This is a genomic window from Johannesbaptistia floridana (assembly GCF_057440575.1).
Map to the genome: position 1 here is coordinate 1 of NZ_JALKVM010000255.1, position 57671 is coordinate 57671.

General features: G+C 37.6%; 51 protein-coding genes, 1 tRNA gene and 1 pseudogene (1 of these 53 running past the window's edge). 35 read left to right on the top strand and 18 right to left on the bottom strand.

Going from position 1 to position 57671, the window contains the following annotated elements:
- Window positions 1-2212 (top strand): CHAT domain-containing protein (locus MW688_RS15750; RefSeq protein ID WP_486736962.1); only part of this gene is annotated, 2212 nt, incomplete at its 5' end.
- Between the two features lie 1069 nt (window positions 2213-3281).
- Entirely contained in the window at window positions 3282-5075 is a 1794-nt protein-coding gene (typA, locus tag MW688_RS15755) for a translational GTPase TypA (RefSeq protein ID WP_486736963.1), read from the top strand.
- A 746-nt stretch (window positions 5076-5821) separates the two neighbouring features.
- Here typA and chlG read toward each other — a convergent pair.
- From chlG to MW688_RS15770, 3 genes are all read right to left on the bottom strand, one after another.
- Window positions 5822-6796, bottom strand: a complete 975-nt coding sequence (gene chlG / locus MW688_RS15760) for a chlorophyll synthase ChlG (RefSeq protein WP_486736964.1) — start codon at window positions 6794-6796, stop codon at window positions 5822-5824.
- A gap of 70 nt (window positions 6797-6866) precedes the next feature.
- Window positions 6867-7355: a Tic20 family protein gene (locus MW688_RS15765; protein ID WP_486736965.1), complete on the bottom strand. Its 489-nt coding sequence runs from the start codon at window positions 7353-7355 to the stop codon at window positions 6867-6869.
- Between the two features lie 37 nt (window positions 7356-7392).
- Entirely contained in the window at window positions 7393-7614 is a 222-nt protein-coding gene (locus tag MW688_RS15770; RefSeq protein WP_486736966.1) for a hypothetical protein, read from the bottom strand.
- Between the two features lie 104 nt (window positions 7615-7718).
- On the opposite strand from MW688_RS15770, the gene glyA reads away from it, so the two are divergent.
- Together glyA and MW688_RS15780 are read left to right on the top strand one after the other, a co-directional pair.
- Window positions 7719-9002: a serine hydroxymethyltransferase gene (glyA, locus tag MW688_RS15775; RefSeq protein ID WP_486736967.1), complete on the top strand. Its 1284-nt coding sequence runs from the start codon at window positions 7719-7721 to the stop codon at window positions 9000-9002.
- Between the two features lie 179 nt (window positions 9003-9181).
- On the top strand, window positions 9182-10222 hold the full coding sequence (locus MW688_RS15780; protein ID WP_486736968.1) for a glycosyltransferase family 4 protein: 1041 nt from the start codon (window positions 9182-9184) through the stop codon (window positions 10220-10222).
- Window positions 10223-10229: 7 nt separating this feature from the next.
- Here MW688_RS15780 and MW688_RS15785 read toward each other — a convergent pair whose 3' ends face one another.
- Complete coding sequence (locus tag MW688_RS15785) at window positions 10230-11042, bottom strand: HpsJ family protein (RefSeq protein WP_486736969.1); 813 nt, start codon at window positions 11040-11042, stop codon at window positions 10230-10232.
- 126 nt (window positions 11043-11168) lie between these two features.
- Between MW688_RS15785 and pgl the strand changes: the two genes are divergently transcribed.
- From pgl to uvrA, 3 genes are all read left to right on the top strand, one after another.
- Window positions 11169-11891, top strand: coding sequence for a 6-phosphogluconolactonase (gene pgl, locus MW688_RS15790; RefSeq protein WP_486736970.1), 723 nt, complete (start codon window positions 11169-11171; stop codon window positions 11889-11891).
- A 148-nt stretch (window positions 11892-12039) separates the two neighbouring features.
- Complete coding sequence (locus MW688_RS15795) at window positions 12040-12786, top strand: ferritin-like domain-containing protein (RefSeq protein ID WP_486736971.1); 747 nt, start codon at window positions 12040-12042, stop codon at window positions 12784-12786.
- A 369-nt stretch (window positions 12787-13155) separates the two neighbouring features.
- Window positions 13156-15948, top strand: a complete 2793-nt coding sequence (gene uvrA, locus MW688_RS15800) for an excinuclease ABC subunit UvrA (protein ID WP_486736972.1) — start codon at window positions 13156-13158, stop codon at window positions 15946-15948.
- 5 nt (window positions 15949-15953) lie between these two features.
- On the opposite strand, the gene MW688_RS15805 is transcribed toward uvrA, so the two are convergent.
- Window positions 15954-16199 (bottom strand): hypothetical protein, encoded by a 246-nt coding sequence (locus MW688_RS15805; RefSeq protein ID WP_486736973.1) that lies wholly within the window; start codon window positions 16197-16199, stop codon window positions 15954-15956.
- A 482-nt stretch (window positions 16200-16681) separates the two neighbouring features.
- Between MW688_RS15805 and MW688_RS15810 the strand changes: the two genes are divergently transcribed.
- Window positions 16682-17227 (top strand): DoxX family protein, encoded by a 546-nt coding sequence (locus MW688_RS15810; protein ID WP_486736974.1) that lies wholly within the window; start codon window positions 16682-16684, stop codon window positions 17225-17227.
- A gap of 475 nt (window positions 17228-17702) precedes the next feature.
- Here MW688_RS15810 and MW688_RS15815 read toward each other — a convergent pair.
- Window positions 17703-17774 (bottom strand) — tRNA-Lys (locus tag MW688_RS15815).
- Between the two features lie 134 nt (window positions 17775-17908).
- Between MW688_RS15815 and MW688_RS15820 the strand changes: the two genes are divergently transcribed.
- Window positions 17909-18121, top strand: coding sequence for a DUF2839 domain-containing protein (locus tag MW688_RS15820; RefSeq protein ID WP_486736975.1), 213 nt, complete (start codon window positions 17909-17911; stop codon window positions 18119-18121).
- A gap of 4 nt (window positions 18122-18125) precedes the next feature.
- Here MW688_RS15820 and lipA read toward each other — a convergent pair whose 3' ends face one another.
- Window positions 18126-19007 (bottom strand): lipoyl synthase, encoded by an 882-nt coding sequence (gene lipA / locus MW688_RS15825; RefSeq protein WP_486736976.1) that lies wholly within the window; start codon window positions 19005-19007, stop codon window positions 18126-18128.
- 262 nt (window positions 19008-19269) lie between these two features.
- Here lipA and MW688_RS15830 point away from each other — a divergent pair, with 262 nt between their 5' ends.
- The 9 genes from MW688_RS15830 (at window position 19270) to MW688_RS15870 (ending at window position 25701) form a co-directional block, all read left to right on the top strand.
- Complete coding sequence (locus MW688_RS15830; protein ID WP_486736977.1) at window positions 19270-21087, top strand: peptidoglycan D,D-transpeptidase FtsI family protein; 1818 nt, start codon at window positions 19270-19272, stop codon at window positions 21085-21087.
- 1 nt (window position 21088) lies between these two features.
- A complete protein-coding gene (locus MW688_RS15835) occupies window positions 21089-21475 on the top strand; it encodes a hypothetical protein (RefSeq protein ID WP_486736978.1) in 387 nt (128 codons plus the stop codon).
- Between the two features lie 260 nt (window positions 21476-21735).
- Complete coding sequence (locus tag MW688_RS15840; RefSeq protein WP_486736979.1) at window positions 21736-22071, top strand: cation:proton antiporter subunit C; 336 nt, start codon at window positions 21736-21738, stop codon at window positions 22069-22071.
- 9 nt (window positions 22072-22080) lie between these two features.
- Window positions 22081-23562 (top strand): cation:proton antiporter, encoded by a 1482-nt coding sequence (locus MW688_RS15845; RefSeq protein WP_486737038.1) that lies wholly within the window; start codon window positions 22081-22083, stop codon window positions 23560-23562.
- Window positions 23559-23948: a Na+/H+ antiporter subunit E gene (locus tag MW688_RS15850; RefSeq protein ID WP_486736980.1), complete on the top strand. Its 390-nt coding sequence runs from the start codon at window positions 23559-23561 to the stop codon at window positions 23946-23948. Before MW688_RS15845 ends, MW688_RS15850 begins: the two co-directional genes overlap by 4 nt.
- Complete coding sequence (locus MW688_RS15855) at window positions 23945-24196, top strand: hypothetical protein (RefSeq protein WP_486736981.1); 252 nt, start codon at window positions 23945-23947, stop codon at window positions 24194-24196. The genes MW688_RS15850 and MW688_RS15855 overlap by 4 nt, the downstream gene beginning before the upstream one ends.
- Entirely contained in the window at window positions 24193-24471 is a 279-nt protein-coding gene (locus tag MW688_RS15860; protein WP_486736982.1) for a monovalent cation/H(+) antiporter subunit G, read from the top strand. Before MW688_RS15855 ends, MW688_RS15860 begins: the two co-directional genes overlap by 4 nt.
- Entirely contained in the window at window positions 24464-25030 is a 567-nt protein-coding gene (locus MW688_RS15865; protein ID WP_486736983.1) for a DUF4040 domain-containing protein, read from the top strand. Before MW688_RS15860 ends, MW688_RS15865 begins: the two co-directional genes overlap by 8 nt.
- An 8-nt stretch (window positions 25031-25038) precedes the next feature.
- Window positions 25039-25701, top strand: a complete 663-nt coding sequence (locus MW688_RS15870) for a Na(+)/H(+) antiporter subunit B (RefSeq protein WP_486737039.1) — start codon at window positions 25039-25041, stop codon at window positions 25699-25701.
- Window positions 25702-26002: 301 nt separating this feature from the next.
- On the opposite strand, the gene MW688_RS15875 is transcribed toward MW688_RS15870, so the two are convergent.
- Window positions 26003-27493: a DEAD/DEAH box helicase gene (locus MW688_RS15875; RefSeq protein WP_486736984.1), complete on the bottom strand. Its 1491-nt coding sequence runs from the start codon at window positions 27491-27493 to the stop codon at window positions 26003-26005.
- Window positions 27494-27615: 122 nt separating this feature from the next.
- Between MW688_RS15875 and MW688_RS15880 the strand changes: the two genes are divergently transcribed.
- The 6 genes from MW688_RS15880 (at window position 27616) to MW688_RS15905 (ending at window position 36357) form a co-directional block, all read left to right on the top strand.
- The gene (locus MW688_RS15880; protein ID WP_486736985.1) at window positions 27616-29967 is read left to right on the top strand and encodes an ATP-dependent Clp protease ATP-binding subunit; all 2352 of its coding nucleotides are present in this window, start codon (window positions 27616-27618) and stop codon (window positions 29965-29967) included.
- 486 nt (window positions 29968-30453) lie between these two features.
- Entirely contained in the window at window positions 30454-30651 is a 198-nt protein-coding gene (locus MW688_RS15885; protein WP_486736986.1) for a DUF2949 domain-containing protein, read from the top strand.
- A gap of 940 nt (window positions 30652-31591) precedes the next feature.
- Window positions 31592-32707: a type IV pilus assembly protein PilM gene (gene pilM, locus MW688_RS15890; RefSeq protein WP_486736987.1), complete on the top strand. Its 1116-nt coding sequence runs from the start codon at window positions 31592-31594 to the stop codon at window positions 32705-32707.
- Window positions 32700-33476: a PilN domain-containing protein gene (locus tag MW688_RS15895; protein WP_486736988.1), complete on the top strand. Its 777-nt coding sequence runs from the start codon at window positions 32700-32702 to the stop codon at window positions 33474-33476. Before pilM ends, MW688_RS15895 begins: the two co-directional genes overlap by 8 nt.
- Window positions 33473-34189 carry a pilus assembly protein gene (locus tag MW688_RS15900; RefSeq protein WP_486736989.1) on the top strand — a complete coding sequence of 239 codons (717 nt, stop codon included), beginning with the start codon at window positions 33473-33475 and terminating at the stop codon, window positions 34187-34189. Before MW688_RS15895 ends, MW688_RS15900 begins: the two co-directional genes overlap by 4 nt.
- A gap of 77 nt (window positions 34190-34266) precedes the next feature.
- Window positions 34267-36357 (top strand): secretin and TonB N-terminal domain-containing protein, encoded by a 2091-nt coding sequence (locus tag MW688_RS15905; protein WP_486736990.1) that lies wholly within the window; start codon window positions 34267-34269, stop codon window positions 36355-36357.
- Between the two features lie 17 nt (window positions 36358-36374).
- On the opposite strand, the gene MW688_RS15910 is transcribed toward MW688_RS15905, so the two are convergent.
- The 5 genes from MW688_RS15910 to MW688_RS15930 form a co-directional block, all read right to left on the bottom strand.
- Window positions 36375-37424, bottom strand: coding sequence for a D-alanine--D-alanine ligase family protein (locus MW688_RS15910; RefSeq protein ID WP_486736991.1), 1050 nt, complete (start codon window positions 37422-37424; stop codon window positions 36375-36377).
- Window positions 37414-38778, bottom strand: coding sequence for a tRNA (N6-isopentenyl adenosine(37)-C2)-methylthiotransferase MiaB (gene miaB, locus MW688_RS15915; protein ID WP_486736992.1), 1365 nt, complete (start codon window positions 38776-38778; stop codon window positions 37414-37416). The genes MW688_RS15910 and miaB overlap by 11 nt, the downstream gene beginning before the upstream one ends.
- A 311-nt stretch (window positions 38779-39089) precedes the next feature.
- Window positions 39090-39464, bottom strand: a complete 375-nt coding sequence (locus MW688_RS15920; protein ID WP_486736993.1) for a rhodanese-like domain-containing protein — start codon at window positions 39462-39464, stop codon at window positions 39090-39092.
- A 280-nt stretch (window positions 39465-39744) separates the two neighbouring features.
- Window positions 39745-40809 carry a ribonucleotide-diphosphate reductase subunit beta gene (locus MW688_RS15925; protein WP_486736994.1) on the bottom strand — a complete coding sequence of 355 codons (1065 nt, stop codon included), beginning with the start codon at window positions 40807-40809 and terminating at the stop codon, window positions 39745-39747.
- 25 nt (window positions 40810-40834) lie between these two features.
- On the bottom strand, window positions 40835-43117 hold the full coding sequence (locus tag MW688_RS15930) for a ribonucleoside-diphosphate reductase subunit alpha (protein WP_486736995.1): 2283 nt from the start codon (window positions 43115-43117) through the stop codon (window positions 40835-40837).
- A 223-nt stretch (window positions 43118-43340) separates the two neighbouring features.
- On the opposite strand from MW688_RS15930, the gene MW688_RS15935 reads away from it, so the two are divergent.
- From MW688_RS15935 to MW688_RS15960, 6 genes are read left to right on the top strand one after another with little or no spacing between them, the layout of a single operon-like run.
- Window positions 43341-45566 (top strand): hypothetical protein, encoded by a 2226-nt coding sequence (locus MW688_RS15935; RefSeq protein ID WP_486736996.1) that lies wholly within the window; start codon window positions 43341-43343, stop codon window positions 45564-45566.
- Window positions 45535-47070 carry a hypothetical protein gene (locus MW688_RS15940; RefSeq protein ID WP_486736997.1) on the top strand — a complete coding sequence of 512 codons (1536 nt, stop codon included), beginning with the start codon at window positions 45535-45537 and terminating at the stop codon, window positions 47068-47070. The genes MW688_RS15935 and MW688_RS15940 overlap by 32 nt, the downstream gene beginning before the upstream one ends.
- Entirely contained in the window at window positions 47040-47924 is an 885-nt protein-coding gene (locus MW688_RS15945; protein WP_486736998.1) for a J domain-containing protein, read from the top strand. The genes MW688_RS15940 and MW688_RS15945 overlap by 31 nt, the downstream gene beginning before the upstream one ends.
- A 7-nt stretch (window positions 47925-47931) precedes the next feature.
- Window positions 47932-48555, top strand: a complete 624-nt coding sequence (locus MW688_RS15950) for a tetratricopeptide repeat protein (protein ID WP_486736999.1) — start codon at window positions 47932-47934, stop codon at window positions 48553-48555.
- A 54-nt stretch (window positions 48556-48609) separates the two neighbouring features.
- Entirely contained in the window at window positions 48610-49887 is a 1278-nt protein-coding gene (locus MW688_RS15955; RefSeq protein WP_486737000.1) for an ABC transporter ATP-binding protein, read from the top strand.
- Between the two features lie 24 nt (window positions 49888-49911).
- Window positions 49912-50616 (top strand): formyl transferase, encoded by a 705-nt coding sequence (locus MW688_RS15960; protein ID WP_486737001.1) that lies wholly within the window; start codon window positions 49912-49914, stop codon window positions 50614-50616.
- A 458-nt stretch (window positions 50617-51074) separates the two neighbouring features.
- Here MW688_RS15960 and MW688_RS15965 read toward each other — a convergent pair whose 3' ends face one another.
- Both MW688_RS15965 and MW688_RS15970 read right to left on the bottom strand, forming a co-directional pair.
- The gene (locus MW688_RS15965) at window positions 51075-51212 is read right to left on the bottom strand and encodes a hypothetical protein (RefSeq protein ID WP_486737002.1); all 138 of its coding nucleotides are present in this window, start codon (window positions 51210-51212) and stop codon (window positions 51075-51077) included.
- A 180-nt stretch (window positions 51213-51392) separates the two neighbouring features.
- Window positions 51393-52010, bottom strand: coding sequence for a hypothetical protein (locus MW688_RS15970; RefSeq protein WP_486737003.1), 618 nt, complete (start codon window positions 52008-52010; stop codon window positions 51393-51395).
- On the opposite strand from MW688_RS15970, the gene MW688_RS15975 reads away from it, so the two are divergent.
- Window positions 51998-52225, top strand: coding sequence for a hypothetical protein (locus MW688_RS15975; protein WP_486737004.1), 228 nt, complete (start codon window positions 51998-52000; stop codon window positions 52223-52225). The genes MW688_RS15970 and MW688_RS15975 overlap by 13 nt on opposite strands.
- A 99-nt stretch (window positions 52226-52324) precedes the next feature.
- Here MW688_RS15975 and MW688_RS15980 read toward each other — a convergent pair whose 3' ends face one another.
- Window positions 52325-52489: a hypothetical protein gene (locus MW688_RS15980; RefSeq protein ID WP_486737005.1), complete on the bottom strand. Its 165-nt coding sequence runs from the start codon at window positions 52487-52489 to the stop codon at window positions 52325-52327.
- A gap of 143 nt (window positions 52490-52632) precedes the next feature.
- Between MW688_RS15980 and MW688_RS15985 the strand changes: the two are divergent.
- Window positions 52633-53091: pseudogene (locus MW688_RS15985) on the top strand (IS6 family transposase); the annotation flags it as partial.
- A 160-nt stretch (window positions 53092-53251) separates the two neighbouring features.
- On the opposite strand, the gene MW688_RS15990 reads toward MW688_RS15985, so the two are convergent.
- Window positions 53252-53851 carry a hypothetical protein gene (locus MW688_RS15990; RefSeq protein WP_486737006.1) on the bottom strand — a complete coding sequence of 200 codons (600 nt, stop codon included), beginning with the start codon at window positions 53849-53851 and terminating at the stop codon, window positions 53252-53254.
- Window positions 53852-53904: 53 nt separating this feature from the next.
- Window positions 53905-54066: a hypothetical protein gene (locus MW688_RS15995; RefSeq protein WP_486737007.1), complete on the bottom strand. Its 162-nt coding sequence runs from the start codon at window positions 54064-54066 to the stop codon at window positions 53905-53907.
- Between the two features lie 248 nt (window positions 54067-54314).
- Between MW688_RS15995 and MW688_RS16000 the strand changes: the two genes are divergently transcribed.
- The 3 genes from MW688_RS16000 to asnB all read left to right on the top strand — a co-directional run.
- On the top strand, window positions 54315-55568 hold the full coding sequence (locus MW688_RS16000; protein ID WP_486737008.1) for a DegT/DnrJ/EryC1/StrS family aminotransferase: 1254 nt from the start codon (window positions 54315-54317) through the stop codon (window positions 55566-55568).
- A 13-nt stretch (window positions 55569-55581) separates the two neighbouring features.
- The gene (locus MW688_RS16005; protein WP_486737009.1) at window positions 55582-56559 is read left to right on the top strand and encodes a glycosyltransferase family 2 protein; all 978 of its coding nucleotides are present in this window, start codon (window positions 55582-55584) and stop codon (window positions 56557-56559) included.
- A 132-nt stretch (window positions 56560-56691) separates the two neighbouring features.
- A protein-coding gene (gene asnB / locus MW688_RS16010) for an asparagine synthase (glutamine-hydrolyzing) (RefSeq protein ID WP_486737010.1) crosses the window boundary here: on the top strand, window positions 56692-57671 show its 5' portion. The gene runs 853 nt beyond the window's last position; only the first 980 of its 1833 coding nucleotides appear in the window; the start codon lies at window positions 56692-56694; its stop codon lies off the right edge, out of view.

Consider the following 57671-nt stretch of genomic DNA (forward strand, 5'->3'; position numbering starts at 1 on the left):
AGAAATAAAAGCAGACACAGTAGGCAAAAAAACCCAATCCTACGCCACCACTCTGGATAATTTAGCCGGGTTATACCAAGATATAGGAAATCTACCCCAAGCAAGGGAATATTACCAGGAGGCTTTAGAAATAACAGCAGACACAGTAGGCAAAAAAACCGAATCCTACGCCATCACTCTGGATAATTTAGCCCGGTTATACCAACAAATAGGAAATCTACCCCAAGCAAGGGAATATTACCAGGAGGCTTTAGAAATAACAGCAGACACAGTAGGCAAAAAAACCCAATCCTACGCCATCACTCTGCAAAATTTAGCCCTACTTACCGCCTGTGAAGGCAAACCAAAAGCCTCCCTTGACTTATTCCGAAATGCTGCTAAAATCAATACCCATCTCATCACCGAAATCTTTACTCTTATCAATGACCAACAACGCTTAAACTATCTCCAAAGTCAATACTATCAACTAGAAATATTCCTATCCCTAGTTTTCCAACACTTCCCCCAAGACACAGAAGCCGTAGAAAGTGCCTACGAATATCTCCTCCTACGTAAATCCCTCGCCACAGAAACTACCCTCAGACAACAGGTTGCCCTTCTTTCTGACAACTACCCAGATTTAGCACCCCTTCTCACTCAAAGAAAACAAGTAGTCGAAGAAATCGCTCAATTACGTTTTAACTTTGTCAATGAAGAAATAGAAGCAACCTTAGATAAACTCTATCAAACTAAAAAAGAATTAGAACATCAACTCAGTCAAGGTTTAAATTTAAATCTTCTCGAAGGCTGGGATAATATCTCTCGTCAGGCAATATCTCTCACCCTCCCTGATGATACCCTGTTAGTAGAATTTGCCCGTTTTAACCGTTTTGATTTTACCGAATTCAAATGGATGGAAGCCCGGTATCTAGCTTTTGTGGTAACTCCCCAAGAAACTGGCGCCGTGAAGATGATTGATTTAGGAGAAGCTAGTGAAATAGACCGTTTAATTTCTATCTTCCATGAGAATATTAACCATGTCAATCGCGCCTGTGATGATGATATCCCTGATGATGATATCCCAGAGGATTTTAATGAATTTGAGCAAAATCTACAACAGTTACGAGAAACTATTTTTGATCCCTTAGTTAACTATCTAGAAGGAAAACATCATCTCTATTTTGCCCCAGATGGGAAATTAAATCTACTGCCTTTTGAAGCTTTGATTGATGGAGAGAATAAACCCTTGTTAGAAGAATATACCTTTTCTTATCAAGGAGTAGGAAGAGACTTATTACGCCCACAACTTACTGTAGCTGAAGGAGATAGTCTAATTATTGCTGCCCCCGACTATGACTATAACCCCAATTCTGGCATAACCTCTCCCTTCCCAGCAACAGAAAATAGAGAAGGTAGTGGTTTAAGAGATGCTGAATTACTCAGGGATTTAAATCGAGGGAGATTTTCTCCTTTACCTGGAAGTAAAATAGAAGGAGAGCAAATTGCGCGTCAATTAAATGGAGTTTTATATACAGATAAGCAAGCTTGGAAATCTCGCCTACGTCAAAGAGTCAAGTCTCCCAAACTAGTGCATATTGCTACCCATGCTTTCTATCTCCAAGATATTGCCAAGTTACTCCCCTTACCTTCAGAAACCTCTCGTTTTCACACCCAAACCGCCAGTAATCCCCAATTAAGAGCGGGTATTGTCTTTGCAGGAGTGAATACTTTTTTAAAACATCTGACTATTTTCCCCGAGGTAGAGGATGGAATTCTCACCGCTGAAGATATCACCTATCTCAATTTCCTAGGCACAGAATTAGTGGTATTAAGCGCCTGTGAAACGGCGTTAGGAGAAGTAATTACAGGGGAAACAGTAGTAGGATTAAGACGAGCTTTTCTTCAAGCTGGTGCCCAATGTTTAATTGTCAGTCTCTGGAAGGTGAGTGATGTTGCCACAGCGATTTTGATGGAGAGTTTCTATCGGCATTTAGGGGAAAATGTGAGTAAGAGTGAAGCTTTGAATCAAGCTAAACAGGATTTACGCAGTTTAACTATAGGTAATATGCGCTCAACTTGGCTAACTGAGGAGAGGATTACTGAGGTTAAAAAGATTAATCCTCCCATCGGGAAGCATTTACAGGAGTTGAAGGAAAAAGACGATGATTTTCATCCCTATACTTCCCCTAAGTTTTGGGCTGCTTTTATTTGTGTTGGCGATAGGAGGGAGTAGGGGAGCAGGGGAGAGGGGGAGAGGGGGAGAGGGGGAGCAGGGGAGCAGGGGAGAGGGGGAGAGGGGGAGAGGGGGAGAGGGGGAGAGGGGGAGAGGGGGAGCAGGGAGTAGGGAGTAGGGAGAGACAAGCTTTCAGCATTTCCCATATACAAAAGGATAAAGGGGTTTTGTAAACCGGATTTCAATACTGCTTTTGTTAAGAGAAAATTATTGATTAGAGTAAGGTTGAAAGGAGATTAATTACAAAGCCAAAAACCCCTCTCCCTGCTCCCTGCTCCGGTGCTCCCTGCTTTCTCAAAATAAATATGTTTGATTCTTATCGGAGCAGTATTGAACCGGATTTGGTATGAAAGAATGCGCGAATGCCTAAATACCGAATTATTTTTCAAGTATCTATATCAAATCCGTTTAATTTGCAAATACTTGACAATTATTTAGTTATTAAGCTATGATAACCCTAGGGGATAACTCGGCCCTAATGTAGTATAAAATAATAAGTAAATAATTAAAATAAACGGGGATAGTTAAACCAGTAGTTTTTTGAATACTTTTACATTTAATTTAGACCGAAGCACGCAAATACAAAAGTACTAAATAGGCCAACAGGCGAGAATCAATTTTTAAGGAGTTAGGATCAATTCTTTAACTCATTACTCATTACTCATTACTCATTACTTCAAGACTTATTACTTCAAAACTCATCTAACGGTGCGTTACGGGCTTCGCCCTAACACACCCTACTAATGCTCATTACTTCAAGACTTCAAGACTTCAAGACTTATTACTTCAAGACTCATCTAACGGTGCGTTACGGGCTTCGCCCTAACACACCCTACTAATGCTGCTTCTTTCACTTCAAGACTTCAAAACTTCAAAACTTCAAAACTTCAAAACTTCAAAACTCATCTCATACTTTTATCTTTAAACCACCGATTTTGTACTGCAATACATTCTTAATTCTTAATTCTACATTCTACATTCTTATTGCCTATTTACTCATCAAACTGAAAAACCTTATATTGTGCTATAATCGTTAAGAAATTTTTCGTTATTAGAACTTTATTTTTCTATGTCTCTTCCTATTCGGAACGTTGCTATTATTGCCCACGTTGACCATGGTAAAACCACTCTAGTTGACGCTCTCTTAAAACAATCTGGAATCTTCCGCCAAGGGGAAGATATACCTACTTGTGTAATGGATTCCAATGACTTAGAGCGAGAGCGTGGTATCACCATATTATCAAAAAACACAGCAGTACGTTATCAAGATATATTAATAAATATCGTAGATACTCCCGGACACGCTGACTTTGGAGGAGAAGTAGAACGAGTTTTGGGAATGGTAGATGGTTGTATCTTAATTGTAGATGCTAACGAAGGGCCAATGCCTCAGACTCGATTTGTCTTAAAAAAAGCCTTAGAAAAAGGGCTACGTCCAATTGTAGTAATAAATAAAATAGATCGTCCCAGCGCAGCACCCTACGCAGCAATAGATAAAGTATTTGATTTGTTTGTAGAATTAGGTGCCGATGATGATCAATGTGATTTTATGACCTTGTTTGCCTCAGGGTTAGCAGGTTATGCCAAAACAGAATTAGAAGCAGAAGGTAAGGATATGCAGCCTCTATTTGAAGCGATTATCCACCACGTACCACCCCCAGCAGGAGATACGAATAAACCCCTACAGCTACAAGTAACAACTTTAGACTATTCCGATTACTTAGGGAGAATAGTAATAGGGAAAATCCATAATGGGAGAATAAAAGTTAATCAAACAGCAGCTTTGATGAAAGACAATGGAGAGGTAGTCAAAGGGAAAGTTAGTAAAATACTAGGATTTGAAGGGTTAAATAGAGTCGAATTAGAGGAATCAAGCGCAGGAAATATTGTGGCGATCGCCGGCTTTGCCGATGCTAACATCGGAGAAACAATTACATGTCCTGATGAACCTCAAGCATTACCATTGATTAAAGTAGATGAACCGACTCTACAAATGACCTTTAGTGTGAATAATTCACCCTTCGCCGGACAAGAAGGAACTTATGTAACGTCTAGACAAATACGCGATCGCCTAGACAGAGAATTGGAAACCAATGTAGCCTTAAGAGTAGAACCAGGTGAATCTGGGGACCAATTTTTAGTCTCAGGAAGAGGTGAACTCCATCTAGGTATCCTCATCGAGACTATGCGTCGTGAAGGTTACGAATTCCAAGTTTCCCAACCTCAAGTAATTTATCGTGAAATCAATGGCGAACCCTGTGAACCTTATGAATACTTGGTATTAGATGTACCCGAAGATGCGGTAGGTGCTTGTATCGAACGTCTAGGCCAACGTAAAGGGGAAATGCAGGATATGCAAGCAGGAATTAACAACCGAACTCAGTTGGAGTTTGTGATACCAGCAAGGGGTTTAATTGGTTTCCGAGGTGATTTTATCCGTATAACTCGTGGCGAAGGTTTAATGAATCATAGTTTCCTTGAGTATCGTCCTTTGTCTGGAGATATAGAAACTCGATACAATGGCACAATCATTGCCTTTGAGGAAGGAGTAGCTACTTTTTATGCGATGAAAAATGCTGAAGACCGTGGTGTTTTCTTTATCACTCCTGGTACTAAAGTTTACAGAGGTATGATTATTGGAGAACATAATCGTCCCCAAAATTTAGAACTAAATGTTTGTAAAACTAAACAGTTAACTAACCACCGTTCAGCTACCGGAGACGAACTAGTACAATTACAAGCACCAGTAGAAATGAGCTTAGAGAGAGCTTTAGAATATATTGGTCCTGATGAACTACTAGAGATTACTCCTGAATCTATTCGTCTACGCAAAGTTGATAGTAAAAAGTTAGCCAAGCGTTAATAGTTTGCAGTTAACAAAATAGTATAAACAAAGTCTGTGGCTATAAAACCGAGTTCTTGTGAGTTTGTAGTAGGGCTTTAGCCCTATCTTTTGGACTAAAGTCCAACAGTATAAACAAAGTCTGTGGCTATAAAACCGAGTTCTTGTGAGTTTGTAGTAGGGCTTTAGCCCTATCTTTTGGACTAAAGTCCAACAGTATAAACAAAGTCTGTGGCTATAAAACCGAGTTCTTGTGAGTTTGTAGTAGGGCTTTAGCCCTATCTTTTGGACTAAAGTCCAACAGTATAAACAAAGTCTGTGGCTATAAAACCGAGTTCTTGTGAGTTTGTAGTAGGGCTTTAGCCCTATCTTTTGGACTAAAGTCCAACAGTATAAACAAAGTCTGTGGCTATAAAACCGAGTTCTTGTGAGTTTGTAGTAGGGCTTTAGCCCTATCTTTTGGACTTTAGTCTAACAGTATAAACAAAGTCTGTGGCTATAAAACCAAGTTCTTATGAGTTTGTAGTAGGGCTTTAGCCCTATCTTTTGGACTTTAGTCTAACAGTATAAACAAAGTCTGTGGCTATAAAACCAAGTTCTTATGAGTTTGTAGTAGGGCTTTAGCCCTATCTTTTGGACTTTAGTCTAACAGTATAAACAAAGTCTGTGGCTATAAAACCAAGTTCTTATGAGTTTGTAGTAGGGCTTTAGCCCTATCTTTTGGACTTTAGTCTAACTACAAACCTCATTTATTATGCTTAAAAAAACTATATACCAGCATGACCGAGAGCTAAACCAGTAACTAACATTCCTAGTACCAAAAAAGGTTGAGCACTAGCTTGATACTTTACATCATTTTCTAAGGGGTCCCTCAAAAAATACATATCTTGGAAGGTAATTTGAGGAATAACCAGAAGCAACAAGATAGTAGCCGATAGATTTTGATGGATACTAATTAAATAGCCGGCGATTCCTGCTTGGAAAACATCAATCATAATCACACAAATCCAAGCGGCAGTAGTAACGCCAAAACTCACAGGTAAAGATTGAAGACCCAATTGGCGATCGCCTTCTACACTTTTAAAGTCATTAACTACGGCGATGCCCAAGCCAGCTAGGCTGTAAAACAAAGTCAGAACAATAATTGTTTTATTCAAAGTTCCAAACAAAGCATGACCTGCCCACCAGGGTAAAGCGATATAACTTGCCCCTAAAGCATAGTTACCCAGCCAGCCATTGCGTTTAAGTTTTAGAGGTGGTGCCGAGTAAATATAGGCTAAAAACGAGCCAAAAATTGCTGTACAAGTAATTGTAGGAAATTCATGACCTGCCCACACATCCAACAAATAGGCCACTCCTAAACCACCTACGAGGAGAATCACTATTTGAGTTATCACTTGAGGAACAGAAATTGCTCCCGAGGGAATAGGGCGATATGGTTCATTAATTGCGTCTATGTCGCGATCATAGAAATCATTAAGAGTTTGAGTATAACCTGCTAACAAGGGGCCTGCTAAGAGCATACAAGTTGCAGCTTGTATAACATTCTCTAAATTCCAAATATAACCTCCAGAGGAAGCAGCACCACATACAACACCCCAAATCAGGGGAATCCAAGTAATGGGCTTCATCAACTGGAGGCGAATTTTCCAAATTGACTTTTCTCCTGGCGCAGCGCCTTTCATACCTAGGAGTTGTCTGGTTTTAGCGGTACGATCAGAAGAAGTAGAAGAATCAGACATAACTGCTGTATTTTTTGATTATCTGAGGCTTGATCAACAACTAGATTAGCATATTTTGGCAGAGCATTAACTAGCGTACTCTAGCATAGGCTGCTTCAGAAATAGTCGGTAGTTCTGCATAACTTCCTAAAGCTGACTGAATAATTGAGTAAACGGAAGCTATAAATATACCTAAAAATACAATATTACTAAAGGTTGCTATGATAAATCCACCGTTGAAACCACCAAACACAAGACTTAAGATTAGATTAAACAGAATAACCAAAATATTCAGCAAAATAGCTTGCATAGTGTTAAAGCGGATAAAATGACTGATTCTAGGGTTATTGACTACTCCTAAGAATAAGACGAAGAAAATAATTAAACCAGCAAAGGGAAGGGTAGACTGCACAGTGTTGTAAACATTAATCAAAGGAGAAAGAATAATATAAACTATTTTCAGTACTGGAACCTTTCTTAAGACCTCAAAACCGTAGGGAAGAACATAAATCAAAGGAAGTGCATATACTAACGCACCGAAAAAGCGATCTTTAAAATCAGTGGAACCACGCCAATTCATTGTTATTTTTTCCTCTCGTTGAGATTGAATCTATATTTTAAACTTGATTTAATGATTGAGTTTCTTTGATCTTAGCAATACGAAAGCCCATTTGACATTGATAAATAGTTGGCTGATTTTGTTGAGATTTACATAACAAGTGACCACACCCTAGTTTACCATCTCGCCAACGAGGTAAGCCACTTTGGTCTGCAAGTAGACAACCTTGACATACTTGCTTGGCGCTGAAAAGTTGTTCATCGGTAATGGCTACAAACATAGTTAAACCTCGGGATCTTTGTAGTTGATTATTATATTTTAGTCAAAGAAGGGGATTTAAGCGTTAAAATTGCTACATAGCTTAATCAAAAAAAACAAATACAAGTGAGTAAAACTAATTTTGATTTTTTAACTGAAACTGATCCTGTTGCCGCAGAAATGATTAACAAAGAATTAAAGCGACAACGTGACCATCTAGAATTAATTGCCAGTGAGAATTTCACCTCACCCGCTGTTTTAGCGGCCCAAGGCTCAGTATTAACTAATAAATATGCTGAAGGTTTACCAGGCAAACGCTACTATGGTGGTTGTGAGTTCATTGACGAAATCGAACAATTAGCTATAGATCGTGTTAAACAGCTTTTTGGAGCAGCTAGTGCTAATGTTCAACCCCATTCGGGAGCCCAGGCTAATTTTGCTGTTTTTCTCGCTCTCTTGAAGCCAGGAGACACAATTATGGGGATGGATTTGTCCCATGGTGGACATTTGACCCATGGATCTCCCGTGAATGTATCAGGAAAGTGGTTTAATGTCTGCCAGTACGGTGTAAATAAAGAGACAGAAAGACTAGACTACAATCAAATTCGAGAAATAGCTCTCAAAGAACGTCCTAAAATGATTATCTGTGGATATTCTGCTTATCCTCGGGTAATTGACTTTGCTAAATTTAGAGAAATTGCCGATGAAGTAGGCGCCTATTTATTAGCGGATATTGCTCATATTGCTGGATTAGTAGCCGCAGGAGAACATCCTAACCCAGTCCCATACTGTGATGTGGTGACCACAACCACTCACAAAACCCTAAGAGGTCCCAGAGGAGGTTTGATTCTCAGTCGCGATGCAGAATTGGGCAAGAAATTCGATAAGGCTGTTTTTCCTGGTAGCCAGGGAGGTCCCCTAGAACACGTAATCGCTGGTAAAGCTGTGGCCTTTGGAGAAGCCCTCAAACCAGAATTTAAGACCTACAGTAAGCAAGTAATCGCTAATGCGAAAGCTTTAGCCTCTGGTCTAAACAAAGGTGGTTTTAAATTGGTTACCGATGGCAGCGATAATCACTTAGTTTTAGTTGATTTGCGCTGTATCGGTATGACAGGGAAACAAGCCGATAAGTTGGTTAGTGGCGTGAATATTACCGCGAATAAAAATACTGTACCTTTTGATCCAGAATCTCCCTTTGTAACTAGTGGTCTGCGTTTGGGTACACCAGCAATGACGACTAGGGGTATGAAAGAAGCAGAATTTACAGAAATCGCTAGTATTATTAGCGATCGCCTTCTGAATCCTGATTCTGCTGAAGTTGCTCAAACTTGTCGCGATCGCGTGGCTCAACTTTGTCAGCGCTTCCCTCTATATAGTCATTTGCAAATTTCTGTTCCCGCTTTAGCCTAAACTAATGAAAAAAGTAGAGAGGGTATTCTCTACTTTTTTCTTTTTATACTTCTATGATTTATAGCAGTACACATTCAACCCAATCAAGGGAATAGAAGTATCTCTCAAAGCTAGAAAAAACTTTTTTTACTAGCGCCTAGCGCTATAGTTGATTTGATGTTATTATTCATTCGAGTCCTATGCTTCAGGAACAATACCATATCATTGCCTTTCTAGTCTCTATCACTGTAGTTTTATGGAGTACACCTGTAGTAAGAACTATAGGTCTCAAAAGTGGACAAGTAGATCGACCATCAGAGCGTAAAATCCACAAACGGCCTATTGTTCGTATCGGTGGAGTTTCAATTTTTATCGGCAGTTTAAGCGCCTTATTAATAGTTTGGTGGTTAGGAGGCTTTGGGTGGCTGCCCCCAGAAAAAGAGTGGGAGATTTGGGGGGTAACCATAGGAGGATTATTTTTATTTTTAATCGGTTTAGCCGATGATATTTTTAATCTTAGCCCTATTTCCCGTTTAATCATGCAAATGGCTGTAGCTACTTTTGCTTGGTGGGTAGGCGTAAGAATTGAATTTATTTCTATACCTTTTTCTGATTTATTACATTTAGGTTGGCTAAGTTTACCAATTACAGTAATTTGGCTAGTAGGAATGACTAACGCCATTAATTGGATTGATGGTTTAGATGGCTTAGCGGCGGGAGTATCAGGAATTGCTGCCGTAGTTATGCTCATCGTTAGTCTGTTTATGAATCAGTCTGCTGCCGCCTTAGTTGCCGCAGCTTTAGCAGGAGGAGCATTAGGTTTTCTTCGCTACAATTTTAACCCAGCTCAAATTTTTATGGGAGATGGTGGAGCTTATTTTATGGGCTTCACTCTCGCAGGGGTAGGAGTAATTGGTTTAGTTAAAACTTATGCGGTGAGTGCAGTAATATTTACCCTAGCTGTGCCCATAGTCGATATGTCTATTGTGATTTTATCTAGAGTTTTGCAAAAAAAATCCCCTTTTCAAGCTGATAAAAGTCATTTACATCATCGTCTCCTCAAAGCAGGTATTTCTCAACGCTTAACTGTACTATTTATCTATGCCCTAACTCTCTGGTTAGGTAGTTTAGCTCTAGTTTTTTCAGGAATTCCTAGTGGTGGCGCCTACGCCATTGGGGCTACCCTGCTACTAGTTTATCTAGCTTGGCAAGTATGGCGTAATCGTCTTAAACAAAGATAAACATACCTCAGTCTACAGAAGGAGCACTTTTAGCACTAGACTTAAGCGTATTTCTTAAACCTATCCAGCCAATTACACTAAAAGCGATCGCTAAGAGTAGACTATTAAGCGCTACTCGTAAAATTTGCTTAAAAGATTCCAAATTAGCTTGGGTTTGTCTCTGGCTTCTTCTCTCATCTAATTGAGTCTGTAACTGTTCAAGTTGGGCATCTAGTAGTTCTGGTTCCTCTAAATAACCCTGATAAGTTTCTAATCTCTGTTTGTTTTGCTGAAGTTGTAAACTTTGCTGGGCTGTAAGTTGTCTGCCACTGCCCAAAATATTATCGATTTGCTCAATTCCTTCTCTAAGTTTTTGTTCTGCCTGAGGATCATTAAGCAACTCTTGTAATTGCTCATATTGAGTACGAATTTGATTCTCAGACTGTTCGGCTTGCTGATTGATACGAATTAAAGTTATTCTCTTAAACTCATTGATATTGGTTATGTGAATGGGCACTAAGACTAAATAAGCTACGCCAATCAAAGATGCTAAGATATAAATAATTGATTTAAAGTTAAAAGATTTTTTCTTCTTTTTTGGTGGTCTATTTTGAGCTAAAGTACTATCTATCCAATATCCTATCAAAATCAGGATAATCCCCAATAAAGGAACAACACCTCTATCTACTATATTATTGGTAAATTGCAATTGCCATTGAGTGTCCATTATCTTAATGGGAATTGCCAAAGTAACAAAGTCAACTAGGGATGAGAGAATCAAGATGATTCCCACTAATTTAGTTACTAAAGAGGTGTATTTAGCAGTTATCAGCGTGTTCATATTTCTTACAATTATGTTTTTTCTAAATAATCTAGTCTATTTTAAAATATTTATACAATAAAATAGGAAAATATACTAACTGATTATTGCTTTGAACTGTAAACTTACTCAAGAAAATTAAAAATAATGGAAAAAAAAATAGAAATACTCCCAGATAAATCATCACTGATTAGCAAAGCCTTAGATTTAGTAGTTAATAAGATAAAAATAGCTATTGAAACTAGAAATATTTGCAGAATCGCTCTCTCAGGAGGCAGCACTCCTAAACCATTGTATGAGGCTATAGCCAAACAAGAATTACCCTGGTCACAAATAGAAGTTTTCTGGGGAGATGAACGCTATGTCAAAAGTGATCACTCTCAAAGCAATCAAAAAATGGCTCGGGAAAGTTGGTTAAATTTAGTAGATATTCCCGCTAAAAATATTCATCCTATACCTACAGAGGCAGAAAATCCTCTCATAGATGCTGAAAGCTATCAAGAAGAAATAATTAAACACATTCCTACTCAAGATAATCAAATGCCTGTATTTGACATAATTCTATTAGGTATGGGAGACGACGGACATACAGCCTCTCTATTTCCCAACACAGAAGCTTTACAAGTAAGAGATCGTTTAGTTACAGTAGGAGACAAAGATGGAGATCCACGGATAACTTTTACAGTTCCTCTAATTAATGCGGCACGCTGCGTTATTTTCCTAGTGGCAGGAGAAAGCAAACAACCAGCTTTAAAAGAAATATTTGCTCCCACAGGAGATTGGTCACTCTATCCATCACGTTTAATTGAACCTCAAGGGGAATTATGGTGGTTATTAGATGAAGCCGCAGGTTCAGTTATTCAGAGTTAGTTTAGTACAAATCTAACTGTTTAATACTCATATTAATACTCATTAATACTCATATAAGGATATAAGTATTAATTTGTATACAGCGTCTGATAAATATTCTTGATAGAATATTAAAGACTAAGCACAATCGGCAACCAATAAAATTTTTATGGATTTATATACTTCACTCCTCCATACCCTAAGTTCAGGAGCAGCATCATACTTTACTGCGCACCAAATGCGCTACTCCTTAACTCGTCCAAATCTTTTAGCAGGTTTTCAACTAGCAGAATCAGGATCCGTTCCTTTTTTACAAAAGCTTTCCGAGAGAGCAAAAAAAGAAGGAGATTTGTGGCTTGCAGAAAAACTAACTCGTCATGCAGCAGACGAAGACCGCCATGGTAAAATTTTTTCCCATAGTCTTAAACAAATAGGTAAACAAGCAATCAATCCTCTCAAGCTAGAAGAAAAGAGTCAAACAACTAAATCTGAGCAGAAAAAAAGTGATTCTTTTTTTGAGACTTATTTTACAGGCTACTCTCCCAATGAATTAAAAGCAGAGAATATTGACTGGATTGTATTTTTTGCCAGTACTTATATTTTGGAACTAGACGCCAGCAAAGATTTTCTCCGTATGGCTAGTGTTTTAAAAGCTGAAGATAAAATAGAAGGCAATCTCAAAAAAGGAATTGAAAGTATTGCTGCTGATGAAACGAGACATGCAGCTTATTTGTGGGAAGCGATGCAACGCACTCTTTCAACTAATGAAGTTAATGAAGTTATTGATAAATGGCGAACTCGTAAAGTAAACGCAGTAATAGCGATGTTGAGTAATTTTTTAGAAGGTCCTGAAAATCGTCGTTCTTTAGTAGAAGATTATATACCAGAGCAAGAGTCTTCTTTGGTAACCATCTGAACAAAATCAGGTGAAATATAGTCAGTATGACATTATAATTATGTGTTACAGACAAGTATATCTAAAACTCATATCTTGCACGCCTAAAAAAGTACTAAATAGGCCAACAGGCGAGAATCAATTTTTAAGGAGTAACGAGGTGATGACAAGCAACCTTGAGCCCCCCTTAGCAAGGGGGGAAGGGGGGATCTAATCTGCTTCTATATTTTTAGCATTTTTTAATCAATTTGATATTACTTCTTACTTCAAGACTTCAAAACTCATTATTCATCCACCAGTAAATGAGTGATAAAGATGCTTTGGTCTGAGTAAAAGATATCTTGTCTATTTAATTTCTTTTAGCTTCCTGATCAAGGAAAAACAATAATAATGATATCTATTCGTGGGGCAAAGCAACATAATCTCAAAAATATAGATTTAGAACTACCTAAAAATAGTCTAATTGTATTTACAGGAGTGTCAGGGTCAGGAAAATCTTCTTTAGCTTTTGATACTATTTTTGCCGAAGGACAAAGACGCTATGTAGAATCATTGAGCGCCTATGCCCGTCAATTTTTAGGACAATTAGATAAGCCAGATGTAGACGCTATTGAGGGATTAAGTCCAGCTATATCTATAGACCAAAAATCAACCTCTCAAAATCCCCGTTCTACAGTAGGGACAGTTACAGAAATATATGACTATTTAAGACTATTATTCGGCAGGGCAGGAGAACCTCATTGTCCCAAATGCGATCGCCTAATAACACCCCAAACAATAGACGAAATGTGCGATCGCGTCATGGAATTACCCGAAGGTGTTCGTTTTCAAATTCTCGCCCCAGTAGTTAGAGGAAAAAAAGGAACCCATAAACAACTCCTATCAAGTCTCGCCTCCCAAGGATTTGTAAGAATACGAATCAACGGAGAAGTACAAGAATTATCAGACCAAATCAGTCTCAACAAAAATCAACAACACAATATAGAAGTAGTCATAGACCGCCTAATCAAAAAAGCTAGTATCCAAGAACGTTTAGCAGACTCTCTGACTACCTGTCTACACCACGGAGAAGGCTTAGCAATTATCGAAGTGGGGAAAGATGAGGAAAAAGAAGAAATTATTTTTAGTGAAAACTTCGCCTGTCCAGAACACGGCGCAGTTATAAGCGAACTATCACCTCGTTTATTTTCCTTTAATTCTCCCTATGGCGCCTGCACTAATTGTCACGGATTGGGCTACTTACCCACCTTCGCCCCAGAATTAATTATTCCTAACCCAGATAAACCAGTTAGTGAGGCGATCGCTCCCTGGTCAGAAAAAGACAATGGTTACCATATCAGCTTACTTTATTATTTAGGAGAAGCTTACGGTTTTGACTTAAGTACCCCCTGGGAAAAACTCACGGAAAAACAACAGGATATTATTCTCTACGGCACTAACGAAATTATCGAAATGATGGACCAACACGGATATAGCCATCCTAGACGGTATTCGGGAGTAGTAAATATGCTCGATAAAAACTATCGAGAAAGTAACTCAGACCTAGTTAAAGATAAATTAGCTAAATATATAGTTAATCAACCCTGCCATCAGTGCCAAGGAAAACGTTTAAAATCTGAAGCTTTAGCAGTGCGCCTTGGACAATACAGTATTGACGATTTGACCAGTATCTCAATTAGAGAATGTGTAGAACGATTAGCAGAACTTAACTTAAGCAACAGACAAGCTTTAATCGGTAAATTAGCTTTAAAAGAAATTAGAGCACGTCTACAGTTTCTGATTGATGTGGGTTTAGATTACCTAACTTTAGAACGTGCAGCTATGACTCTTTCTGGAGGAGAAGCCCAAAGAATCCGTTTAGCTACACAAATAGGTTCAGGATTAACTGGTGTACTATATGTCCTTGATGAACCGAGTATAGGCTTACATCAACGGGATAACGATAGATTACTAGCAACTCTTAAAAAACTCCGAGATTTAGGCAATACCTTGATTGTAGTAGAACATGACGAAGATACAATTAAAAATGCAGACTACCTGGTAGATATTGGACCAGGTGCGGGTATTCATGGTGGTGAAATTGTCGCCCAAGGAAGTTTAGAAGCACTGTTAACCTCAGAAAAGTCTTTAACAGGTGCCTATTTATCTAAACGTAGAGTTATTGAAATTCCCGAAGTCAGAAGAGAAGGTAATGGAAAATCTCTCCTCTTGAGTAAATGTTCTCGCAACAATTTACAAGGGTTAGATGTAGAAATCCCCTTAGGTAAATTTGTTTGTATTACAGGAGTATCGGGTTCAGGAAAATCGACTTTAATCAACGATTTATTGTATCCAGCTTTACAAAACTCCCTCGGGAGTCCCACCCCCTTTCCTCAGGGATTAGATTCTATCAAAGGCAATGAAGCTATTGACAAAGTAATTATTATTGACCAATCTCCTATCGGCAGAACACCTCGTTCTAATGCAGCTACCTATACGGGGGTATTTGATGTAATTAGAGCGTTATTAGCAGAAACTCCAGAAGCTAAGGTTAGGGGTTATAAACCTGGACAATTTTCTTTTAATCTCAAAGGTGGACGTTGTGAAGCTTGTAATGGACAAGGGGTAAATGTGATTGAGATGAATTTTTTACCTAATGTTTATGTCCAATGTGAGATTTGTAAAGGAGCAAGATACAATCGGGAAACTCTACAGGTAAAGTATAAACAGCTTTCTATCGCTGATATTTTAAATCTAACTATAGAAGAAGCGAAAGAGGTGTTTACTAATATTCCTCGGGCAGTCAATCGGTTACAAACTTTGGTAGATGTGGGTTTAGGTTATTTACCCCTCGGACAACCCGCACCAACTTTGTCTGGTGGAGAAGCCCAAAGGGTTAAGTTAGCTTCAGAGTTATCCCGTCGCGCCACGGGTAAAACTATCTATTTAATTGATGAACCCACCACAGGCTTATCTTTCTATGATGTCCATCAATTGGTAAATGTTTTACAAAGATTAGTTGATAAGGGTAATTCTCTAGTCGTGATTGAACATAATTTAGATGTGATTCGCAGCGCCGATTGGCTTATCGATTTAGGGCCCGAAGGAGGAGATCGCGGTGGTAAAATAGTTGCTACTGGTACACCGGAGATGGTAGCTCAAAATGCCGCCTCCTATACAGGCCAATATTTAAAAAATTTATAACACGATTAACCGCGAGTCTTGCGAATATGTTCCATTATTTTGCTTTGACGACGGTTATTTTCAGTAGTCAAACTTACAGACTTGCCTGTGCTGGTAGCAAGATGAGACATAATATCTCTTTTACTACTCTCCGCTTGGACTGTCTGTGATTGTAACTGTCCCTGAGGTTCTGGTTTAAATGTTTCTGACTCTTTTTGGGCTGAACGCTTAACTTCATAATTAGTTGCTCCAGAAAGAGCCAAGTGTTGCATAATATTTGTCTTTTTGTTTGCAGCCATGAGTAATCTAAATTAAATATTGAGTTTTGTTAATAATTGTAACGCTTTTCTCGGTAAAATTTACATCAACTCAGATCTTGCATCTTTACCCAAAGTTACTGGTTGTGGATGAATTATGAGTAATGAGTAATGAGTAATGAGTAATGAGTAAGAAGTCTTGAAGTCTTGAAGTCTTGAAGTCTTGAAGTAAGAAGTTTTGGAGTAATGAGTAATGAGTAATGAGTTAAAGAATTAATGCGATCGCGCTTTAAAATTGGTTGACAGGGCAAGATCTTAGGCTAAAGAGAAATGAACTTTTTCTGAGGTTTTTAGTACATAAGTACTGGTGGAAGATGTGAGGTCAACTTCAAAACATCAAATCTAAAAAATGTGTTAAGATATTAAGAAATGTAAATTACTTTTAATTTTTGTTACTCAACCACAAGTAATACAATAGCATTCAAAACATAACAGTCATGATCAACAATCAGTCACCATCTCAACTAATCACCGCAATACTTAAACCCAACGTTAATCCTAATTTCTGGTCACAAACAGCCTGGGCAATACTTAGAGCAGTTGTGGGAATTATGATGATTCATAATGGCCTAGATAAACTTAATAACATTGAGAGTTTTGCGGAAGCTTACGTAGCTTATATCGGTTTACCCTTCCCCATTTTCTTCTCTTACGTAGCGGCTTTCACAGAGTTAATTGGCGCTCCTCTGATTATTATTGGGCTATTTACTCGCCTATCAGGTTTCGCTCTTTTCTCGACAATGTGTGTAGCAATGTATCATCACATTCTCGTAGCAGGTTTAAGTATTCCTTATTTAGAGTTATCAGCAATCTATGCTGCTTGTTTCTTATTCTTTGCAGTAAACGGCGCTGGTTTATTCTCTACCGATGCTTTACTAGTGAATTTGCTCGATAGTAATTCTCTCTCTCAAAAAGCAAAACAAATCATGCTTTTAGAAAAATCTTATAAAGCTTCTGTTTCCGAAGAGTCAGTTGCTAAATAAGCAGATTATTTTCTACACAGAAGATTAATTAATCTTTGGATTTTAATAAATTAGGTCCCTCATTTCCTCTCATCGCTAACCTGTACTCAGGTTAGCGAGAGTCTCCATGAGGGCGGAAAGATGAAAATTGAGAAGCAATAAAGAAAGCAGAGACTTATTAATAAAAGTTTCTGCCTTCATTTTGTTTTTCTCAAGTTTTATTTTATTTTACTCAGACCAAAGCACGCAAGTACAAAAGTACTAAATAGGCCAACAGGCGAGAATCAATGTTTACTCAGACCAAAGCACGCAAGTACAAAAGTACTAAATAGGCCAACAGGCGAGAATCAATTTTTAAGCGCGATCGCATTAATTCTTTAACTCATTACTCATTACTCATAATTTCTTACTCATTACTCATTACTCATTACTCATTACTCATTACTCATCCACAAGTAGCATTAGGTAAAGATACAAGATCTGAGTTTTCGATATATGGGTCGCCTGGGACTCGAACCCAGGACCAGTCGGTTAAAAGCCGAATGCTCTACCACTGAGCTAGCGACCCTCTTTGTTTTCATCTTTTCAAGTATAGCATAGGATTTTTTAAAAAAGCAAGAGGAAAATAAAAAATAATTAAAGAAAAAATTGGTAAAGCTATATATGCTAAATTTGTAATGAAAACAGTTATATTTTCCAGCTATGGGTGAATCAAAACGTCGTAAACAAGCATTAGGCGAACAATACGGAAAAGAACAACCAATTTTACCTTGGTTACCCATTACCAAAACTCAAGCTAAGCAATTTTATCAAATCACCACCAAAGGCGCTTGGATTGGTATTGGTTTTCTAGCATTTTTTTGGATAACAATTAGAATAATTGGCCCGGCCTTTGGTTGGTGGGAAGTGGACTAGAAACTTATCTGTTTGCTGTTTTGGGATATTCACGCATCAATTCTCTAACTTGCTCTGCGTGATAAGAACTACGAGTCAAGGGAGAAGAAACTACTTGTAGAAAACCAATCTCTTGACCATATTCTTGCCAAGCGGCAAATTGAGTTGGAGTCACAAATTCTTGTACCCCAAGATGTTTAGCCGAAGGTTGTAAATACTGCCCAATAGTGAGAATATCACAATTAATTCCCCGTAAATCTCTCATAACTTGACGTATCTCAGCATCGCTCTCCCCTAAACCCACCATGATACCTGATTTAGTGTAGATAGTTGGGGCCAATTCGTGAACAATTTTTAGTAACTGGAGGGAGCGCTGATAATCTCCTTGAGGGCGTACGCGGCGATAGAGTCTTGGGATAGTTTCTGTGTTGTGATTAACTACTTCAGGATGAGAGTCTAAAATCGTTTTAAGAGCAGACCAATTACCGCATAAATCAGGTATTAATACCTCAATCGTCGTCTTAGGGGAGGTGATTCTAACTTGCTCAATACAACGGACAAATTGACTAGCACCACCATCTGGTAAGTCATCTCGATTCACAGAAGTAATAACTACATGATTGAGATTAAGACGTTTAACCGCATCAGCTAGGCGTAGAGGTTCAGTAGCATCGAGGGGTAAAGGCTTCTTCTCAAAATCAATATCACAATAGGGACAAGCACGTGTACAAGCAGGTCCCATAATTAAAAAAGTAGCTGTACCCGCAGCAAAACATTCACCTATATTGGGGCAACTTGCCTCTTCACATACAGTATTGAGATTTAAATCTCTCAGAATATCTTTAACATTGCCAACACGTTGATTTTGAGGTGCTTTTACCCTCAGCCAATCTGGTTTTACCGTCACAGTTGCTGTTTACTCCTAATGCCATATTTATATCTGTTTTTATTTTAGCTTTTAATTAGTTTTAGATTAAATTAGACAGATTTTCTTAGACTCAGTAGATCACTTGCGTCAGTTTTAAAGAGGCGATCGCGACGAAAATAGGCTGTCACTAATAAGTTTTAGGGCTATCAACTTAAAGCGATCACCTCTGTACCTCACTAGTACGAGAATTGCTTTATAATAAATAGTTATCTAGCCAGAACAAATTCAGGTTATTTTGATAATGGCAAAAATCAAGCAACTATCTCATTATCGCCCATCAAAATCAAAATCAAGTAAACCCAAGCTGAAGCGTAAACCTCAACATTTTATTAATGATTTTAAGTCTCATCAGCGATTGTCAATCGTTTTTGGTCTGCTGTTACTAGGTATGTTAGGTTTAGGTATTAGACTATATCACCTACAGATTGTCGAAGCACCAGAATTATTACAAAAAGCTAGACAACAACAAATGACATCTTTATCTCTATACTTGCCACGAAGACAAATTTTAGATAGAGATAACAATGTTTTAGCCACAGATAAATTAATTTATACTCTCTATATTCATCCAAAATTTTTTACTGAAGAACCACAAGTTATTGCGGAAAAATTAGCTAATATCCTCAAAGAATATACAGCAGAAGAACTGCTGGCTAAGTTCCAATTAAGAGAAACAGGGATCCTGATTACTAAGAATATACCTGAACATATAGCTACAAAAATTAAAAACCTAAGAATCAATGGAGTTGATTTAAATGAATACTATGCTCGCTTTTATCCTCAAGAAACAACATTAGCTGAAGTAATTGGCTATGTAGATAGAGAACACAAAGGACAAGCAGGAATAGAATATAGTCAAGAATCAATTATTCAGCCAAATCTGGCACCCCCTAATCTAAGTATCAATACCAATGGTCGAGGGACATTAATACCAACAAATATACCTGATGGCTTGATGCGAGTAGATGATTTAAAAATTAAATTAACTGTGGATTTGCGTCTCCAAAAAATGGCGACAACAGCATTAAAAAAACAAATGCAAAAGTATCGAGCTAAACGCGGTACCGTAATAGTTATGGATGTAAATGATGGTTCGATTTTAGCTTTAGTATGCAATCCTACCTATAATCCTAATAAATATTATGACTATCCAGTAGAATTGTTTAAAAACTGGGCAGTAACAGATTTATATGAACCAGGTTCGACTTTTAAACCGATAAATGTGGCGATCGCCCTAGAAAAGGGTGTAATTACTGCCGATACGAGAATATACGATGAGGGTAAAATTAAAATCGAATCTTGGGAAATACGAAACCACGATTACGATACCGAAGGTGGTCATGGTTGGTTAAGTATTGCTGAAATTTTGCAAAAATCAAGTAATGTGGGCATGATTGAAATAATGAAGCGGATTCCTGCCCAAGATTACTATCAATACCTAGTAGACCTAGGTTTACGAGACAAAGTAGGCGTAGATTTACCCAGTGATATTAAATCACACCTGAAACCAAAAGTAGAATTTTTAGTTAGAGAAATTGAACCAGCTACTGCCTCTTTTGGTCAAGGTTTTGCTTTAACTCCTCTTAAATTAGTACAGCTTAATGCTGTACTGGCTAATGGGGGTAAACTAGTCACACCTCACGTAATCCAAGGACTAGTAGATGATAATAATAAACTGCACTGGCAACCAACTTATCAATCGCGCAAAATCTTCTCATCTCAAACCACTGAACAGGTATTGGAAATGATGACAACGGTAGTTACAGAAGGAAGTGGTCAAGCGGCAGATATCCCAGATTATCAGGTAGCAGGAAAAACAGGAACCGCCCAAAAAGCAGTTAGAGGTGGTTATGATAGTAGAGCAAAAATTACCAGTTTTGTCGGGATCGTTCCTGCAAATGCTCCTCGTTATGTTGTAGTAGCTGTAGTAGATGAACCCCAGGGTTATCACACTTATGGAAGTACAGTGGCAGCACCAATAGTAGGAGAAGTTATTGAGTCGTTGATTGCTATTGAAGGTATACCACCTTCTCCAGATAAAAAATCAGAGAGGGAATAACATGTTCACTTCATATAGAACTAAACGAAATTTACCTAAAACTCATTGGTTAGATGCTGCTTGTGTAGGCAAATCAACACCGACTAAAATTAATATCGAAGTTGATTTACTTAGTTGTGCAGACAAAGAACAAATAATTTATCAACTAGCTAAATTTAACGTAAATATTGGCGAAGGAAAAGATATACATATAGGCGATCGCATTTATTACCAATGGGATGAAAAAGCTGTCAAGGCATTGGTTAGACAAATTCAATCTCAAAACACAGATGAAATATCTTTGTTTATCAAAAAACTTAAATATGAAAAATTAACAGGAGAAGAAGGCGATCGCATTACGGGAAGCTTTTATACTTATTCTCGGGTTGATTTAGTACAAAAGTACTGATATATTGATGTGGGTTAAAGAAAACGGCTATCTTGTTATGGAGGTAAATCATATCTAATTATAATACAAGTTAAAAAACCTAACCCCTGAAACCTGAAACCTGAAACCTGCCACCGCAAATACACAAGAAACTTATAGAACTATAGTTTGATATTAATCAATGGGTTTCTTGATATTCATAGAAAAAAGTATATAATAAAAAAAACTGAGAGATAAACTAATTCTCCTTAAACCTTGACTAAAAAATAATCTAGGTACCAATGTCTGTATTAAAAGCTTGCATCGTTGCCACAATACTATGTGGATTTTTTGGCATAATCCTCAAAAAAAATCTAATTATGAAAATCATTTCCATGGATGTGATGAGTACTGGAGTAATCAGTTACTATGTCTTAGTGGCATCAAGAACAGGATTATTTACACCAATTGTTTCGGAAGCAGAAGGTATTGCCTACGCAGATCCAGTTCCCCAGGCGGTTATTTTAACAGCGATTGTAATTGGCTTTTCGATTCAAGCATTGATGCTTGTGGGAGTAATGAAAATAGCAAGAGACAATCCAACCTTAGAAATTAGTGAAATAGAGAAGAATAATTAATAAATAATGATGAGTGAAATTACGATCGCCTGGGTTGCCTGGCCTTTTTTTGCCGGATTTGTCTGTTATCTTTTTCCTAAGCTAGATCGCTATCTTGCCCTAGTGGTAGCGCTTTTTTCCCTAGGCTACGGACTAAATCAAGTCTTGAGTCCGATGGATATAGATTTAAAGCTAATAGACAATTTTGGTGTTAGCTTATCGATAGACTCATTGAGTGGGTACTTTATCTTAAATAACGCCATAGTAACCCTAGGGGTAATTTTATACTGTTGGCAGACTGGGAAAACAGCTTTTTTCTATACACAAATGATTATTTTGCATGGAAGTGTGAATGGCATATTTATTTGTGCAGATTTAATCAGCTTCTATGTAGCTCTAGAAGTAATCAGTATCGCCGCATTTTTACTAATTGCTTACCCTCGCACAGATAGAGCAATTTGGGTAGCTTTACGCTATTTATTTATAAGTAACACAGCGATGTTATTTTATCTCCTCGGTGCCATTTTAGTTTATCAGGGAGAACAATCATTTGCTTTAACAGCATTAGAGACAGCTTCAACAGAGGCACTAGCTTTAATCTGGTTAGGACTTTTAACTAAAGGAGGAATTTTTGTTTCAGGATTTTGGTTACCCCTAACTCACGCTGAAGCAGAAACCCCAGTATCAGCACTACTTTCAGGCACAGTAATTAAAAGCGGGGTTTTTCCTCTTTTACGTTGCGCTGAAATTGTTGAAGAAGTAGAACCCTTCGTGGGTATTTTTAGTGTAGGCACAGCATTAATAGGGGTGAGTTATGGAATTTTTGAAAAAGATACCAAACGTCTATTGGCTTTAAGCACAATTTCACAGTTAGGTTTGATCTTAGCTTCACCAATAAGCGCAGGTTTTTACGCCCTGAGTCATGGATTAGCTAAAACATCACTCTTTTTGAGTGTGGGAAATTTACCTACTCGGGATTTAGATAAATTGCGCTCTCAAATCATCCCTACTCCTATAGCTATAGGCATAGTAGTAGCTGGTCTTTCGGTGTCAGGTTTTCCCCTGTTAGCAGGCTTTGAAGCGAAGACATATACCCTAAAACAGTTAATTCCTTGGCAAGAAACTGCTCTGAATATTGCCGCAGTGGGGACAGCAGTTATTATGGCTAAGTTGATTTTCTTACCATTGATATCTAGTTTAAATCTAAGGCAAGGAAATGATAGTCTTGACAAACCAGAAACGAAAAAAGGTAAGAAAATAACCTTAGGTTTCTGCTTGGCGATCGCCCTATTAGTAACTGGATTAATTGTTGGTAATATTATCTACCTAGAGGCATACACTCTGACTAATATTACTAAATCTTTGCTGATTATTGCCATAGGATGGTTAGTCTATTGGTTGATTTTGCCGAAAGTTAATCTAAAACTGCCTAAAGTTTTAGAAGAATTCGATAATCTAATTGGGACGATGAGTCTATTGTTAATTCTGCTGTTTTCATTGGTGTTGATATGATTGGATATCTAGATATACTATTAAGATTGATAATTTGGTTTCTCCTGACTGCGGATTTTAGTGTGATTAATATAGTTATCGGCGTTGCCGTTAGCTTGTTGTTACCGCGAAGCTTGATTAGACGCAGTGCTTGGCAAGATTGGTTACAAACATTTTGGGAAATTATTGTCGCTATTCCTATTGCCTATTGGGAAGCCTTGGAAATTATGATTCGCCCCCATAATACTGAAGAGATTACCATGGAAAGAGTGAAGCCAAGACGGACCGCAGGATTAATCTTTTTAGATATTTTTCTGATTACTTTTACTCCTAAAACAATTGTCTTGAAATATCACGAAGATGGTTGGTATGAAGTCCATCAATTGCGCAGGAAAAAGAAAAGATGAATATAGTACTCCTGTTGATGATTTTATTGCTCTTGATTCCTATTTACGAAGCTTGGCAAGATCAAAATATTTGGCAGAAGATGTTGGCCTTCGCTAGTATCGCCACCAAAACTTCCATTATGATTTTGGTAATATCAGTTTTTCGCGATGACTGGATGATTGGGGTAGTAGGAATACTAATCTTGAGTGTAGGAAATGCGGCTTTAATGCTTTTAGCCCACGTAATCAAAAGGATGAATCAATTATGATTGATATTTTAAGCTATTTTTGTATGGGTTTGGGTCTGTTTTTTTGGCTTTGGGGTACTTTACCCTTAGTTGGCGATCGCTCTGTGTTATTCAAACTTCATACTCTATCAGTGTCTGATACTCTCGGTTCCATGAGTATTATAGCAGGATTACTCTTAAAGATTCCCCGAGAATGGCCATTGTTAATTCTCGGGTTAATTTCCCTGGCAATTTGGAACACAGTCTTAGGATATGTTTTAGCTTATTGTTCTAGAAATGGAGAGAAATATGAGTGAAGATTTTTACTTGATAGGGATTACCATGTTATTTTTTGTGACAGCCTCTATGGTTGTTTCTCAAGTTAATCCCTACCATGCTTTAGTGATTCGTGGTATCTTAGGGGCAGTGGCAGCGCTAGTTTATGCCATGTTTGGGGCAGCGGATGTGGCCCTAACAGAAGCTTTAGTGGGTACGATGTTATCTATTACCCTCTATGCTGTAGCGGTACGTTCTTCTCTGAGTATGCGTCTTGGCGTATTAATGGATGAGAAAGAAGAAACCACAGCCAATGAACAGTCTTTTAAGGAATTGCTGTTGGCATTGAGAACTAGTTTAAGTAAGTATCATCTACGTTTAGAAATAGTCCCTTATGAAGATGTTCAAGCTTTGCAAAGCGCCTTAGAGAGTAAAGAAATTCATACAACCTGTGTTCTAACTCAACCTGAGACTAAAGAAGTATCAACACCATTTTATTCCCTTCAAACTCGGGTTCAACGTCTATATAACCTGATGCAAAGTGAAGCTTTAAGCGCTTATTCGACCTTAACCTATGTAAATCAATCTCTGGAGAAATAATAATAATGATGAAGTGGATTTATATCGCCTCGGGAATAGCTATATTTATCAAGATGCTATTATTTCCAAGTTTAAAGCCTGATTCAGAGTTAATTTCTACCTTTGAATTAATTGTAGAAGATAGTGGCGTGACTAATGCAGTATCAGGGGTGATTTTTAGAAATAGAGTTTATGACACTATCTTCGAGGTAGTAGTTTTCACTATCGCCATCATGGGTGTACGTTTTCTTCTCGCCAATGAACTACCATATTGTAGAATCCGCCAATTTAGCGATCCCCCCTCCATTGTGTTAGCAAGATTGGGGGCTACAATCTCCGCCTTAGTTAGTGTAGAATTAGCCATCAGAGGACATTTAAGTCCTGGAGGAGGCTTTGCCGCAGGCGTAGCGGGAGGAACAGCAATTGGTCTGGTTGCTATTACTTCTTCCGGGAAGCTGATGGAGTCTATTTATGAACGTACTTACGCGGCTACTTGGGAAAAGGCTTTGGTGCTGATTTTTATTGTTTTAGCAGTTTTGACTATGTTGAATTTAGAATTACCCCAAGGAAAATTGGGTTCTTTGATGAGTGGTGGTTGGATTCCTCTTATGAATATTGTTGTAGCTGTAAAGGTCGCTTTAGGTTCTTGGGTAGCTATTTTAGTCTTTATTCGTTATCGAGGATTATTATGAAATTTTACAAGAATTAGGCGATCTCCTCTAGCTATCCTTTATACTCATATCTTGCACTCCTAAAAAAGTACTGAATAGACCAAGAGGCGAGAATCAATTTTTAAGCGCGATCGCATTAATTCTCTTACTCATTACTCAAAGACTTCAAGACTTCAAGACTCCAAAACCCATTACTCCAAAACTCCAAGACTTCAAGACTTCTTACTTCAAGACGTATTACTCATTACTCATTACTCATTACTTCAAAACTCATTATTCATCCACCACAAGTAACTTTGTGTAAAGATGCTTTGGTCTGAGTTCAATCTGCCTCCCAATTATTAGAACTTTCTGCGGCTTTGGGTGTTGAACCTGGTTGCAGATCATATTCTAATTCTTGAGAATCAGGAACTATTTCTAGTTGTCTGGGTGATGGTTTAGATGTTTGGGTTTGGCTTTGTCTGCGGGCTGATACCCCCTCTTCATTGGTATTTTCGGCAATAACTTCGTAGAGAATCGCTAGTTTATTATTTTTTTGTTTACGTAAGATACGACCAAGTCTTTGTACATACTCTCTAGTAGAACTGGTACCAGATAAAATAATAGCAATTTTGACTTCGGGAATATCTACACCTTCGTTTAAAACATGAGACGCAACTAAACTTTTATATTCCCCTTGGCGAAACAATGTTAAGACTTGATGACGTTCTTTGACTGGTGTTTGATAAGTAATTGCTGGAATTAAAAATTCTTGAGAAATACGGTAAACAGTAGCATTGTCATTGGTAAAAATCAAAATGGGTTCGGGATAATGTTGGGTAATTAAATCAGCTAAAGTGCGTAACTTGCCATCCGTGCCAGAGGTAATTTCTTTAGCCTCACGGTGGGCTAACATTGCTCTGCGTCCTGCACTAGATTTAGCACTAGCTTTCACAAATAGCTGCCAACCTTCTAAACTTCCTAGAGAAATATTCGATTGACGTAAGAAATTGTTACGAGTTTGAATTGCTTGTTCATATCTCGCTCTTTCTTCCTGGGATAGTTTTACTTTGATTTGAACAATTTTATACTTAGCTAAGGCAGTATCCGCAAGTTCATCAACTCTTTTGCGATAGACAATGGGGCCAATTAAAGTATCTAAATCCCGATGATTGCCATCACTTCTTTCGGGGGTAGCCGTTAAACCGAGACGATAGGGAGCAATAGCCTCTTCCGCAATCACTCGAAAAAAACTACTCGGTAGGTGGTGGCATTCGTCAAAAATTAAAAAGGCGTAGTGATTCCCTAAATTAGAGGCATTAATCGCCGCACTGTGATAGGTTGCTATGAGAATTGGAGTGCGATCGCGCGAACCTCCCCCCAATAATCCTACTTGGGCTTCTGGAAACATGGTCATAACTTTGCTGTACCATTGCTGCATTAAATCTAGAGTCGGTACGATAATCAAAGTTGTTCTGGGTGTAGACTCCATAGCCAGTTGTGCTAAGTAAGTTTTTCCGGCACCAGTAGGTAATACTACCACCCCTTTTCTGCCATGTTGTTTCCAACTGAGTAAAGCTTCTTGTTGATGTATATAGGGGGTAATTTCTATACTAGAGGTTAATTCTAAAGAAAAAAATTCTGAAGCTTCGTCGATAAATTCTGTTTTACTAGCTTTTAATGCTTCCACCAAAGGGCGGTAATAGATACCGGGAATACGAAATTTTTCAATGCGATCGTCCCAGGTAGCAAAATCTAACCATTCTTTGCCCCGTGGTGGCGGATGTAAAATTAATGTTCCTCTGTCATAACGTAGTCTTGGCAACCTAACCATAAGAATTTTTAATAAGGATTATTTTGCTCATAGTAACCTTAATTACGGCTTTTACCCCATGCACCACTTCTCCTTTTAGGATAGACTAAAAACATAATGTAAAGAATTGTTAAATAAATTTCATGTTTGAATATTTTACAGAAAAAGCAATAAAAGCGGTTATCTTAGCTCAAGAAGAAGCTCGTAGTGTCGGACAAAATCTAGTAGGCACCGAGCACATACTCCTGGGTATAATTGGCGAGGATACTTCCAATGCCGCAGTAGCCCTTCAAGAGTTAGGAATTAAACTAAATAGTATTAAAAACACTATTAACAAGATGACTAGCAAAGGCTCTGGATTCAGCCCGGCTAACATCCCCTTTACCCCCAAAGTCAAAGTAATTTTTGAACAAGCTTTTCCTGAAGCTCAAAAACTAGGACAAAACTATATAGCGCCAGAGCACATTCTCCTATCAATGATTAAAGATAGTGATGCTGTTGCTACTAAAGCACTAGTGAAAGAAGGCATCGATTTAAATGAATTACGTGTCAAATTAATTAAAAAAGCAGGAGAAGCAACTCCTGTGGCAGCAGGTGGTAGAGATACCCTATTTGGTGATGTAGGTGCCAAAAAAGGTAGCTTAAAAGACTATAGTAAAGATTTAACTGCTCTAGCTAAAGAGGGTAAAATTGACCCCGTAATAGGCAGGGATCAAGAAATCACCAGAGTTGTGCAAATTCTCGGACGTCGTACCAAAAATAACCCAGTATTGGTGGGTGAGCCTGGAGTAGGAAAAACAGCGATCGCCGAAGGACTCGCTCAGAGAATCGTTACAGGTGAAGTACCAGAAGTACTTCACAATAAACAGGTAATTAGCTTAGATATAGGCTTACTCCTAGCAGGAACTCGCTTTAGAGGAGAATTTGAAGAACGTCTCAAAGGTATTGTGGAAGAAGTTCGCCAAAATGGTGAAATTATCTTAGTTATCGATGAAATCCATACAATAGTCGGCGCTGGTGCCCTTGGGGGAAGCATGGATGCGGCTAATATGCTCAAACCTGCCCTAGCACGAGGAGAATTACAATGCTTGGGAACTACCACACTCAAGGAGTATACCCAGTATATAGAAAAAGATGCGGCCTTAGAACGTCGTTTCCAAAAGGTGATGGTAAATGAGCCATCTTTAGGGGATACTTTAGAGATTATCAAAGGATTAGCCCCTACTTATGAGGAGTTCCATCAAGTTAAGTATTCACCAAAAGCAATTATGGCCGCAGCTAAACTTTCTGAGCGCTATATTGCAGATCGCTATTTACCAGACAAGGCGATTGACTTAATTGATGAAGCGGGATCTCGTAGCCACATTAGACATTCTCTACAAAGCAAAGTAGAAAATGAAGAGCTCAAAGAGACAACCGTAATTAACCCCCAATCTCTAGTTCCAGTGGTAGGTGAAAATGAAATAGCCGAGATTCTCTCCAATTGGACAGGTATACCAGTCAACAAGATGACAGAATCAGAATCTGACCTACTTCTTAATCTAGAAGCAAGACTACAAGAGCGAGTCATCGGTCAGGAAGAAGGAGTAAAAGCAGTAGCAAGGGCAATTCGTCGCTCTAGAGTGGGGTTAAAATCCCCTCATCGTCCTATAGCTAGTTTATTCTTTTCAGGTCCAACAGGGGTAGGAAAAACTGAACTGACTAAGGCGATCGCCAATCTCCTATTTGGTTCAGAAGAGGCGATGATTCGTCTGGATATGTCAGAATATATGGAAGCTCATACCGTATCTAAGCTGATTGGTTCTCCTCCAGGATTTGTGGGTTATGACGAAGGTGGACAACTTACGGAAGCTGTTAGACGCAAACCCTACTCTGTTCTCCTCTTTGATGAAATAGAAAAAGCTCATCCTGATGTATTTAATTTAATGTTACAGCTTCTAGATGATGGTCGTCTCACTGATGCCAAAGGTCGCCAGGTGGATTTTAGCAACACTTTAGTGATTATGACCTCTAATATAGGGTCTAAAGTTATTGAAAAAGGCGGCACTGGTTTGGGCTTCCAATCTATCACTAATCAAGAAGAAGCAGAATACAATCAAATTCGTAATCTAGTTAACGAAGAGTTAAAAGAGTATTTTCGTCCTGAGTTTCTTAACCGTCTCGATGAAATTATTGTTTTCCGCACTCTGACTACTTCTCAGGTTAAAAAAATCGCCGATCTACTTTTACAAGAAATCAGCGATCGCCTCGAATCTCAGCAGCAAATCTCCCTGCGTGTTACTGAACCTTTCAAAGAATTAGTTGTTCAAGAAGGTTATCAACCAAGTTATGGGGCTCGTCCTTTACGTCGTGCTTTGACACGACTACTAGAAGATAGTTTAGCTGAGGCTATTTTAGCTAAAACAATCCAATCAGGAGACGTTGCTGTTGTGGATTTAGATGAAAACCAACAAGTAAAAGTATCAGCTTTAGCACAACCTGTTATGGCCTGGTAAATATAACCTTTTTTCCTAAACTTAGACCAAAGCATTCCTAAAAAAGTACTGAAATTCGCCAACAAGCGAGAATCAATGTTTAATAGGTTAGGATCAATTCTTTAACTCATTACTTCAAAACTTCAAAACTTCAAAACTCATTATTCATCCACCAGTAACATTAGGTAAAGATGCGAGGGTCTGAGTAAACGCACCCCATCTAGAAATATGGCGATTTCTAGATGGGGATTCTTTCGCTTTATCTCTAGGTATTTATCTCGGATTTTCTATCAATATTAAAATCGGTAGATTGTAAAATTTTTTAACATTGATATATTTTCTATATAAACTTATATAAAATCATTGATCACTAGTTGAGTATACGGATAAAAATTATATCTCATTACTAGAAAATAAGTTAAAACTCAGTTGATTTTCACATAATACTCAGAAAAATTTAATTTAATGCAACTAGTTTATAAAAATAGAATTTAAAAAATAAAGCTCATGACTTCAAAAACTAATAATCAATTTATTCAATTTTTGCTCAAAGACTTAGCTATTTCGTCAGATTCAGTTAAATTTGCCCTGCGTCAGACTTCAGAAAGTACTAGTATTAGTTTACTGCCGATGGTGTTATGGCAGTATGGTTTAATTACTTTATGCCAATTAGAAAAAATGTGGGATTGGTTAGAAACAGCTTAGATCATATCACTCGCATCAAAACCCACTCATTTACTGGTCGCACTGCAATTCCCTCATTTCACCGCCATCAGTAACTTTGAGTAAAGATGCAAGAGCAAAAAACCAGTACTTTTGCACTAAATTATTTTCAGGGAAAACTCATTTATTTGAGTCTCCTTTGAAGGCGGAAAGATGATGATAATTTTTACTAAGTTTTCTTAAATTCCCGTTATATTAAATACATAAAATTTAACAAAAAAATTCTTCAGAGATAAAAGAAGAGAATGAGAAGCAGAAATGATCAAGTTAGAGAGAAAAAATCATGTTTAATGATAATGTGTTAGGCACGGTTGTGCTGTACTTCAATGTCTGGGGATAATTTGGGCGATCGCTGATACGCTTAAACCGTGATTTTTTTGAAAGTCAGTTGGCAAAAAAACGGTTCTATAGCAGTTCCCATTCTTGTGAGGTACAAAGGTTATCCTTTTCGAGGCTTTGAGGCAGAGGGTTTAGCATTAATTCTTTAACTCATTACATCAAAACTCATTACTTGAAGACTTAAAAACTCCAAGACGTAAAGACGTAAAGACTTCAAGTCTTCTTACTTCAAGACGTAAAGACGTCTTGACTTCTTACTTCAAAACTCATTACTCATTACTTATTACTCATTATTCATCCACAAGTAAATGAGTGATAAAGATGCGAGGGTCTGAGTTTAAGGTGGCTATGGTTTGAATGAGGTAAATACTGATGTTGGTTATAGTGGTTTTACTTTAAAATTGACTGTATGATTTATTTAAAGCACCATGTTTCTAGAAAGGTTAAAAGTTAATTAACTTTCTAACCTTTAAAAAGAAATTAAACGAAGTGCATCAAAATCTCAAGTTTGATTCTGATTAACGGAAAGATTAGTTATATTTAAAAATAGCCAGGGTAATAATTTTCAAGAGTAGGATGTAATATGGTGAGTTTTTTAAACAATCTATTGGGGAAAAAAGATCAAGGGATTGGCATTGAAATTGCTACAGACAAGGTAAATATAGTGCAGTTGGTCAAAAAAGGATCCCAATATAAACTAGCTAAGTATGCGAGCAAAGAAATTCCTGATGGTGTTTTTCAAGAAGGAAAAATTAGCGATTCTCCTACCTTAGCAGAGTTAGTAGAAGACATGCTTAAACAAGCAAAAATAACGGCTAAGGAAGTAGCGACGGCAGTACCTATGCGGGAAGCAATCATTAGGATTATACCCATTCCTGCGGAGTTAAGTCCCGAAGAGATAAGAGACTTAGTGTTAAATCATGAAGCCGCTTTATATTTACCTTATCCGCGAGAGGAAGTAGATATTGACTTTCAACCGTTAGGTAAATTTATAGATGATGATGGTATTGAAAAGATCAGAGTTTTGCTGGTGGCGACAAGGAAAGAAGTCACAGATATTTATCGAGATACCTTTAAACAGGCGGGATTAAAATTAGAGGTATTAGAAATAAATAGTTTTTCTTTAATCAGAACTCTCAGAGATAGATTACAGGAATTTGTAGCTCAAGAAGCAGCGGTGTTGGTAGATATAGAATTCGATAACACTGAAATTGCCATAATAGTAGAGGGTGTGCCACAATTTTCTAGAACAGTACCAATTGGAATTTATCAACTACATACTGCTTTAGCCCAAGCGATGAATCTTCCAGCTAAAGATGCCATGAGCTCACTACAAGACATTACCATTCCCAATACGCCTATGGATAGTCAAGGTACAGGAGCTACAAATATTAACCCAGGGATGGCCTCTTTACTCAGGGTATTGGGGGAATTGACAGAAGAGTTAAGACGCTCAATCAGTTTTTATACAAACCAAGCTAATGATGTGGAAATAACCCAAATATTATTAGCAGGTCCTGGAAGTGCTATTGGACAAATTGATGAATTTTTTACACAAAAATTAAGTTTACCAACCATCCAAGTTGATCCAATTGATATATTATCAATACAAATGGATCAGGAAATTAATTCCATAGAACGTGCCGGTTTAGGCACAGTATTAGGACTAGGATTACGCATGAGTGAGAAAAATGTATAACTTAGATATTAACTTTCTTAGAGACCGTCAACCAGACCAAGCACTACCAGGAACTAATTCTAGTACTACAGTTCCTCCAGAAAATCAAAGTAAAATACCGTTGTATGTGGGATTAGTAGCTGGGGTAGGGGCAATAGCTCTTGGTTTAGGAGGTTTATTTTTAGCGAATGAACAAAAAGCAACAATAGCCAAAGAAATCCAGGCACTAGATCAAGAAATTGCTCAATTAGAATCAGACAATGCGCAATTAACGCAACTCCAAGCACAATTAGACCAGACTAGAGAAAATAGACAAGCCTTGGTAAGTGTATTTAATCAGATCAAACCAGTATCGGCAATATTACAAGATATTAGCGATCAAGTACCTTCAGGAATTCAAATCAACTCAATGACACAAGAGGAAATCGACCCAGATCCTCAAGCGGCAAATTCTGTACCACCAATTAAGCTAAAAATTAATGGAATTGCGCGTTCTTTCACAGAGGTTAACGATTTTCTCTTAATTTTACAAACATCAGAGTTTTTGAATGCAAATCAAACCAATATAATCTCAGCGCAAAAAATTAATAATCCCACTGAATTAACTTTTGTTAATGGGGAACCAGAAAACATAGAAATTGACCTGCCTCAAGTAATACAATTCAATATAGAAACTATGGTAACAGATGTACCTGCTTCAGAGATGTTGCAACTCCTGGAAAGCAAAAATGCAACGGGTTTAGTAACTCGAATTAATACCCTAAAAGAAAAAGGAGCGATAGAACCATGAGTACAGAATTTAAAACTACATTAGCAACTCAACCTAAGCAACCATCAAGTGCTCCAGTCCTATTTGGAATTCGTTTTACTCCAATGATTCAAGGAATTGCTTGTGGAGTGTTGGGATTGGCTGGTCTTTACTACATTATGACTAGTATGGTCAATCCTGTTAATCAAGAAATAAGTACTTTAAGAGCACAGAAGCTAGAAAAACAAGGGCAAATACAACAACTAAAATCTGGAGAAGCCAGAAAAAGAATTCAAGACCTAGAAGCTCAATTACAAAGAGAAAGAGACTTAGAGCCACAAGTTTTTGCCATGTTCTCCGATGAAAAAACTCTAGATACAATTTTGTTGGATATTTATAATTTTATCCAGGATAGTGATGCTGAGTTAATAACTTATCAGCCAGAATCAAATCAAGCTAATGTAATTACAGATGGTTCTCTAGGGGCATTAGTTAATCAACGTCTAAAACGCAAAACTACTACATTAGAAATTCAGGGAACCTTTGCTCAAACTCAACAAATAATTAGAGATATTGAAAGACTCCAACCATTATTGTTGATTAAAGATTTACAGACTACAGTTACTCAAAAACCGAGTTATTTCTACAATCAAGGTAAAATTTTAGTAGAAGGAGAACCAATATTAAGGAGTACATTTAATATAGATGCAATTTTACCTGTAAATCCTTCGGAATTGCCCCAAACGGCCCAATAACAACCAGTACAATTACGAAAATCTACGTAACTCAATTTTTTCTAGTCAATTTTTTATGTAGACTTGAGGAGTGAATAATGAAACAAAAATTGCAAAAAATAGGAATATTTACAGGAAGTTTAGCTTTCTTCTGTACAAGTGCATCCATAGAAGCAAAAGATTTATTTCAACCAGAAAAAAACAATCTAAAACAAAACTCGACTACAATAATTGCCCAAGCCCCAAACTCAGGGGAACCAGAAGTATTAGTACCTAATCCTACTATTATTATTGAGGATATGCCGGGTAATAATCCAGGTAATGATCAACGGCAAAGCTCAGGTTTAGATAATGCCCAGCAACCAAATCCAGGTATTATAACTAATCCAACACAACCTGGTTTTACTCCTCCTGTGCCTAATTCTCCCTCTTTTTTACCGAGGGCAGTAGCACCCCCTGTAGGAGATATTGCTGTGTCGAATATTGATGCCTCTTTGAATAGAATTGATTTAGGCACAGATGTAATAGTACCTCGTTTAGTTTTGAGAGAAGCACCAGTAGAAGAAGTACTGAAATTATTAGGACGTACGGCTGGTTTAAATGTGGTTTTTACTAGCGCACCCAGTGCTAATGGAGAGTTAATTAGTCCCACAATTTCTCTTGATTTAGAAAATCAATCTGTAGAAGAAGTCTTTAACTCTGTGTTAATGGTTTCTGGATTACAAGCAAATCGCCGAGGCAATACATTGTTTATAGGTGCTTCATTACCTGATGGAGCCCGTAATTTGATTAGTCGAACCCTCAGACTTAACCAAGCTAATGTGGAAAATGCAGCAGTATTTTTGGCAGCTCAGGGAGCAGAGGTACAAAGATTAGTTACACCAGTCACAGAAGTAAGAGACCCAGAAACTAATCGAGTTGTTGAACGTATTGAACAAGCGGCTCAATTAGACCCAATTACCGCTAATCCCGATGAAGGTTCAATGGCGCCTTTACTTTTGAGTGGTTTGACAGTTTCTACTGACACCCGCCTCAACTCAATTAGTTTAATTGGTGAACCACGTCAGATTGAAATTGCTACTGCTTTTTTGGTGCAATTGGATGCTAGACGTCGTCAAGTGGCTATCAATGTCAAAGTAATTGATATCAACTTGTTAAATACTAATAGATTTAGTAGTAGTTTTTCTTTTGGTTTTGATGATGGTTTCTTTGTTCAAGATGATGGGACTGCTATTCTTAACTTTGGTGAAGCTCAACCACCAAATGCCGCTCAAACCAGAGGAAGTACTTTCTATCCTACAATAGTTCCTCTAGAAAATACAGTGGGAGGAGGTGAATTAGAGGTTTTCTTTGATCAACAAAATGCTCCTTTTGACAACATAGTTAGAGGAAGAAATGATTTTGCTCCTGGTTTAACACCCTATGCTCGTCCTAGCTTTGGTCGGAACAATAATCCCTTTCAACCTGGTTTATCAGAAATTGATGTACCTGAAGATGGTCCAATTGAATATACATACGAATTACCTACTTTGTTCCAGTACCCACAACGCTTTCTTTTGCAGTTAGAGTCGGAGATACAAACTGGTAATGCTAAAATTCTTACAGACCCTACGCTTGTAGTGCAAGAAGGCCAAGGTGCTGCGGTTCAATTAACTCAACAGGTAGTAACAAGTGTTCAAACAGAGGTAGACCCTCTTAGTGGAGTCAGAACTACTACCCCAATCATTCAAGATGCTGGTTTAACTTTAGCGGTAGAAGTAGAAAGAATTGATGATAATGGTTTTATTAATTTCTTCGTTAACCCAAGGATTGATTCCCTGGGAGCTACCCAAGAATTTGATAGTGGTGCTGGTTCTGTTAACCAGATAACTCTGTTAAATACCCGTTCTCTCGCTTCTGGGTTGATTCGGTTACGGGATGGTCAAACCCTGATTCTTTCAGGAATTATCGAAGATTCAGAACGGACAACTGTTAGTAAAGTACCGATTCTGGGAGATTTGCCTTTGTTGGGAGCTTTGTTTAGAAGCACAGAAGCACAAAATGAGCGCCGTGAGGTGATTATCATGCTTACACCTAAGCTCCTCGATGAAAATGCTGGCTATGGCTCTAATTATCGACCTACACCAGATGCTCGGGAAATGTTGCAACAACGAGGTTTTACTACTCCTGCTCCAGATCCGGTAGAGTAAATCAAAAGATTCTTTATTTATGTTTTGGCGCTTTCGATGAGACGGGCTACTAATTCTGGAAAAGTTAGTCCCGTTGCTTCCCATAATTGAGGGTACATACTCAAAGCAGTAAACCCTGGAAGAGTATTAATTTCGTTAATTAAAATTTTTTGCTCTTGTTCTAAATAAAAGAAGTCCACTCTCGCTAAACCTGAAGCATCAATAGCTTTGAAAGCTTGTATGGACATGGTTTGAATCTGTATACTTACTGATTCGGGAATCGATGCTGGTATAATTAGTTCTGCTTGTCCAGATGTATATTTAGTTTGATAATCATAAAAGTCACTTGTATAGACTATTTCTCCTACTACTGAAGCAGACGGCTGTTCAACCCCTAAAACAGCGCATTCTACTTCTCTAGCACTTACTCCTGCCTCTACAATAAGACGTCGGTCAAAACCCGCGGCATAATCTAACGCTGTCTCTAATTCATTGCGCGATCGCACTTTACTAATACCTACAGAGGAACCGAGATTAGCTGGTTTGACGAAACAAGGATAATTTAAACTTGCTTCTATCTCATCGCAGAGTTTGGGAAATACACAGGGATTAGACCAAACTTCCGCTCTATCTACTGCCCTATACTTAACTTGGGGCAATCCTGCCTGAGAAAAGGCTGATTTCATGGCAATTTTATCCATTCCTAGGGCAGATCCCAAAACTTTACTTCCTACAAATGGCACCTGCATCAAAGTTAGCATTCCTTGTATAGTTCCATCTTCCCCATTTGGTCCATGAAGTATGGGAAACCAGACATCTACTTCTTGGACTTCTGAGGGAAATTGCCAAGGTGTGGCTGTGTTACTAGCTTCTAGGTAGGGTTTACCAGTAGTTAATACTGCTTCAGCGATTTTTTGGCCCTGCCATATACCATTTTTGCAGATATATATAGGTAAAAGTCTATATTTGTCTTGATTTTGGGGGTGAGTTATGGCTTTGGCGATCGCCTGGGCCGAAACTATAGATACTTCGTGTTCTCCCGAACGTCCACCAAATAACAGCCCCACTACTGTCAATTTACTTGTCATCTTCTAGAGGTACTCCAGTGAGACTATAGGCTCTAGCTTCGGTAATTTTTACTTCTACTTGTAAGCCTTTGAGCTTCATAATATCTCCAGTAAAGAAAGTTAGAGAGTTACCACGAGTTCTTCCCATTACCTGTGTAGTATCTTTAGGGTTAATTTCTTCTACCAATACCTCTTCTAATCTACCTAGATAGCGTTGTCTACGTTCTGCGGCTTTTTGGGATACTAGGTGATTTAATCTTTGTAGGCGATCGCTTTTTACCGTTTCACTCAATTGATTTTCCCAAACCGCGGCAGGCGTATTCGGACGAGGTGAATAGGCGGCGGTATTCAGTTGGTCAAAGCTGATATCTTCTACTAATTTTAAAGTATTTTCAAACTGTGCTTCTGTTTCTCCAGGAAACCCCACAATGACATCAGCGCTAATGGAGGCATCTGGCATATATTCCCTAATTTTATTAATAATCCGACGATACTTTTCCTGGGTATACCCTCTAGACATTGCTTTGAGTATGTCGTTATCCCCTGATTGAAATGGTATGTGAAAATGTTCACACACTTTTGGTAATTCTTGACAAGCCTTAATTAATCTTTCGGTGAAGTAACGAGGATGACTAGTAGCGAAGCGGATACGTTCGATACCTGGAACATCATGAACATAGTATAGTAAATCTGTCAGAGTATGTTTATGTCTACCTTCTGCTGTGCTTCCTGGTAAATCTCTACCGTAGGCATCGATATTTTGCCCTAGAAGAGTAACTTCTTTATACCCTTGTTGACCTAGGAGTTCCATTTCGGCGCGAATTGCCTCTGGGGTCCTTGATTGTTCCACGCCTCTTACATTTGGAACCACACAGTAGGTGCATCTTTCGTTACATCCATAAATTACATTAACCCAAGCTGTTACTTGACTATCTCTACGGGGTTTAGTAATGTCTTCTATGATTTTAATTGGTTCTGTTGCTACTACTTGATTACCAGCTAAAACCTGTTCTAGTAAATTTTCCAATTGATTAGCGTGTTGTGGTCCCATGACTAAATCTAATTCTGGGACTCGGCGTAATAGCTTTTCTCCTTCTTGTTGGGCTACACAACCTGCTACAATCAGGGTTAAGTTAGGTTCTGTTTTTTTTCTTTTAGCTTGTTTCCCTAGATATGAATATACTTTTTGTTCGGCATTATCCCTAATTGTACAGGTGTTATATAGTATAATATCAGCAGTATTTGGATCTTCTGACCACTCAAATCCCATATTTTCTAAAATACCACCCATTCGCTCTGAGTCAGCTTTATTCATCTGACAGCCAAAAGTCGTGATGTGATAACGTTGAGATTTCTCACTGCTTTTTTCTTTCATCTTTCCGCCCTCATGGAGACTCTCGCTAAACCTCTCATCAGGTTAGCGATGAGAGGAAATGAGGTACCATTATTATGTTGCATAGTTATATCCATCCGCGTTTGATTAGAACTAAGACTGGTCAACTATAGGCTTTTGCAAGCCCCCACTATCATCGGTACTCCGATTAGAGTGGTGGGATGTTGACTGATGTTAGTTTAGTTGGTTTCTCTTGTTAGTGGCACAAATAATTATTATATCAAAAATAAAAAACTACCCACTTAATTATGGATAGTTTGCATAGTTTTTTCAATTCTTTTTAAATAATTTGCTTAACTGATTACACCTGCATTACCTTCTATGGGATATCCTAAAGCTTTCCATGCAGCTAAGCCCCCAGTTAATTCTGATACATTAGTATAACCTTCTTGGCGAAGTAGTTCTGCTGATTCAGTTGTTTTTTCATCAGTAGAATTATAAACGTAGATATCGCGGGTTTTTTCTAAGTTTTGGCTCACACGTGCTACTAATTCTGATTCTACTAGGGAGATAGCACCCATGATGTGGCTTGTGTTAAAAGCTTGGCGATCGCGAGTGTCTACTATTGTCAACGCTGGTTCTCCCCAGTCTAGACGTTTTTTTAATTCCCTTGCAGATGATTTTGCTTGAAGGCTGGAGGTATTGTTTACTGTTTCTTCGGTGTACATATTCAATTTATTGGTAATTTTTACTCTGACACCATAATCTTAACATTTTTTTAAGATTTTGTAAAGTAATATTAAGAATGTGGAATCTTGATTAGGTAACCTGACTGGGTGACAACCAGGTTGAACTGAAGGTAGGTGTTAGGTGTCAGGTTTTTTTAAATGACTTTCAATTTAACAAAATATTAAACATCATCTGTAGGGTGCGTTAACATTCGTGTAACGCACCGTCAATTATATTGTATTCAGAGCAAGTCTGTTTAATTAGTTACAAGCTCTAATATTAAATTTCATCCCATCCAGTCACACCGGAAGACATTACATAACTAGTAACGCTTGATTCAAAGAAATTAGCCTTAGTAAAAGCTTCTTTTTTTGTATCAGAAAAACGTTCTAGATGACTGTAGGGACTTTTTTTATACTTATCCTCTGTATAGAGGGGTTCTAGTCCAATAGAACGTAATCTATTGTTAGCTAAATATTTGGTATATTGCTCCGTACTAGCTTCGCTAATTCCCAAAATATTGTTATTAATAATATGATTAGTCCATTCACACTCATGATTTACTGCCGCATCAAACATCTCATAAATTTTGTCTTGAGAATGTGTAAATGTAGCCATGGCTTCAGGAATAATCTTTTGATAGAGTCGAACATGACTAAGTTCATCTCTATTAATCATTTTGAAAATATCAGCAGAACCAGGCATAAGCATACGAGATGCTAAATTGTAGAAGAATATGAAGCCGTTGTAAAAATATAATCCTTCAAGTAAATAATCTGCTACAAGAGCCACAAAGTAATTTTCTGCCGTAGGATTATCTATGTAGTTTTGATAGAGACGAGCGATAAATTCACATCGTTTTGCCAAAACTTTGTCAGTGCGCCAAAATTCATACACTTGATTTCTTCTTTCGTTAGGAATAATCGTTTCGATAAGATATTGGTAACTTTGGTTGTGCATCGCTTCTTGAGAAATTTGTTCAGCCATACACAAACTGACTTCAGGCGCTGTGACCGTACTTTTTAGATGGGGAATATTGCAGGTTTGAATTGAGTCTAGAAATGTTAAATAAGACAAAATTCCGTCATAGGCGTGTCTCTCTCCATCCGTTAAGTTATCGTAATCAGTTACGTCTTGTGTTATATCAAGTTTCTGGGGGATCCAAAAATTTTCACGCATTTGTTGATAAAGACCAACAGCCCAAGAATAACGAACATCGTTCAACTGCATTAAGTTGGTAGTACAACCGAACCAAATGGAGCGATTTTCGATAGAATCGTCTCCTTGGGGGTTGAAAATAGGATTGACCTGCATTTTTTGTAGGTTTTGCTCTGTATACACCATAAATTGTTAACTCAGGTAAAAAGTTTTAGTTAGCGCAACCAGTACACTGATCGCTCGATTCTTTGAAGTCATCTTTTTGGACCGTACGAATATAATAAATAGTTTTACAGCCTTCCTGCCAGGCCATAATCAATGTTTCAAAGATATCTATGGCTTTGATTACCTTCTCGGGTTGCTCAGGATAATAAACTCCTTGATTGAGATTGAATAATAGTTCCATAGAAATACCCGTATCAATCCACTGTTGAATCGCCGCGATCGCCCTTACTACCTGTTTTTGATCTAAACTTTTATTTTCCTGATAGTACCAATAACTATCTTTAATAAATGGAGGGGCAATGGGCACTGTGCCCTTAGCCCATTTATCGTAGAAAAAGCGGCTGTATACTGGTAAAACACTAGCTGTACAACCTTGTACCAGAGAAGACGAGGTATTCGGTGCGATCGCCGTGATGTGGGAATTGCGCAGACCATATTTTTGAATGTCCCAAGAAAGTTGTATCCAGCGCTCCTTGTGTAGGGCGTTTTCTTGATACCATTCCACTGGTTTAGCGCCGATTAATTTCCCTTGACTCCATTGACTCCCGGCAAAAGCAGGATAGGCACCTCTTTCGATTGCTAACTTCAGGGAAGATTGGGTACACCAATAGCCCACTTCTTCAAACAGATGATTAATTTCATCTAAATGGCGATAGGAAAGATGATATTTAGCTAACCAATCTGCTAAGCCCATACAACCTATCCCTATAGTACGATATCGATCATTATGGTTTTTAGCTGCGGCAAAAGGGGGAGTACTGAGATCGATAGTATTATCTAAAATGCGTACACCTAGTTCAGAAATATAGGGAATTTCAGCAATTTCTAGATTAGCGAGATTGAGACTCAGCAAATTACAGCAATGGGCCTTATCCCCCGGTGTAACATTAGAAAAAGATTCTGTACACAGATTAACGGCCGGGATATAACCATCATGTTGATTGGGGTTAGCGCGGTTGATGGTATCTTTGAACGCTAAATAGGGTAAACCTGTCTCTATTTGCGTCCGCATAATCATCTTAAACAATTCTCTGGCATTAATACGATGATAGAGAGTAATTTGATCATCTAAACTATTTTCTAGTTGCTGATACCAGTAGTCAAAGCTTTCTCCCCATAACTCTGCTAATTCGATGCCAAAATTCTTTCTTACTTCGTATGGGTCTAGAAGTGTCCATTCTTCAGAGGCTATAACGCGACGCATAAATTCATCGCTAATGACTAACTGAGGAAAAACATCATAGGCTTTACGACGTTGATCCCCATTTTCTGTTTGCATTTCTAAAAATTCTGGCACGTCTAAATGCCAAATATCAACACTTACGGTCACGGCGCCAGCGCGTCTGCCTCCCTGGTTAACGGCAATAGCTGTATCATTGAGAATTTTTATCCAGGGTATGACTCCTCCCGAGGCGTTGCGTTTTCCCATTACCCAGCTACCAGTAGCGCGGATGCGGGAGCAGTTTACGCCTACGCCTCCGCCGCTTTTAGAAATTCTGGCGGTATTAGTAATCTCCGCAAATATACTCTCTAAATTATCGTCCATTGCGGTGATGAAGCAACTGGTTAAGGAGCCTACTGGAGTTCTGAGATTTGCTAGGATTGGTGTAGCTAGGGATATTTTACGTTGGGCTATGGCCTTATAAAATTTTTCTGCCCATAATAATCTATCTTCTTTTGCTTCTACGGAAGCTATCAATAGAGATGCTGTCAATAAAGCTTCTTGGGGCAATTCATCGGCAAGTAAATAGCGGCTTGTCAATAAGACCGCGCCAGCATAATCATATTCAGTATCCCAATCTGAATTAATCCAACTTCCCGCTATTTCTAACTCTGTTGGTGAATAACTCAAGATAGCAGAGTCATAATTTCCTTTTTCTACTTGATACTTAACTGTTTTTGCATAATTATCATAGATATAACCTCGTTTAGCTAATACATCTTTCCAAAGACTCCATATATGGAGTCTCCCTGCTACATAGCGCCAATCTGGCTCTGTTGGACTACACATTTCTAAGGCGCAACTAATTAGGTTTGCTTGAATTTCCCGAGTGCTTACGCCATCTTTTAACCTTGTAGTCAAGCCTGCTTCTAGAGTTATGGGATTAACATCTAGTTTCAAGCACGCCCATTCTACTACAGCGCGAATTTTCCCCACATTTAGAGGCGCTTTTAAGCCATTGCGCTTAATTACATATATTTTTTTCTTTTCAGTTTCTGGATTCTTCTGAGTTGGTTTTTGTTTAATTGCCGTAAGAGTTGGCTGCATAGTTTGTTAATTGTTTTTACTATATACAAGTTACTAAAATATTACGAGACGCAGCTCTGCTGATATTTAGTACAGACTTATTATACCTCATCCCTAGTGTTTAGGAAGGATTCTTCTGGTATCTTACGCTACCACTAGTAGCAAGAGTTATTAAGTAAATGCCAGAATCACTAAGGTTAATTAAATATTTGTAATAATAAAAGACAATTAGTGGTAGATAACAATGTCATCAAATAAATATCTACATCTGTATCTAAAATTACGGATTAGCCATGAGCAAACCAATTTATTAACTGGATTAGATGAATTACTCAAGTTAAATTTAATTAGCGAGGAGGATGTCAAAGAAATTGCTCTTAAATATTTGACTTGTGCTTTACCAATTACCAAAACTCAAGGCAATCCAACTCAAGCAGAGAGTGCTAACAGTTTAGTGCCATTGAAACCACTATCTAAACAACCTTCTGCTGTATCTCTAGCTTGGAGCAATTTACGAGAAGAATTAAGTATTAGATGGCTGTTAATCGCTGGTATATTTCTAGTAATTATCTCGTCTGGAGTGTTAGCGGCAGGAAGCTGGCAGAAGTTTTCATTCATTTGGCAGTATGGCATTTTAGAAGCCTATACTTTGGCTTTTTGGGGTATAGGAATTTGGCTGGCAAGAAATCCTAGTTTACCATTAACGGCAAGTACTTTGCAAAAAGTTAGTTTATTATTAATTCCTATTAACTTTTGGGCAATGGATACTCTGGGATTGTCAATGAGTATTCCTGGTATAGTCACTATGATTATTTCTAGCCTAATTTTAACAGGAGTCTGGTTATGGCAAAATCGTCGTGGTCAAAGTTTATCTAGCTCTTATAATTTTCTCACCCTCAGCTACTTTCACTGGGGTTGGAGATGGATACAATTTCCCCTGATTGCTATTTACTTTGGTGGCGCAATTAGTTTTTTTGTTTTACGATTTATTAGTCCAAATCGTGTTGTTGGTGTTGGCTTCATTGTCTATGCCTATTTGGTAATTTTAATTAGAGCTATTTTTGTGGTGCAAATACCCCTGAGTCAATTAGGATTAGTGTTAGGTGTTGGGGGTTGGTTGCTTCAAAATGACCAAATAAGGGGAAAAATTAAGTTTTTATCCCCCATGGGAGGCTTTATTCTTCTATTTATTGCTTTAATTGCTACTAGAGAAGCACAAATACCTTGGCAAGGGGTAATTATCACTGGTTTAGCATTACATCGCAGTTTCTACTATCTACAACGTTATTGGCAAAAGCGTTATTTACTATTAATTATTTTACTAGGTGCCCTGGGTGGTTTTTTACTAGAGAGATTAATTCCTCCCTCAATTAGAAATAATGTATTGTCAGGGTGGATTGAGTTAACTGGCGGGAGAGGATTTCCCCAAAGCATTTATAGTGTTAGTTGGTTTTTTTATGTTTTTGCTTTATTGCTGTTGGTAGATTGGTTATACCAACAAGATAAGCTGAAATTAGCTCGCCTGGGAGAAAGAATAAGTTTAGGGGTGGGTTTGATTCTAACTATAGTTAGTTTATCAAATCCCGTGGCGCGATCGCTCCACTTAATTTTAGCGACTATTACTCTGGTTTTTTGGTCTTACCGACGGCAAAATAGGGGTTATATACGTGTATATTTTGCTCATCTAGTTGGTTTAATCACAATTTTTGTTAATCTCAGTCGCCTACTACCCCAATTAAATCCCTCACAAGGGGCTGTAGTAATTACTTCTCTGGCAGTGAGTGAATTTGTTATTCATGGCATTGGTAGGAATTTATCTTCTAGACGTGGAATAATCTTTAAATATCTTCACACTACCTGGTTAATCGGTTTTATTTTAGCCGGAATCGGTTATTTTGCTTTTTGGTTTCATACTCATATAAGTACAGATACAATTAGATTAGTTTGGTTATTAATTCCTCTAACTCTTAGCTTAATAGCCCATCGCTACAGTCTAAAAAAACAAATCATCGCCGCTAAATATAGTGCTATTGCTTTAATAATTGCCCAACTACTTTATTTAGAGAATTTGCCCTGCCGTATCATCGGTTTAGCAGTAGCCTCCGGGTTAATGTTTATCAATAGTAGGTATTTACCACAGCAATGGGTTAGATTATTACATATTGGTTTTATCCTAGGTTTAACAGTAACTTTACTATCTCCTAGTTTCAGTTTGGCTGATTGGTGGTTAGCTGGAGTGATGTTGATGGTAATTCTTTTGGTATTAGCTTCATTATTGACAGAATATTACCCTGGTTATGCAGCTGCTGCTCGTTTTTGGGGCATATTCATTGGCGCTGGAGAATTAGTGCTATTGAGTATCAGAGTTATTTTATTACCTAGTCAGATAATTTCTCCTTCTGGGCAAGCTTTGGCAGCTTTAGTAATATTCTTCGTCTATGTGGGCTATATTTATCGCCATGAAAGATAAAACTCCTACTAAATTTGATTTAGGCTACCTTTTAGCTTGGTTATTAGAGCTGATTTTCATAGAGATTGTTACTTTAACTGAAGGTAGCAGAATAATTTTAGCTGCGGTTAATCTAGGTTTAGCAGTAATTAGTTTAGGATTAACTCGCTATTTTACCCCCAGGCTGAAAATATTTTTACCTTTGTTTTATGGTGGAATTGCTTTAGCTTGTCGCTTGGGTTATTTTACGGTTTATACAGGCTTACTTACCCTTGGAATTGGTTTGACTAGCTGGAGAGTTAGCTATCTTAACCCTAGATACAAATGGCTTGTTTATATTTCTCTTTTTCTGATTGATTTAGCTATTTATGAGATTATACTGTATCGAATTTTACCTCTGACTCTCGGGATTAAATTAACTATCATTGCTTTAACTACGGGAGTGCTGGCAATTATCTATTTAGTTGCTGCCTGGTTTTGTCAAACTAGAGGGGATAATCAGTATTTAAATTTATCTGTCACGGAAATTAAACTAATTGCTAATATTCACTGGATAAGCGCTAGTTTAATACATCTAGGGAGTGTTTTGTTTATCAGGCTAATATGGGGGAATGTTTTTTTTATCACCCAAACATCGATAGACTTGATTTTTCTCATAGTAGTGGTGGCTTTACTGATAGCTAGTTATGCTTTTACCAAAGGGCGTTTCCTTGACTCTCAAGCTGTTAACTGGTGGATATATCTCGGTATTTTAGAAATTATTGCTACTGGTGTTTATCTCCGTTTGATTTGGCAACAGTTAAGAATTTTAGATCCTTGGTTGGTGTTGGTGATTGTAGTCATTGCTTGGATTATTTACCAACTCCCTTGGCTAAGGTGGGGGTGGCAGCCTACTCCTTGGCAACGTAGCGCTGCACTTTTACCTACTGTGGCTGTGTTGACAACTAACCCCACAGATATTAATTTAATTACTGTGGCTTTGTTTTATTTATATTTAGCACTGCAACAGGGAAATATCCGTCTAGTTTATTTAAGTATAGGGTTTGTTGATTGGGCGATCGCTCGTTGGTTATTTAACCAAGGAATTTTAAATTTACTTATATATAGCTTTATTGTCGGTTTGACTCTTCTCTATATTGCCAGAGTTGACCCTTGGTTGAAACTACCCCAGCAAAAATCAACTAGACATTATCTCCGCTTATTTGCCTTTGGTATGATAGGGATTGTCGCCTTGGTATTCCATCAAAAAACCCTAATTATTCCCGTTATAATAGGTTTATTTGGGGTATTTTGGGGCTTACTTTTTAAAATACGGGCTTTTTTGTATGTTGGCAGTTGTCTTTTTACCTTGACTATTTTTTACCAATTAATCGTTTTGAGTTTTACCTATTCTTTTTTAAAATGGATTATCGGCTTAGTTATGGGTATTCTTTTTATCAGCATAGCTGCTAATTTTGAACGTCGTAGAGAACAAATTATAAGTATATGGGAAAATTGGCTAACTCAATTGAATCAATGGGCTTAATTTTTACAGCTTTGTGTTTATTTATCCTTTTATTTAGCTTTGCTTGTTGGTTTGTTTTTTACTTGGATGCTAAACCATCAAGTAAAATCAAGATAACCCAAGAAGAAAATTGGGGAGAATCCTATCACTTAGTTTGTTTTTGGGAAGATGCACCAGAAAGCGCCCTACAAGGACAATGTTATCATTTAGCTACCCCCTTGATGACTCCTTTGGCTTGTATTGTTGAAGCTAGTTGGCACCATTTTTATCGGGAAAATCTGGGGAAACCAGGAATTGATTATTGGCAATGGGTCAATTTTCCTGAAGCAAAAAACATTTCCCAGGAGTTATCAGCTTTATTGAGTTTAGATTCGCCAAAACCCCAAGTAAAAACTATTTTAAGTTTACTAGCTATACAACCATTAGCACAATTTACTGAGGGAGATTTTTGGCAACAAACGGAAAAACTACTGTTGTTTAAACATTGGCATGAAACTAGTTATCATTTTTTGGGTAAAGAAGTTTTAGGGGGAGTTTATCAAGTTTGTTTTAATATTTCTTGGGCAATGGTTACAGAAATTCTCCAATTAAGTCAGAAAAAAGAGATATACTGGTGGCAGGTTCTACAAGTAGAACCGGAAGCTGATGCTATAGGTGTAGAAAAATCCTATAAGAAACTGATGCGTTATTGGCACCCAGATGTAAATAATCACCCCTACGCCACGGAAATTTCTACTATGATTAATGTGGCCTATCAACAATATTCGGCTTTACCTATCTATACTAAACCTAAGGTTAGTTTTGTTGACCAGCTTTTCTCTCTTCTGGCTTTTATCAAGTCATGGAAAGATTTACCCCTAAAAAGAATTAAGTGATTTTGATATGTATTTTCTGCCACCACCCCCTATCATAATTATTGCTCAAAACCACAGCGCCCTGGAATGGGTAAAAATAGGAGTAGAAAAATACCAACAGGGCAATCATCAAGGTGCCCTTCAAGATTTAACTCAAGCTTTAAGAATAGATCCCAGGGAGGCAGAAGCCTATTATAATCGTGGGATTATTTACTATGATTTAGAGAAGTATTCTTTGGCTTTAGAAGATATAGAGAGAGTAATTAAGCTAAAGCCAGAGTCGGCTGAAGCCTATTATCTCAGGGGTTTAATTTTTGCAGAGCATCTTCCTGATATTCCTGCGGCTATGGCTGATTTTAATCAAGTGATTGAGTTAAATAGTAGTTATACAGCAGCTTATTTTCAACGAGGAAGTTTATATTATAAGATGCGAGAATTAGAAAAGGCTTTTAAAGATTATACTGTGGTGATTAATTCTAAGGCAGATTATCCCCATGCCTATTATAACCGAGGAATTATTCGCTATCAAATGGGAGATCGCCAAGGGGCTAAAAAAGATCTCGAAACCGCTAGTCAGCTATACTTTGATTTAGGGGAACAAAGTTACTATGAGAAAACCCGGAAAGCCCTAGAGGGGATTGAAAATCGGTGATAAATCCTTCCTAGATTTCTTGGCAACAAAATTAAAATAGGAAGCTAAGAAACAATGTCATATCCAATTATTCAAGTCGAAAATTTAGGCAAAAAATATATTATTGGGCATCAACAACAGGGTGTTTCTAACTATGTGGCCTTACGAGATGTAATTGCTGCTCAAACTAAATCCCTTGTTAAAAGTTTTCTCAGGAAAAAATCGGCAATTTCTCAACACCAAGAAGAATTTTGGGCTTTAAAAGAAATCTCCTTTGAGGTTAATCAGGGAGAATGTGTGGGTATAATCGGGCGCAATGGCGCTGGTAAATCTACACTACTTAAATTACTTAGTCGTATTACAGAACCTACTAGAGGAAAAATTGAACTGAAAGGAAGAGTAGCGAGTCTTTTAGAGGTGGGAACCGGATTTCACCCAGAATTAACCGGAAGGGAGAATATATACCTTAATGGTGCCATTTTAGGCATGACTCGTGTAGAAATTAAGCGTAAGTTTGATGAGATTGTGGCCTTTGCCGAGGTAGAAAAGTTTCTAGATACACCTGTAAAACGTTATTCTTCTGGGATGTATATGCGTCTAGCCTTCGCTGTAGCAGCACATTTAGAACCAGAAATTTTAGTAGTAGATGAGGTCTTAGCCGTAGGTGATATAGCCTTTCAAAAAAAATGTTTAGGTAAAATGGGAGATGTAGCGGCTAAAGAAGGAAGAACAGTATTATTTGTTAGTCATAATATGGCAGCAGTACAGAGTTTATGTAATAAAAGTATTTGGCTTAACGCTGGGAAAATTGTCAGTGTCGGAGAAACATCAGCAATTATTTCTAAGTATTTAACTACCTCAACATCAATAGTAAATGAGTATATTTGGGAAGATATAGAGAAGGCGCCAGGGAATGAAAGAGTAAAATGGTATAGAGTGGCGATTTCTCCTGCTTCTCAAACCCAAGAAGTTGAATTAACAGTGGCAACTCCTCTAGTGGCTGAATTTGAATGCTGGAACTATGTAGATAACATGATGTTAAACTTTAGCTTACATTTATTTAGTTTTGAAGGAGTTAAAATTTTAAATACTTTTTCTTCTCCACAAAGGTTTCCTGCTGGTTTAATCAAAGGCCATTGTTTTATTCCCAAAGATTTTTTAAACGCTACAAGTTATCGAATCGGGATTATGATAGTAGAAGACTTAAGTAGAGTTGTACACTTTTTAGAAGATGCTTTAGTTTTCCAAATTCATGATACAGAAAGAGAAGTTGATTGGTATGGAAATTGGGAAGGATTAGTTCGTCCCAAACTTAACTGGTCTGTAGAATACGATGGAAAACTACCAAAATAATTATGATAGTTGACGGTTCAAAATATGTTTGATTTATATCTTGGCAGCGATTTAGGATTATGGGCTTTACAACAGGTAAACAGGGAGCAAATTACTCAGATTTTTACCTGTGAACAAAAGATTGCTGACATAGCTAAGCAATTAAATATTACATGTTATTTAGAAAATGTTAATTCAGTAGAATTTACCTCCTCAAAAACCGCTTTATCAGTTCATTATCCTAAAATTATTAAGCCCCATGTAATTGCCAAGTATCAAAAAATTTATAATTTACATCCTGCCTATTTACCCTGGGGTAGAGGATTTTATCCGATTTTTTGGGCTTTGTGGGAAAATACTCCAGCAGGGGCAACCTTACATGAAATCAATGCAGGAATTGACACTGGTAAAATTGTAGCTCAAATCAAAGTACCATACGGTGAGGAGGATACAGGAGGTTCTTTGTTTGAGAGAGTTAGAGAAGCAGAAAAGCAATTATTTTTAGAATATTGGCAAAAAATAGCTCAAGGGATGGATTTAGCATCTCATAGTCAACAGGGAGAAGGCACGTATCACACCAAAAAAGACTTTTTTGAGTTGAAGACTCAAGCTAATTGGTCAACAATGACCGGGGAGGAGTTAATTAAACTGATTCGGTGTTTGACCTTTGAAGGATACACAGGCTTAGAAATAAAAATAGGACAACAAGATTTTGAGTTATCTTTAAAGCCTAATACTCCTAATTGTTAGCTCAGATATTGCATCTTTACCCAAAGTTACTGGTGGAGGTTGAGTAATGAGTTTTGAAGTAATGAGTTTTGAAGTAAGAAGCTGACGGGGTGACAGGGTGGTTGAAAAGCTGATATATCTTGAGGTTTGGGTAGGGCGATCTCGAAGAGATCTCGCCTTTGGCGAGTGCGCATAAATAATTAACAAAAAGTTTTCCCAAGCGTGAGAATGGAGATTTTTGGGAATGGCAGGAAAGAGGGGCAAAAAGTATTGACTAAAAAGTCAACCAAATCTTAAATAAAAAACAATCTCAGTAGATCACAAAGTCCCTTCTAGAGAAGGAAATTTTTAAGCAGCGATCGCCAAATTCAGTTAAAACAGCCCAAAAAACTGACCAAAATATAAGTTTATAGCCCTAAAACTTATTAGTGACAGCCTATTTTCGTCGCGATCGCCTCTTTAAAACTGACGCAAGTGATCTACTGACACTCTGTCATTAGATGGCGATCGCTAATTAATATTTTACGGTCTTCTTCTCGTCCAGGTAGAGGAACATCGGCAATAGGTCGCATATCATGGGGTAAATCTTCCGTCAAAGCTCTTTGATGAGTCAGCAACTGCTCTTGTTCCTTTGGCTTAATCTGGAGGTGAAGAGAGTTTCGCCGATGATTGTTTGCCGGATACCTTCCCTGTTGGCGAATTGCTTATCCAACCAGGTCAGCATTTCTCTTGGCAGCTTCTTTGACTTGATGAGGGAAGGTTCAGATAACCACTGCTCTTCTTTAATACCGATTGATTCAAGCCACTTTCGGCAAGCTTTTGTATTCTTCCCGAAGCCATATCTCTTTGCCAGGGGCAGTTATTCCTACGCCGTCGTGTTTAGCGATCGCGTTACCCCGATCATCGACAGTAATGACAGTGGGTATTTCTTTTATTTGAGTGACAATCGCATCGGGTTTACCTAAGACTAGGGCTACCATTTCTGGAGAATGTAGAGTGGCGATCGCCTGGGTAGACCTCAGCAATCTTTCTTGAGTTTGTGCGAGTTCTAGTTGGAGTTTTAATTTTTGAATTTCTTCAGATTGAGTGGGGATGGTTTGAACAGCTTGTTTGGCAATGCGTTCACATTCTAAAAAGTAGCGACGAATTTTCGTTCCTTGCTGAGTCCCTGCCATCATACCTAAAGATTTAAAACAATCAATAGTTAAGTTTATCATTTCGCTAGGACGTCCACCTGATGAAGTTTTCAACCATTTGGTTAAAAAGTCGCTTCCCTGTTCAAAATGATTAAATAGTTTATTTTTAGCTTTTTGTTTGCTGCTATAACCAATCCATCGCCAAGCATCATCAAAATCTACTGGAAAAGATTCGGCTGAAGAAAGAAGCTTTGTCGCTAACTTTTGTGAGAAGTCCATCTTTTATTGTCCCTCAAAAAAATTCAAATCAATATCTTGGTGTGCATCATCTTGTTTTCAAGAAAGTTATTAAAAGTGTTTATCTCGATGCTGCTCTTAAAGAGTGGCTTGAAAATGAATCTAAAATTAGGAATCGTTCAATGAGTAATTACATTGAAACCATCTTAGCTTTGATTAAAGATGGGAAAGTAAAAGTAGATGACCGAGACATTTAATGATTAAGTTCTTTCTCTCACAAGAGTGAGAGAACTCCTAGTCAATATATTTATCTAATTATTTGACTCCGATTATCCTACTTCGGTGGAATAATTAGGTCACAATATTTTTTCTCCAGAGTCATTCTCTCTGATGTTTTCAAGGGTAGCGCTAATATAGTTACTCATTGAACGATTATTTTGTTTCGCTTGTTGAGCTAACCATCTTTTCAGATCTTTGTTGAGATAAACAGAGATCCTTTCTTTATCATCTTTTAGTCCCATAGGTTAAATATCTGAACATTAACATTTTCATCTTAGCCTAGATAGCACTACACTAACCACTAAAAACTTAACAGTAATGCTACTATAGAGTTAGTAAGAGTAAAAAGGAAAGTGTCAGGACTGAGAACAAGTTTTTTGTCTGTGTCAAAGGGAAATGGTGTTATCTGTATAGAGCTATAGATGGGCAAGGAAATTTAGTCGATATAAGATTAAGCGAAACTAGAGATATAGAAGCAGCAAAAGCCTTTTTTTCTCAGGCAAAGACAATAGTGAAGCATTTACCACAAAAAGTAATAACAGATGGACTAAATTCTTATCCAAGAGCAATTGCAGAGGAATTAGGAGAAGAAGTAATTCATCAACAAGTTAACTGTCAAGATAATCCAATAGAGCAAAGTCATCGAGGAATAAAACAGAGATACTATCCGATGATGGGATGGGGAAATTTTGAATCGGCAGAGAGATTTTGCCAATTATTTGAAGAAGTACAAAACTTCTTTAGACCTCAAATATTTATGGGAGAATTCGTGTCTTTATTTGAGAGAAGAAAAATATTTTTAGAGAGAGTTAATTTGTTAAAAGAAATGTTTATAGCAGCTTAAGTTAAAAATAGAAAGAAAGGACTCTTTAATCAATTTAAGTCAATTTTTGAGCCCCCATTTCTGACACTTTCGTTAAATCACTTTTTGATGTTGCTGCTTAAAACTACGCAAGATATACAGAAAGTTTGTATACTTCATGACTTTTTGCAACAGAACCGTTTTATTCAGCGAAAAATCTAGTCCAGTAGCCATCATCAAATATAAGGGGCTGACCATTGACAAGAGCTTGTCTACAGCGTAAAGAGAGATTTCCTTGCTCAAAAATAATTTCTGCTCCAATCCCTGTGGAGTTACATGTAGCCCACTCTGACTCGTTGCTTGAGGTATTTAAGAAAGTTCTTGTCCAAAAATCCCGAGATTGAACTGCGGCTTGACCATTAGCGGCAATTTGTCTACATCTAATCCCCCAATGATCCATAGCATCACTGTAAATAACCTCTGAAATAAAGCTTGAAGAAGGACAACTTGCTGTCGAATAACTTCTGTTAGACATAACATTACGTGCAAAGTACCTCGTCCAAAACTTTCCATCATCAGTTGATGTTGTTCTCCCACCTACTTTGTAGCAACGGATTCCTAGTCGATGATCTCGTTGCTTAGCAACAATTTCTTTAACAAATGCACCATTTGGACATTTTGCACTATACTCGGTAGCATGAGTTGCATTGCCCAGACCCAGTATTGTAAATGCTAATAAAAAGCCAAATGCTAGAAAAAAAATGAAAAACTTGTTTGCTGTAGTTTTTTTAATATTATACATGAAAAGTTTTTTACTAACTCTACTATCTAAGTATAGTTTACAACCTTGAGATTCTAAATCCTCAATAAATAATATAACTTCGCTTCTGGTAATGACAAATAGAAATTAGTAACTATTGCTACCAATTGGCCTTGTATCTCAGCATAAAATAATTGTAACCAATCAGCAAATTCAAGCCAGCCTTCTTCGTGAATAATTCTGATGACTGTTTCCACGACACACTCTAAATCAAATTCCAGAAACTTTGCTAGAAGCTCATCTGACTCTTTATCTAAATTATTAGTTTTCCTACTATTAGTATTTAATAGGGGAAAAATTATATTTTTTCCTAATCAGAATGATGTGTTTAATAGTTGGTCTGGGTATACTGATAAACAGGAGGCAGTACCAATAAAACAAGAATTCCGAAAAAATACTTATACCAAGGAATTATCAAGATTTTTACTAAAGGGGTATATATATTATGGGTAGTGGTCTAAATCAAGTTAAAAACAATCTTCAAGAATTAGCAATATTTGGGGGAACTCCAGCATTTACGGAAAAACATCACGTAGGTCGCCCTAATATTGGTAATCGAGAAGCTCTTATCGCTAGAATTAACGATATGCTAGACCGTAAATGGCTCACTAATCATGGTCTATTTGTTCAAGAATTTGAACAGCGAATAGCTGACTATATTGGCGTTAAACACTGCATCGCTACTTGTAATGGTACAATTGCCCTAGAACTAGCTATTCGTGCTTTAGACTTAACCGGAGAAGTTATTGTCCCCTCTTTTACCTTTATTGCTACTGCCCACGCTTTACAATGGCAAGAAATAACCCCGGTTTTCTGTGATATTGACCCTCAAACCCATACCATCAACCCCTATCGTATTGAAGCCATGATTACCCCCCGCACAACAGGTATTATTGGGGTTCATGTTTGGGGAAATCCTTGTGATGTAGAAGCTTTAAATGCGATCGCTCATCAGCATAATCTAAAATTAATGTTTGATGCTGCCCATGCCTTTGGTTGTTCCTATCAAGGCCAAATGATTGGTAATTTTGGGGAAGCAGAAATATTCAGTTTCCATGCAACTAAATTTATGAATGCCTTTGAAGGTGGCGCCATTGTCACTAACAATGATGAACTAGCGAAGAAAGTTCGCCTCATGACTAATTTTGGTTTTGCAGGATTAGATAATGTTATTTACATCGGTACTAACGGTAAGATGAATGAGGCTTCTGCCGCAATGGGATTAACCTCTCTAGAAAGCATTGAGGAATTTGTGGAAGTTAATTATCGTAACTATAAATGCTATCAACAGGAAATAGCTTCAATTCCAGGAATTGAACTACTACCCTATAATGACCAGGAAAAATGTAACTATCAATATGTTGTCCTAGAAATAGACGAAAAGCGTACCAAAATTAGCCGAGATGACTTAGTTAATATTCTCAATGCTGAAAATATAGTAGCGCGTCGTTACTTTTATCCCGGATGTCACCGTATGGAACCCTATCGGTCCTATTTTCCCCATGCAGGCTTATTACTTCCAGAAACCGAACAACTCACCCAAAGAGTAATGTTACTACCAACTGGGACCGCAATTAACAGAGAAGATATCGTCAAAATTTGCAGTATTTTGCGCTTTGTGGTTCAAAATGCTAAAAATATTAATGGCAAGAGTGACAGCAAGCAAGAACCAGTGATACCTATCGAGCAAATTAAGTAATTTTCAGTTGAACATGAGAGAATGTAAAAGTCCTAAAGTAAGTGTTTTGATGGTAACTTACAATCATGAGTCTTTTATCTCTCAAGCAATTGAGAGTGTCTTGATGCAAAAGACTGATTTTGATTATGAATTAGTGATTGGGGAAGACTGTTCTACTGATGGCACGAGAAAAATTGTTCAAAGCTATGGGGAAAAGTACTCAGATAAGATTACAGTGTTGCTGCATGAGCAAAATTTAGGCTATGGTGGTAGACTAAATTTGCTCAAAACCTTCGCCGCTTGTCGAGGAGAATATATTGCTTTTTTAGAAGGAGATGATTATTGGACAGATACCCTGAAACTCCAACAACAAGTGGAATTTTTAGAGAATCATTCTCACTATGTGGGTTCCTTTCACGATACGGAAATAAACTGTAACCTAGAAACAAGGGAAAAAAATTTTCAGTTTTGGCAAAACTGGCAAGATAAACTTGATTGTTCTTTAGAAGATACCATTTCAGCAATCACACCATTTCATACTTCTTCTTTTTTAGTTAAATCTAAGTGTCTAGAAAAACTCCCCCCAGAATTTTTGCATTTTAATAGTGCTGATCTTGTTATTTACATTACTTCAGCTACCCAGGGATTATTACGGAGAATTCCTGAAAAAATGAGTGCTTATCGTCTACATGCTGGAGGAATCACTAAAACAGCGAGTCAACAAGGAGTTAAATTTCATAGTAACCGAATTTATATATTTCGTTGTTTAAAAAAGCATTTTCATAAGTTAGCCTCTAAAAAGTTTGATGAAGTGATAGGAGTTTATCACAAGGGTTTATCTCTAACTTGGAAAGAGGAGGCACAAAGTATAGATGAAGCAATCAAAGGTTTAACAATTATATTTAAAACCTGCGGACTAGGAACTACTCTTTACGTAATTAGCCTCTATCCCTATCATTGGTTAAAATCCTTCGTACCACCACAAGTTAAATTGTTACTAAAAAGGGAATAGGGAAGACTCATATCTTGGTTTAAGTTGTGCTAAGGTCGGTTCGTTCATTAGACAATTATACAACAATTAGGATGGCAGAAAGTTAACCAAATAAATTACAATCTTTCTAGAAAGAACAATAAACCTATATAAATGTGTGGCGTAACCGGACTAATTAATTTTAAAGAATCAGTAGATAGATCCCAAATAGAAGCAATGACAGCTTCTCTTTCTCATCGAGGTCCCGATGGAGAGGGGATTTGGCTGAAAAACAATGTGGCGATCGCCCATCGACGCCTAGCAATTATTGATTTAGCCACCGGACAACAACCCCTGTGTAACGAAGATGAAACAATCTGGATAACATTCAATGGGGAAATATATAACTATAGAGAACTAAGAACCCAATTATCAGTAGTAGGACACAAATTTAAAACCCAATCAGACACAGAGGTAATTGTTCACGCCTACGAAGAATGGGGTGATAGTTGTGTAGAAAAATTTCGGGGTATGTTTGCCTTTGGGATTGTGGACTTAAACAGACAAAGACTATTTTTAGCCCGTGACCAACTAGGAATTAAACCCCTATACTATTTAAATACCCCAGAATATTTCGCCTTCGCCTCAGAACTCCAAGCATTAAAACAAATTCCGGTTAACTTAGATATAGATGTTCAAGCTATAGACCAATATCTATGGTTACAATATATTCCCCCTCCAAGAACCATCTATCAACAAATCAAAAAATTACCACCCGCCCACAGAATAAGTATCAGCTTCGATGGAGAACTCTCAAAAAGCGAAGAATATTGGCAATTAAATTTTAATCCCAACAATCAAAAAACCGAAGCAGACTGGTTAGCAGAATTTGACATTGTTCTCAAAGAATCTGTTAAATCTCATTTAGTTGCCGATGTACCCTTTGGCGCCTTCTTATCTGGAGGAGTTGATTCTAGTGCAATTGTCGCCTATATGAGTCAACTGTTAGAACAGCCTGTAAAAACCTTTAGCATTGGTTTTGAAGAAGAAGAATTCAACGAACTTAAGTATGCAGCAATACCAGCTAAACTCTGGCAAACAGAACACCATACAGAAATTGTCAAACTTGAAGCCTTAGAAATTCTCCTACCAAA

What these genes read in the sequence shown, in the direction of transcription:
- typA (WP_486736963.1), top strand. Translation starts at nt 3,282, where the DNA reads ATGTCTCTTCCTATTCGGAACGTTGCTATTATTGCCCACGTTGACCAT.
- chlG (WP_486736964.1), bottom strand. Translation starts at nt 6,796, where the DNA reads ATGTCTGATTCTTCTACTTCTTCTGATCGTACCGCTAAAACCAGACAA.
- MW688_RS15765 (WP_486736965.1), bottom strand. Translation starts at nt 7,355, where the DNA reads ATGAATTGGCGTGGTTCCACTGATTTTAAAGATCGCTTTTTCGGTGCG.
- MW688_RS15770 (WP_486736966.1), bottom strand. Translation starts at nt 7,614, where the DNA reads ATGTTTGTAGCCATTACCGATGAACAACTTTTCAGCGCCAAGCAAGTA.
- MW688_RS15780 (WP_486736968.1), top strand. Translation starts at nt 9,182, where the DNA reads ATGCTTCAGGAACAATACCATATCATTGCCTTTCTAGTCTCTATCACT.
- MW688_RS15785 (WP_486736969.1), bottom strand. Translation starts at nt 11,042, where the DNA reads ATGAACACGCTGATAACTGCTAAATACACCTCTTTAGTAACTAAATTA.
- pgl (WP_486736970.1), top strand. Translation starts at nt 11,169, where the DNA reads ATGGAAAAAAAAATAGAAATACTCCCAGATAAATCATCACTGATTAGC.
- MW688_RS15795 (WP_486736971.1), top strand. Translation starts at nt 12,040, where the DNA reads ATGGATTTATATACTTCACTCCTCCATACCCTAAGTTCAGGAGCAGCA.
- uvrA (WP_486736972.1), top strand. Translation starts at nt 13,156, where the DNA reads ATGATATCTATTCGTGGGGCAAAGCAACATAATCTCAAAAATATAGAT.
- MW688_RS15805 (WP_486736973.1), bottom strand. Translation starts at nt 16,199, where the DNA reads ATGCAACACTTGGCTCTTTCTGGAGCAACTAATTATGAAGTTAAGCGT.
- MW688_RS15810 (WP_486736974.1), top strand. Translation starts at nt 16,682, where the DNA reads ATGATCAACAATCAGTCACCATCTCAACTAATCACCGCAATACTTAAA.
- MW688_RS15820 (WP_486736975.1), top strand. Translation starts at nt 17,909, where the DNA reads ATGGGTGAATCAAAACGTCGTAAACAAGCATTAGGCGAACAATACGGA.
- MW688_RS15830 (WP_486736977.1), top strand. Translation starts at nt 19,270, where the DNA reads ATGGCAAAAATCAAGCAACTATCTCATTATCGCCCATCAAAATCAAAA.
- MW688_RS15835 (WP_486736978.1), top strand. Translation starts at nt 21,089, where the DNA reads ATGTTCACTTCATATAGAACTAAACGAAATTTACCTAAAACTCATTGG.
- MW688_RS15840 (WP_486736979.1), top strand. Translation starts at nt 21,736, where the DNA reads ATGTCTGTATTAAAAGCTTGCATCGTTGCCACAATACTATGTGGATTT.
- MW688_RS15845 (WP_486737038.1), top strand. Translation starts at nt 22,081, where the DNA reads ATGAGTGAAATTACGATCGCCTGGGTTGCCTGGCCTTTTTTTGCCGGA.
- MW688_RS15850 (WP_486736980.1), top strand. Translation starts at nt 23,559, where the DNA reads ATGATTGGATATCTAGATATACTATTAAGATTGATAATTTGGTTTCTC.
- MW688_RS15855 (WP_486736981.1), top strand. Translation starts at nt 23,945, where the DNA reads ATGAATATAGTACTCCTGTTGATGATTTTATTGCTCTTGATTCCTATT.
- MW688_RS15860 (WP_486736982.1), top strand. Translation starts at nt 24,193, where the DNA reads ATGATTGATATTTTAAGCTATTTTTGTATGGGTTTGGGTCTGTTTTTT.
- MW688_RS15865 (WP_486736983.1), top strand. Translation starts at nt 24,464, where the DNA reads ATGAGTGAAGATTTTTACTTGATAGGGATTACCATGTTATTTTTTGTG.
- MW688_RS15870 (WP_486737039.1), top strand. Translation starts at nt 25,039, where the DNA reads ATGAAGTGGATTTATATCGCCTCGGGAATAGCTATATTTATCAAGATG.
- MW688_RS15875 (WP_486736984.1), bottom strand. Translation starts at nt 27,493, where the DNA reads ATGGTTAGGTTGCCAAGACTACGTTATGACAGAGGAACATTAATTTTA.
- MW688_RS15880 (WP_486736985.1), top strand. Translation starts at nt 27,616, where the DNA reads ATGTTTGAATATTTTACAGAAAAAGCAATAAAAGCGGTTATCTTAGCT.
- MW688_RS15885 (WP_486736986.1), top strand. Translation starts at nt 30,454, where the DNA reads ATGACTTCAAAAACTAATAATCAATTTATTCAATTTTTGCTCAAAGAC.
- pilM (WP_486736987.1), top strand. Translation starts at nt 31,592, where the DNA reads ATGGTGAGTTTTTTAAACAATCTATTGGGGAAAAAAGATCAAGGGATT.
- MW688_RS15895 (WP_486736988.1), top strand. Translation starts at nt 32,700, where the DNA reads ATGTATAACTTAGATATTAACTTTCTTAGAGACCGTCAACCAGACCAA.
- MW688_RS15900 (WP_486736989.1), top strand. Translation starts at nt 33,473, where the DNA reads ATGAGTACAGAATTTAAAACTACATTAGCAACTCAACCTAAGCAACCA.
- MW688_RS15905 (WP_486736990.1), top strand. Translation starts at nt 34,267, where the DNA reads ATGAAACAAAAATTGCAAAAAATAGGAATATTTACAGGAAGTTTAGCT.
- MW688_RS15910 (WP_486736991.1), bottom strand. Translation starts at nt 37,424, where the DNA reads ATGACAAGTAAATTGACAGTAGTGGGGCTGTTATTTGGTGGACGTTCG.
- miaB (WP_486736992.1), bottom strand. Translation starts at nt 38,778, where the DNA reads ATGAAAGAAAAAAGCAGTGAGAAATCTCAACGTTATCACATCACGACT.
- MW688_RS15920 (WP_486736993.1), bottom strand. Translation starts at nt 39,464, where the DNA reads ATGTACACCGAAGAAACAGTAAACAATACCTCCAGCCTTCAAGCAAAA.
- MW688_RS15925 (WP_486736994.1), bottom strand. Translation starts at nt 40,809, where the DNA reads ATGGTGTATACAGAGCAAAACCTACAAAAAATGCAGGTCAATCCTATT.
- MW688_RS15930 (WP_486736995.1), bottom strand. Translation starts at nt 43,117, where the DNA reads ATGCAGCCAACTCTTACGGCAATTAAACAAAAACCAACTCAGAAGAAT.
- MW688_RS15935 (WP_486736996.1), top strand. Translation starts at nt 43,341, where the DNA reads ATGTCATCAAATAAATATCTACATCTGTATCTAAAATTACGGATTAGC.
- MW688_RS15940 (WP_486736997.1), top strand. Translation starts at nt 45,535, where the DNA reads ATGTGGGCTATATTTATCGCCATGAAAGATAAAACTCCTACTAAATTT.
- MW688_RS15950 (WP_486736999.1), top strand. Translation starts at nt 47,932, where the DNA reads ATGTATTTTCTGCCACCACCCCCTATCATAATTATTGCTCAAAACCAC.
- MW688_RS15955 (WP_486737000.1), top strand. Translation starts at nt 48,610, where the DNA reads ATGTCATATCCAATTATTCAAGTCGAAAATTTAGGCAAAAAATATATT.
- MW688_RS15960 (WP_486737001.1), top strand. Translation starts at nt 49,912, where the DNA reads ATGTTTGATTTATATCTTGGCAGCGATTTAGGATTATGGGCTTTACAA.
- MW688_RS15970 (WP_486737003.1), bottom strand. Translation starts at nt 52,010, where the DNA reads ATGGACTTCTCACAAAAGTTAGCGACAAAGCTTCTTTCTTCAGCCGAA.
- MW688_RS15980 (WP_486737005.1), bottom strand. Translation starts at nt 52,489, where the DNA reads ATGGGACTAAAAGATGATAAAGAAAGGATCTCTGTTTATCTCAACAAA.
- MW688_RS15990 (WP_486737006.1), bottom strand. Translation starts at nt 53,851, where the DNA reads ATGTATAATATTAAAAAAACTACAGCAAACAAGTTTTTCATTTTTTTT.
- MW688_RS16000 (WP_486737008.1), top strand. Translation starts at nt 54,315, where the DNA reads ATGGGTAGTGGTCTAAATCAAGTTAAAAACAATCTTCAAGAATTAGCA.
- MW688_RS16005 (WP_486737009.1), top strand. Translation starts at nt 55,582, where the DNA reads ATGAGAGAATGTAAAAGTCCTAAAGTAAGTGTTTTGATGGTAACTTAC.